Source organism: Kitasatospora sp. NPDC029367, from assembly GCF_055569135.1.
In genome coordinates, this window is record NZ_JBVHYH010000045.1 from 1 (window position 1) to 57,018 (window position 57,018).

49 protein-coding genes, 2 rRNA genes and 2 riboswitches (1 of these 53 only partly in view) are annotated in these 57,018 nt (G+C 73.1%); of the genes, 32 read left to right on the top strand and 19 right to left on the bottom strand.

Annotated features, from left to right (window positions below; all coding sequences use genetic code 11):
• The 13 genes from ACZ4W5_RS23175 to ACZ4W5_RS23235 all read left to right on the top strand — a co-directional run.
• A 23S ribosomal RNA gene (locus tag ACZ4W5_RS23175) occupies positions 1 to 93 on the top strand; the annotation flags it as partial.
• 88 nt (positions 94 to 181) lie between these two features.
• Positions 182 to 298 (top strand): 5S ribosomal RNA (rrf, locus tag ACZ4W5_RS23180).
• Between the two features lie 96 nt (positions 299 to 394).
• Positions 395 to 1,015: a CDP-alcohol phosphatidyltransferase family protein gene (locus tag ACZ4W5_RS23185; protein WP_360242282.1), complete on the top strand. Its 621-nt coding sequence runs from the start codon at positions 395 to 397 to the stop codon at positions 1,013 to 1,015.
• A gap of 124 nt (positions 1,016 to 1,139) precedes the next feature.
• Positions 1,140 to 3,635 carry a mannose-1-phosphate guanyltransferase gene (locus ACZ4W5_RS23190; RefSeq protein ID WP_360242285.1) on the top strand — a complete coding sequence of 832 codons (2,496 nt, stop codon included), beginning with the start codon at positions 1,140 to 1,142 and terminating at the stop codon, positions 3,633 to 3,635.
• 172 nt (positions 3,636 to 3,807) lie between these two features.
• Positions 3,808 to 4,893, top strand: a complete 1,086-nt coding sequence (locus ACZ4W5_RS23195) for a DUF881 domain-containing protein (protein WP_465656602.1) — start codon at positions 3,808 to 3,810, stop codon at positions 4,891 to 4,893.
• Positions 4,890 to 5,222, top strand: a complete 333-nt coding sequence (locus tag ACZ4W5_RS23200) for a small basic family protein (protein WP_030062488.1) — start codon at positions 4,890 to 4,892, stop codon at positions 5,220 to 5,222. Before ACZ4W5_RS23195 ends, ACZ4W5_RS23200 begins: the two co-directional genes overlap by 4 nt.
• Before the next feature lie 40 nt (positions 5,223 to 5,262).
• A complete protein-coding gene (locus ACZ4W5_RS23205) occupies positions 5,263 to 6,378 on the top strand; it encodes a DUF881 domain-containing protein (protein ID WP_465656603.1) in 1,116 nt (371 codons plus the stop codon).
• Between the two features lie 562 nt (positions 6,379 to 6,940).
• Positions 6,941 to 7,483, top strand: coding sequence for an FHA domain-containing protein (locus tag ACZ4W5_RS23210; RefSeq protein WP_360242294.1), 543 nt, complete (start codon positions 6,941 to 6,943; stop codon positions 7,481 to 7,483).
• Positions 7,484 to 7,665: 182 nt separating this feature from the next.
• Positions 7,666 to 8,358: a transcriptional regulator FtsR gene (gene ftsR / locus ACZ4W5_RS23215; RefSeq protein ID WP_402491071.1), complete on the top strand. Its 693-nt coding sequence runs from the start codon at positions 7,666 to 7,668 to the stop codon at positions 8,356 to 8,358.
• A 97-nt stretch (positions 8,359 to 8,455) separates the two neighbouring features.
• On the top strand, positions 8,456 to 8,932 hold the full coding sequence (locus tag ACZ4W5_RS23220; protein WP_030062493.1) for a bifunctional nuclease family protein: 477 nt from the start codon (positions 8,456 to 8,458) through the stop codon (positions 8,930 to 8,932).
• Between the two features lie 231 nt (positions 8,933 to 9,163).
• Positions 9,164 to 9,808, top strand: a complete 645-nt coding sequence (locus ACZ4W5_RS23225) for a MerR family transcriptional regulator (RefSeq protein ID WP_360242297.1) — start codon at positions 9,164 to 9,166, stop codon at positions 9,806 to 9,808.
• A 97-nt stretch (positions 9,809 to 9,905) separates the two neighbouring features.
• Positions 9,906 to 10,628, top strand: a complete 723-nt coding sequence (locus ACZ4W5_RS23230) for a SanA/YdcF family protein (RefSeq protein WP_465656605.1) — start codon at positions 9,906 to 9,908, stop codon at positions 10,626 to 10,628.
• Between the two features lie 72 nt (positions 10,629 to 10,700).
• Positions 10,701 to 12,104 (top strand): DNA polymerase IV, encoded by a 1,404-nt coding sequence (locus tag ACZ4W5_RS23235; protein WP_360242303.1) that lies wholly within the window; start codon positions 10,701 to 10,703, stop codon positions 12,102 to 12,104.
• A 237-nt stretch (positions 12,105 to 12,341) separates the two neighbouring features.
• Here ACZ4W5_RS23235 and ACZ4W5_RS23240 read toward each other — a convergent pair whose 3' ends face one another.
• Positions 12,342 to 13,832, bottom strand: coding sequence for an MFS transporter (locus ACZ4W5_RS23240; RefSeq protein WP_360242306.1), 1,491 nt, complete (start codon positions 13,830 to 13,832; stop codon positions 12,342 to 12,344).
• Positions 13,833 to 14,032: 200 nt separating this feature from the next.
• The gene (locus ACZ4W5_RS23245) at positions 14,033 to 15,136 is read right to left on the bottom strand and encodes a PRC and DUF2382 domain-containing protein (RefSeq protein ID WP_465656606.1); all 1,104 of its coding nucleotides are present in this window, start codon (positions 15,134 to 15,136) and stop codon (positions 14,033 to 14,035) included.
• Between the two features lie 223 nt (positions 15,137 to 15,359).
• Positions 15,360 to 15,463, top strand: a riboswitch (glycine riboswitch).
• Between the two features lie 236 nt (positions 15,464 to 15,699).
• Here ACZ4W5_RS23245 and gcvP point away from each other — a divergent pair.
• The gene (gene gcvP, locus ACZ4W5_RS23250; RefSeq protein WP_465656608.1) at positions 15,700 to 18,600 is read left to right on the top strand and encodes an aminomethyl-transferring glycine dehydrogenase; all 2,901 of its coding nucleotides are present in this window, start codon (positions 15,700 to 15,702) and stop codon (positions 18,598 to 18,600) included.
• Positions 18,601 to 18,751: 151 nt separating this feature from the next.
• Here the strand turns inward: gcvP and ACZ4W5_RS23255 are convergent, their stop codons facing one another.
• Positions 18,752 to 18,943: a DUF5999 family protein gene (locus ACZ4W5_RS23255; protein WP_360242315.1), complete on the bottom strand. Its 192-nt coding sequence runs from the start codon at positions 18,941 to 18,943 to the stop codon at positions 18,752 to 18,754.
• 407 nt (positions 18,944 to 19,350) lie between these two features.
• Complete coding sequence (locus ACZ4W5_RS23260) at positions 19,351 to 19,923, bottom strand: hypothetical protein (protein ID WP_402490988.1); 573 nt, start codon at positions 19,921 to 19,923, stop codon at positions 19,351 to 19,353.
• Positions 19,924 to 20,298: 375 nt separating this feature from the next.
• Between ACZ4W5_RS23260 and ACZ4W5_RS23265 the strand changes: the two genes are divergently transcribed.
• Together ACZ4W5_RS23265 and ACZ4W5_RS23270 are read left to right on the top strand one after the other, a co-directional pair.
• Positions 20,299 to 21,804, top strand: coding sequence for a glutamate-cysteine ligase family protein (locus ACZ4W5_RS23265; protein WP_360242321.1), 1,506 nt, complete (start codon positions 20,299 to 20,301; stop codon positions 21,802 to 21,804).
• A gap of 76 nt (positions 21,805 to 21,880) precedes the next feature.
• Positions 21,881 to 22,669, top strand: a complete 789-nt coding sequence (locus tag ACZ4W5_RS23270) for a CPBP family intramembrane glutamic endopeptidase (RefSeq protein ID WP_465656611.1) — start codon at positions 21,881 to 21,883, stop codon at positions 22,667 to 22,669.
• Here ACZ4W5_RS23270 and ACZ4W5_RS23275 read toward each other — a convergent pair.
• From ACZ4W5_RS23275 to ACZ4W5_RS23300, 6 genes are all read right to left on the bottom strand, one after another.
• The gene (locus ACZ4W5_RS23275; protein WP_465656613.1) at positions 22,647 to 23,183 is read right to left on the bottom strand and encodes an HAD domain-containing protein; all 537 of its coding nucleotides are present in this window, start codon (positions 23,181 to 23,183) and stop codon (positions 22,647 to 22,649) included. The two genes, ACZ4W5_RS23270 and ACZ4W5_RS23275, sit on opposite strands and share 23 nt — an antisense overlap.
• A gap of 99 nt (positions 23,184 to 23,282) precedes the next feature.
• Entirely contained in the window at positions 23,283 to 24,557 is a 1,275-nt protein-coding gene (locus ACZ4W5_RS23280) for an MFS transporter (RefSeq protein WP_465656614.1), read from the bottom strand.
• 93 nt (positions 24,558 to 24,650) lie between these two features.
• Entirely contained in the window at positions 24,651 to 25,352 is a 702-nt protein-coding gene (locus ACZ4W5_RS23285; protein ID WP_465656615.1) for a dienelactone hydrolase family protein, read from the bottom strand.
• A gap of 75 nt (positions 25,353 to 25,427) precedes the next feature.
• Complete coding sequence (locus tag ACZ4W5_RS23290) at positions 25,428 to 26,840, bottom strand: sugar porter family MFS transporter (RefSeq protein ID WP_465656617.1); 1,413 nt, start codon at positions 26,838 to 26,840, stop codon at positions 25,428 to 25,430.
• A 113-nt stretch (positions 26,841 to 26,953) separates the two neighbouring features.
• The gene (locus ACZ4W5_RS23295) at positions 26,954 to 27,673 is read right to left on the bottom strand and encodes an FMN-binding negative transcriptional regulator (protein WP_465656619.1); all 720 of its coding nucleotides are present in this window, start codon (positions 27,671 to 27,673) and stop codon (positions 26,954 to 26,956) included.
• 13 nt (positions 27,674 to 27,686) lie between these two features.
• Entirely contained in the window at positions 27,687 to 28,379 is a 693-nt protein-coding gene (locus ACZ4W5_RS23300) for a pyridoxamine 5'-phosphate oxidase family protein (protein WP_465656621.1), read from the bottom strand.
• A 34-nt stretch (positions 28,380 to 28,413) separates the two neighbouring features.
• On the opposite strand from ACZ4W5_RS23300, the gene ACZ4W5_RS23305 reads away from it, so the two are divergent.
• A complete protein-coding gene (locus ACZ4W5_RS23305; RefSeq protein ID WP_465656623.1) occupies positions 28,414 to 29,751 on the top strand; it encodes an aminotransferase class I/II-fold pyridoxal phosphate-dependent enzyme in 1,338 nt (445 codons plus the stop codon).
• Between the two features lie 156 nt (positions 29,752 to 29,907).
• Positions 29,908 to 31,110, top strand: a complete 1,203-nt coding sequence (locus ACZ4W5_RS23310; RefSeq protein WP_465656625.1) for a GDSL-type esterase/lipase family protein — start codon at positions 29,908 to 29,910, stop codon at positions 31,108 to 31,110.
• Between the two features lie 111 nt (positions 31,111 to 31,221).
• Here ACZ4W5_RS23310 and ACZ4W5_RS23315 read toward each other — a convergent pair whose 3' ends face one another.
• Positions 31,222 to 32,580, bottom strand: coding sequence for an NAD(P)/FAD-dependent oxidoreductase (locus ACZ4W5_RS23315; RefSeq protein WP_360242350.1), 1,359 nt, complete (start codon positions 32,578 to 32,580; stop codon positions 31,222 to 31,224).
• 205 nt (positions 32,581 to 32,785) lie between these two features.
• On the opposite strand from ACZ4W5_RS23315, the gene ACZ4W5_RS23320 reads away from it, so the two are divergent.
• From ACZ4W5_RS23320 to purB, 4 genes are all read left to right on the top strand, one after another.
• Positions 32,786 to 33,541: a HipA family kinase gene (locus ACZ4W5_RS23320; RefSeq protein WP_465656628.1), complete on the top strand. Its 756-nt coding sequence runs from the start codon at positions 32,786 to 32,788 to the stop codon at positions 33,539 to 33,541.
• Complete coding sequence (locus ACZ4W5_RS23325; RefSeq protein ID WP_402491017.1) at positions 33,538 to 33,954, top strand: DUF3037 domain-containing protein; 417 nt, start codon at positions 33,538 to 33,540, stop codon at positions 33,952 to 33,954. Before ACZ4W5_RS23320 ends, ACZ4W5_RS23325 begins: the two co-directional genes overlap by 4 nt.
• Positions 33,955 to 34,061: 107 nt before the next feature.
• On the top strand, positions 34,062 to 34,517 hold the full coding sequence (locus tag ACZ4W5_RS23330; protein WP_360242359.1) for a MarR family winged helix-turn-helix transcriptional regulator: 456 nt from the start codon (positions 34,062 to 34,064) through the stop codon (positions 34,515 to 34,517).
• A gap of 72 nt (positions 34,518 to 34,589) precedes the next feature.
• Complete coding sequence (gene purB / locus ACZ4W5_RS23335; protein ID WP_360242361.1) at positions 34,590 to 36,020, top strand: adenylosuccinate lyase; 1,431 nt, start codon at positions 34,590 to 34,592, stop codon at positions 36,018 to 36,020.
• A gap of 23 nt (positions 36,021 to 36,043) precedes the next feature.
• On the opposite strand, the gene ACZ4W5_RS23340 is transcribed toward purB, so the two are convergent.
• Complete coding sequence (locus ACZ4W5_RS23340) at positions 36,044 to 37,501, bottom strand: MFS transporter (protein ID WP_465656675.1); 1,458 nt, start codon at positions 37,499 to 37,501, stop codon at positions 36,044 to 36,046.
• 397 nt (positions 37,502 to 37,898) lie between these two features.
• Positions 37,899 to 38,081, top strand: a riboswitch (cyclic di-AMP (ydaO/yuaA leader).
• A 2-nt stretch (positions 38,082 to 38,083) separates the two neighbouring features.
• On the opposite strand from ACZ4W5_RS23340, the gene ACZ4W5_RS23345 reads away from it, so the two are divergent.
• Positions 38,084 to 39,049, top strand: coding sequence for a M23 family metallopeptidase (locus tag ACZ4W5_RS23345; RefSeq protein ID WP_360242367.1), 966 nt, complete (start codon positions 38,084 to 38,086; stop codon positions 39,047 to 39,049).
• Between the two features lie 256 nt (positions 39,050 to 39,305).
• On the opposite strand, the gene ACZ4W5_RS23350 is transcribed toward ACZ4W5_RS23345, so the two are convergent.
• The 4 genes from ACZ4W5_RS23350 to ACZ4W5_RS23365 all read right to left on the bottom strand — a co-directional run bounded on the left by ACZ4W5_RS23350 (position 39,306) and on the right by ACZ4W5_RS23365 (position 42,581).
• Positions 39,306 to 40,031, bottom strand: coding sequence for a DUF2470 domain-containing protein (locus ACZ4W5_RS23350; protein WP_360242370.1), 726 nt, complete (start codon positions 40,029 to 40,031; stop codon positions 39,306 to 39,308).
• 159 nt (positions 40,032 to 40,190) lie between these two features.
• On the bottom strand, positions 40,191 to 40,601 hold the full coding sequence (locus ACZ4W5_RS23355) for a RidA family protein (protein ID WP_360242373.1): 411 nt from the start codon (positions 40,599 to 40,601) through the stop codon (positions 40,191 to 40,193).
• A 68-nt stretch (positions 40,602 to 40,669) separates the two neighbouring features.
• The gene (locus ACZ4W5_RS23360; RefSeq protein WP_360242376.1) at positions 40,670 to 41,419 is read right to left on the bottom strand and encodes an IclR family transcriptional regulator; all 750 of its coding nucleotides are present in this window, start codon (positions 41,417 to 41,419) and stop codon (positions 40,670 to 40,672) included.
• A gap of 37 nt (positions 41,420 to 41,456) precedes the next feature.
• Positions 41,457 to 42,581, bottom strand: coding sequence for a sugar kinase (locus ACZ4W5_RS23365; RefSeq protein ID WP_465656633.1), 1,125 nt, complete (start codon positions 42,579 to 42,581; stop codon positions 41,457 to 41,459).
• Positions 42,582 to 42,734: 153 nt separating this feature from the next.
• Between ACZ4W5_RS23365 and ACZ4W5_RS23370 the strand changes: the two genes are divergently transcribed.
• The 5 genes from ACZ4W5_RS23370 to ACZ4W5_RS23390 all read left to right on the top strand — a co-directional run bounded on the left by ACZ4W5_RS23370 (position 42,735) and on the right by ACZ4W5_RS23390 (position 49,443).
• Positions 42,735 to 44,087 (top strand): alanine racemase, encoded by a 1,353-nt coding sequence (locus tag ACZ4W5_RS23370; protein ID WP_465656635.1) that lies wholly within the window; start codon positions 42,735 to 42,737, stop codon positions 44,085 to 44,087.
• Complete coding sequence (locus ACZ4W5_RS23375; RefSeq protein ID WP_465656637.1) at positions 44,087 to 45,757, top strand: N-acyl-D-amino-acid deacylase family protein; 1,671 nt, start codon at positions 44,087 to 44,089, stop codon at positions 45,755 to 45,757. Before ACZ4W5_RS23370 ends, ACZ4W5_RS23375 begins: the two co-directional genes overlap by 1 nt.
• Entirely contained in the window at positions 45,754 to 46,404 is a 651-nt protein-coding gene (locus tag ACZ4W5_RS23380; RefSeq protein WP_465656639.1) for a bifunctional 4-hydroxy-2-oxoglutarate aldolase/2-dehydro-3-deoxy-phosphogluconate aldolase, read from the top strand. The genes ACZ4W5_RS23375 and ACZ4W5_RS23380 overlap by 4 nt, the downstream gene beginning before the upstream one ends.
• A gap of 198 nt (positions 46,405 to 46,602) precedes the next feature.
• Entirely contained in the window at positions 46,603 to 48,195 is a 1,593-nt protein-coding gene (locus ACZ4W5_RS23385; RefSeq protein ID WP_465656641.1) for an alpha-amylase family glycosyl hydrolase, read from the top strand.
• 183 nt (positions 48,196 to 48,378) lie between these two features.
• Complete coding sequence (locus tag ACZ4W5_RS23390; protein WP_465656643.1) at positions 48,379 to 49,443, top strand: hypothetical protein; 1,065 nt, start codon at positions 48,379 to 48,381, stop codon at positions 49,441 to 49,443.
• 100 nt (positions 49,444 to 49,543) lie between these two features.
• On the opposite strand, the gene ACZ4W5_RS23395 is transcribed toward ACZ4W5_RS23390, so the two are convergent.
• Positions 49,544 to 50,329: a (2Fe-2S)-binding protein gene (locus tag ACZ4W5_RS23395; RefSeq protein ID WP_465656645.1), complete on the bottom strand. Its 786-nt coding sequence runs from the start codon at positions 50,327 to 50,329 to the stop codon at positions 49,544 to 49,546.
• 422 nt (positions 50,330 to 50,751) lie between these two features.
• Here ACZ4W5_RS23395 and ACZ4W5_RS23400 point away from each other — a divergent pair, with 422 nt between their 5' ends.
• From ACZ4W5_RS23400 to ACZ4W5_RS23410, 3 genes are all read left to right on the top strand, one after another.
• Positions 50,752 to 51,936 carry a sensor histidine kinase gene (locus ACZ4W5_RS23400; RefSeq protein WP_465656647.1) on the top strand — a complete coding sequence of 395 codons (1,185 nt, stop codon included), beginning with the start codon at positions 50,752 to 50,754 and terminating at the stop codon, positions 51,934 to 51,936.
• Positions 51,937 to 52,051: 115 nt separating this feature from the next.
• Positions 52,052 to 52,543: a hypothetical protein gene (locus tag ACZ4W5_RS23405; protein WP_465656649.1), complete on the top strand. Its 492-nt coding sequence runs from the start codon at positions 52,052 to 52,054 to the stop codon at positions 52,541 to 52,543.
• Positions 52,544 to 52,724: 181 nt separating this feature from the next.
• A complete protein-coding gene (locus ACZ4W5_RS23410) occupies positions 52,725 to 53,402 on the top strand; it encodes a response regulator (protein ID WP_465656651.1) in 678 nt (225 codons plus the stop codon).
• Between the two features lie 293 nt (positions 53,403 to 53,695).
• Here the strand turns inward: ACZ4W5_RS23410 and ACZ4W5_RS23415 are convergent, their stop codons facing one another.
• Positions 53,696 to 55,378 carry a peptide-N4-asparagine amidase gene (locus ACZ4W5_RS23415; protein ID WP_465656653.1) on the bottom strand — a complete coding sequence of 561 codons (1,683 nt, stop codon included), beginning with the start codon at positions 55,376 to 55,378 and terminating at the stop codon, positions 53,696 to 53,698.
• 184 nt (positions 55,379 to 55,562) lie between these two features.
• Positions 55,563 to 56,465, bottom strand: coding sequence for a LysR family transcriptional regulator (locus tag ACZ4W5_RS23420; RefSeq protein WP_360242411.1), 903 nt, complete (start codon positions 56,463 to 56,465; stop codon positions 55,563 to 55,565).
• Positions 56,466 to 56,603: 138 nt separating this feature from the next.
• Here ACZ4W5_RS23420 and ACZ4W5_RS23425 point away from each other — a divergent pair, with 138 nt between their 5' ends.
• Positions 56,604 to 57,018, top strand: partial view of a pseudouridine-5'-phosphate glycosidase gene (locus ACZ4W5_RS23425; protein ID WP_465656656.1) — the beginning only. The gene runs 575 nt beyond the window's last position; 415 of the gene's 990 nt are visible here — the first part of the coding sequence; its start codon is at positions 56,604 to 56,606; the stop codon falls past the right edge of the window.

Sequence of the window (57,018 nt, forward strand, 5' to 3'; positions counted from 1 at the left end):
GGCTCCCAGTAGACGACTGGGTTGATAGGCCGGATATGGAAGCCCTGTGAGGGGTGGAGTTGACCGGTACTAATAGGCCGAGGGCTTGTCCTCAGTTGCTCGCGTCCACTGTGTTGTTCTGAAACAACGACCCCAACCCGATCGCCACGACGGGTTGGTGCGGTTGACAGTTTCATAGTGTTTCGGTGGTCATAGCGTGAGGGAAACGCCCGGTTACATTCCGAACCCGGAAGCTAAGCCTCACAGCGCCGATGGTACTGCAGGGGGGACCCTGTGGGAGAGTAGGACGCCGCCGAACAATCATTCAGAAAAGCCCCCGCCGGGTGAACCGGGCGGGGGCTTTTCTGTTGTAGGGTCAACATGCATTGTCGTGACACAGGACAGGAGGCCTCGGGTGGAGGTCCAGGAGACGCGGGTCCAGACCGATCGCGTCCTCACCATCCCCAACCTGCTGAGCATGGGCCGGTTGGTCGGCGTCCCGGTTTTTCTCTGGCTCATTCTGTGGCCGGTCTTCGGCGGGCCGAAGAACGACGGGTGGGCGCTGCTGATCCTGATGCTCAGCGGAGTCAGCGACTACCTGGACGGAAAGCTCGCCAGGCGGTGGGGGCAGATCAGCCGGGTGGGGCAGTTGCTGGATCCGCTGGCCGACCGGCTCTATGTGCTGTCCACGCTCGTCGGATTGACGTGGCGTGAGTTCCTGCCGTGGTGGGTGACGGCGATTCTGCTGGCTCGCGAGGTCTTCATCGCCTCGTTGCTGCCCATTCTGAACCGGCACGGTTACGGGCCGCTCCAGACGAGTTTCCTCGGCAAGGCCGCGACCTTCAATCTGATGTACGCGTTTCCGCTTCTCCTGCTCGGTGGCATCGACAGCTGGATCGCCCGGCCGGCCGAGGTGGTGAGCTGGGCCTTCATTTGGTGGGGGACCACGTTGTACTGGTGGTCGGCGATCCTTTACGCGGTGCAGGCGCGGCAGATCATCAAGGCCGGCCCCGCGGGCTCGGCGTCCACAGCCTGAGACGTGATCTGAGAGAAGTCCCACGCCGCGCCGGTGCGTCGGACGGGACCTTCCGGGTAGAGAACCCTCTGGAACGGTTTGATGGACCTGCAGGTCCACCACCGCGAAGGAGGACGCACCCGTAATGAAAGCCGTAGTAATGGCAGGGGGCGAGGGCACCCGACTCCGCCCGATGACCTCCAGCATGCCGAAGCCGCTGCTTCCGGTCGCGAATATGCCGATCATGGAGCACGTGCTTCGGCTGCTGAAGCGGCACGGCCTCTCCGACACCGTCGTCACCGTGCAGTTCCTGGCGTCACTCGTCAAGAACTACTTCGGTGACGGCGAGGAACTGGGCATGCACCTCACGTATGCCCATGAGGAGACGCCACTAGGCACTGCGGGGAGTGTCAAGAACGCCGAGGACGCGCTCAAGGACGACTCCTTTCTGGTGATCTCCGGTGACGCGCTGACCGACTTCAATCTCACCGAATTGATCGACTTTCACCGCAGTAAGAACGCACTGGTCACGGTCTGTCTCACCAGGGTGCCGAATCCCCTGGAGTTCGGGATCACGATCACCGACGAGGACGGCCGGGTCGAGCGCTTCCTGGAGAAGCCGACCTGGGGCCAGGTCTTTTCCGACACGGTCAACACCGGGATCTACGTGATGGAGCCGGAGGTCTTCGACTACGTCGCCGCGGGTGAGTCCGTGGACTGGTCGAGTGACGTCTTCCCGCAGCTGTTGAAGGAGGGCAAGCGGGTCTACGGCTACGTGGCCGAGGGCTACTGGGAGGACGTGGGCACCCACGAGAGCTACGGGAAGGCCCAGGCGGACGTCCTGGAGGGCAAGGTCGAGGTCGAGCTCGACGGCTTCGAGATCTCGCCGGGCGTCTGGGTGGCCGAAGGGGCGGAGGTCGACCCGGAGGCGGTGCTGCGCGGACCGCTGTACATCGGGGACTACGCCAAGGTCGAGGCCGGCGTGGAGATCCGCGAGCACACCGTGCTGGGCAGCAACGTGGTGGTCAAGCGCGGTGCCTTCCTGCACAAGGCGGTGGTGCACGACAACGTCTACGTCGGGCCGCAGAGCAATCTGCGCGGCTGCGTGGTCGGCAAGAACACCGACGTGATGCGGGCCGCGCGGATCGAGGACGGCGCGGTGATCGGGGACGAGTGCCTGATCGGCGAGGAGTCGATCATCGGGGCCAACGTCCGGGTCTACCCGTTCAAGACCATCGAGGCCGGCGCCGTCGTCAACACCTCGGTGATCTGGGAGTCGCGCGGCCAGGAGCACCTCTTCGGGGTCCGCGGCGTCTCGGGCATCCTCAACGTCGAGATCACCCCGGAGCTGGCCGTGCGGCTGGCGGGAGCGTACGCCACGACCTTGAAGAAGGGGGCCACCGTCACCATTGCGCGTGACCACTCGCGTGGTGCGCGTGCGCTCAAACGGGCGATGATCTCGGGGCTGCAGACCTCCGCGATCGACGTCCGCGACCTGGAGAACGTGCCGATGCCGGTGGCCCGGCAGCACACCGCGCGGGGGAGCGCGGGCGGGATCTTCCTGCGGACCACTCCCGGGGTGCCGGACTCGTTGGACATCCTCTTCTTCGACGAGCGCGGGGCGGACCTCTCGCAGGCCGGGCAGCGCAAGCTCGACCGGGTCTACGCACGTCAGGAGTACCGGAGGGCGTTCCCGGGCGAGATCGGGGACCTGACCTTCCCGTCCAGCGTGTTCGACTCCTACGCGGGGAACCTGCTGCGGGCGGTGGACACCACCGGGGTCCGGGAGGCCGGGCTGAAGGTGGTGGTGGACACCGCGCACGGCAGTGCCGGGCTGGTTCTGCCCAGCATCCTCGGCCGGCTCGGGGTGGAGACGCTGACCGTCTCCAGCGGGCTGGACGAGGCGCGGCCCACCGAGGACGCGGAGACCCGACGGGCCGGGCTGGCCAGGCTCGGCGAGCTGGTGGCCTCCTCGCGGGCGGCCTTCGGGGTGCGGTTCGACCCGGTCGGCGAGCGGGTCGCGTTCGTGGACGAGCTCGGCCGGGTGATCGACGACGACCGGGCGCTGCTGGTGCTGCTGGACCTGGTCGCGGCGGAGCGGCGCAGCGGGCAGGTGGCACTGCCGGTGACCACGACCCGGATCGCCGAGCAGGTCGCCGCGTACCACGGGACCCAGGTCATCTGGACCACGACCACGCCGGACGACCTCGCGAAGGCGGCCGCCGCCGAGGGCACGGTGTTCGGCGGGGACGGGCGCGGCGGCTTCGTGGTGCCCGAGTTCAGCGGGGTGCTGGACGGTGCCGCGGCCTTCGTCCGGCTGGTCGGCCTGGTGGCGCGGACCCAGCTCACCCTGAGCCAGATCGACGCGCGGATCCCGCAGGCGCACATCCGGCGGCGGGACATCGCGACGCCGTGGGCGGCGAAGGGCATGGTGATGCGTTCGGTGGTGGAGGCGGCCGGCAGCCGGCGGCTGGACACCACGGACGGGGTCCGGGTCGTCGAGGCGGACGGGCGCTGGACGCTGGTGCTGCCGGACCCGGCCGAGGCGGTCACCCACCTGTGGGCCGAGGGCCCGGACGACGAGGCCACCGACGCCCTGCTGGACGAGTGGGCTGCCGTGGTGGAGGGTGCGGGTCGGTGACGTCCTGAGCGGACACCCCCTGGACGGCGGGGCGTGCGGTTCCATCCGCACGCCCCGTTGTCCGTTTTCACCTCATTCGGAAGGGTCCGTCACTTTCCGTTGATGTGTGTGGCGTGTGTGCAGCTCAGGGGCCGTGCGCAGGGCCCTCCGCCGTCGTGGGACGATGGTCCGCATGCCAGCGACGCCGACGCCGAGTGCTCCGAACGGACGGTACAACCGCCCGGACGCCTCGATGTCCCTGCTGACCAACGTGATGGACCACAGCCTGGACGAGGGCTACGCCGAGGCGGCCGCGGCCCGGGGCGGTGAGCACGACAGCCGGATACCCCGGACACTGCGCGGACTGCTGACGCTGGGCGCCGGACTGGCGCTGGTCGGGGCCGTGGTCACGGTGGGTGCGGTGAACGCGCACAAGGCGGAGCCGACGCTGGCCAAGGAACGGGACGCGTTGATCCACCGGATCAACGACAGCAACGGCTCGGCGGACCACCTGCAGAAGGAGGTCCAGGACCTGCGGCGCAAGGTCGACGACACCCAGCAGCAGGCGCTGGCCTCCGGGGACGCCGGTGGCAGTGGCCTGACCGGTGAGGTCGGGCTGGGGGAGGTCACCGGGCCGGGGGTGAAGCTGGTCCTGGAGGACGCGGCCGGCACCGGTGGCGGGGGCAACGTCGACCCGCGGGCCGGGCAGGGCTTCTCCAACAGCGGCCGGCTGCGCGACCGGGACCTGCAACTGGTGGTGAACGGTCTGTGGGGATCCGGGGCGGAGGCCGTCTCGATCAACGGCCAGCGGCTGACCGCGCTGTCCGCGATCCGGGCCGCCGGCGAGGCGGTGCTGGTGGACAACCGGCCGCTGGTGCCGCCGTACAACATCCAGGCGATCGGGGACGGGCCGAAGCTGCTCAGCTCCTTCGAGAACGACATGGCCGGGCAGTACCTGCGCCTGCTGGAGGAGAAGTACGGCATCAAGTCGACGCTCTCCACCCAGAAGAGCCTGACCCTGCCGGCGGCGGTCGGCGTGTCGCTGCGGAGCGCCCAGCCCGTCACACCCGAGGCCTCGCCCACGGCGTCCGCGTCGGCGTCCGGTTCGGCGACTGCGTCGGCCGGTCCGAGCGGGACGCCGTCGGGCGGCTCGGGAACCTCGGAGAGCCCCGTCGCGTCCGTTTCACCGTCCGCGCCCGGCGCCGGGCCGTCCGCGAAGCGGCGTCCGTCCGGCGGATCGACCAAGACCACCACAGGGACAGGAGCAGCTAGACCGTGATTGCCGTACTGGGTCTCGTGATCGGGGTGGTCGTCGGGCTCTTCGTCCAACCCGAGGTGCCCGACGCCGTCGTGCCCTACCTGCCGATCGCGGTGGTGGCGGCGCTCGACGCGGTGTTCGGCGGCGTCCGGGCGATGCTGGACGGGATCTTCAACGACAAGGTCTTCATCGTCTCGTTCCTGTCGAACGTGGTGGTCGCCGCGCTGATCGTCTTCCTGGGCGACCAGCTGGGTGTCGGTTCGCAGCTGTCCACGGGTGTGGTCGTCGTCCTCGGCATCCGCATCTTCTCCAACGCGGCGGCGATCCGGCGCCATGTCTTCCGTGCCTGAGCCGGGCCGCGAGGCGGCGGAGGAGCGGGCGAAGGCGGCGGTGCAGGAGACCGCCGCGGAGCCGGGCGGGAACGCGGTCGGGAAGGCTCCGGAGGAGCCGCCGGGGAAGGTCGTCGAGGAGGCTGCAGCGGAGGCCGCGGCGGAGGCCGGAACCGACCCGGGGGAGCCCGGAGCCGCCGGGGAGCCGACGGAGTCTGAGGCTGAGGCTGAGCTTGAGACCGGGGCGGCGGAGCCGGCTGCACCGGTGCGGCTGACCAAGGCGGCCGCGCCCGGGCCGACGGCCGAGCCTCGGCCGGCGCCCGCCGAGGCGCGGGCCGACGTGCCGTCGGAAGCCGCGGAGCCGGAGGCCGTCGAGCAGCCCGATTCCGTCGAGGAGCCGGAGGGAGCCGGGGAGTCGGAGGGAACCGAGGAGCCGCCCGCCGCGGACCGGCACGCCGGTCGGCGGCGGTTGAAGGCGGCGATCTGGCCGCCGCGGCTGTCGCGCGGGCAACTGGTGGTGGCGCTGCTGCTGTTCTCGCTCGGGCTGGGGCTGGCGATCCAGGTGCGGTCGACCAACGACCACCACAACCAGCTGCGCGGGGCCCGCCAGGAGGACCTGGTCCGGATCCTCGACGAACTGGACAGCCGTCAGCAGCGTCTGCAACAGGAGAAGGCCGAGCTCGAGCAGTCCCTGGGCAAGTTGGAGAACAGCTCCAACCAGGCCAAGGAGGCCCAGGAGCAGACCAGGAAGAAGATGACGGAACTGGGTGTGCTGGCCGGTACGGTCAAAGCCACTGGTCCGGGCATCGTCCTCACGGTCGATGACCCCCAAGGGCAGGTGAAGGCGGATATGCTGCTGGACACCCTGCAGGAACTTCGAGCGGCGGGGGCGGAGGCGATTCAGATCAACGATGTGCGCGTGGTGGTCAACACCTACTTCACCGACCTGTCGGGCGGTGGGGTGCAGATCGACGGGAAGAAGGTCTCGCAGCCCTATCGGTTCACCGTCGTGGGGAACCCGCAGGACCTGACACCCGCGCTGAACATCCCGGGGGGCGTCGTGCGCACCCTGGAGAGCCACCAGGCGCGGGCGACGATCACCCAGCAGCAGAAGGTGGTCGTGGACGCCCTGGTGGATCTGAAGACGCCGCAGTACGCCAAGCCGGCTTCGAAGTGACGGGGCGCTCGACGAACGGCCCGTCACGGGCCCGCGGCACCCGGTGCGGGGTGTCGTCGTCGCGTGGGAGAGACTGGTTCGCACCAGTACGCTCCGTAGCACCAACCGCAGCACCACACGTCGGAGTACCGCTCCAGCAGGCCCGAGCCGCAATCGGGCCCGCAGCCTGTCCGAGGTTCTCACCCTGCCCCGCGGGCGGGTCTGTCACACGCAAGGGGATTCGCCCGTGAGTTTCTTCTCGAAGTTGTTCGGTCGCAACAAGGGTCGCGACGCGGCCTCCGTCGAGGCGCCGACCGCCCGGCACCGCCGGGCGGAGGACGAGCCCGCGGTGCCGGGCATGCGCCCTGCCCCCGAGGCCGGTCAGTACGCCGGACAGCAGCTGTACCGGGACGGTGCCGCGCAGTACGCCGGGAATCCGGCGGGCTACGGCGCGTCGGTTGACCCCTCCGGCGACCCGCGCATAGGTTTCCCGTCAGCACCCTCAACCTCTGGTGGAGGGTTTGCCCCGGACCCGTACGCCGGGCACAACCCGTCGGGTGTGCCGCGCCAGGAGGCTGTGAACATGGCTGGCCCCACTCCGTGCCCCAGGTGCGGCAACCAGAACCCGGCCGCGGCCCGCTTCTGTTCCAACTGCGGTACGGCGCTGCGCGGCGGGCTGCTCCCGGAGGGGGCGGCGGAGACCACCTCGACGATCTCGATCTCCGGCCTGGAGTCCTACGACCCGTCCGCGACCACCGGTACCGGTACCACGCCGGCGCTGTCGGCCGAGGTGCTGTCGGCGATCGACGCGCTGCCGCCGGGCTCGGCGCTGCTGATCGTCCAGCGCGGTCCGAACTCGGGCAGCCGGTTCCTGCTGGACTCGGACGTCACCACGGCGGGGCGTCACCCGCAGGGTGACATCTTCCTGGACGACGTCACGGTCTCCCGCCGCCACGTGGAGTTCCGCCGCACCCCGGCCGGATTCAGCGTCGCGGACGTGGGCAGCCTGAACGGCACCTACGTCAACCGGGAGCGGATCGACGAGGTGCCGCTGAACAACGGCGACGAGGTGCAGATCGGGAAGTACCGGCTGGTGTTCTTCGCCGGCCACAACCGGGGGTACTGAAACCAACGTCGGCAGGAGCCCGAGTGAATACGAATACTCCTTCCTCTTCTCTCGGGGCGGCCAACCCTGCGTCGTCGTCCGGTCCGCAGTCGGACCGCGGCGGGCGCGGGGTGGTCGCGGCCCCCAGGCAGCCGGTCCGTCCGGACCGGCCCGCCGGCCGACGGCGCGGTGGTGACGAACTGCTGAGCATCGGCGCGGTGCTGGCCTTCCTGCGCGACGACTTCCCCGAGGTGACCATCTCCAAGATCCGCTTCCTGGAGGCGGAGGGGCTGGTCGAGCCGCAGCGCACCCCCTCGGGGTACCGCAAGTTCAGCCCCTCCGACGTGGAGCGGCTGGCGTACGTCCTGCGGATGCAGCGGGACCACTACCTGCCGCTGCGGGTGATCCGCGAGCACCTGGACGCGATCGAGCGGGGTGAGGCCCCGCCCGCGCTGCCGGCCGCCGACGCCCGGCCCGGCCCGCTGGAGGAGGCCGACCGCGAGCTGGTGGCCTCGGCCGAGGTCGCCTCCGGGGTCCGGCTGGGGCGGGCCGAGCTGCTGGCCGCCGCCGGGGCGGGGGAGCCGGAGCTGGCCGAGTGGGAGGCGTACGGGCTGGTCGCGCCGGGCCCGGACGGCGGGTACGACGGGGAGGCGCTCCAGGTGGCCCGGCTGGTGGCCGAACTCGGCCGGTACGGGCTGGAACCGCGGCACCTGAGGGCGATGAAGGCGGCGGCGGACCGCGAGATCGCCTTGGTGGAGCAGGTGGTGGCGCCGCTGCGCCGGCACCGGAACCCGCAGACCCGGGCGCACGCGGAGGCCACCGCACGGGAGCTGGCCACGCTGTCCGTACGGCTGCACGCGGCCATGGTGCAGGCCGGTCTGCGGCCTCGCTCCTAGGCGTGGGGATGCCCTCCGCGGGGCCGGTGCACCGCGCTGACCAGCGGCGTCGGCCCTGCGCTTTCATATCCGGGGTCGGAGCCATAGGGTTGCCTGTGTGAATGAGCTCGACGTCGTGGGTGTCCGAGTGGAGATGCCTTCCAACCAGCCGATCGTGCTGCTTCGGGAGGTCGGGGGAGATCGATACCTGCCGATCTGGATCGGCCCCGGCGAGGCGACCGCGATCGCCTTCGCCCAGCAGGGCATGACTCCGGTGCGCCCGCTGACGCACGACCTGTTCAAGGACGTCCTGGAAGCGCTCGGCCAGCAGCTCACCGAGGTCCGGATCACCGACCTGCGGGAGGGCGTGTTCTACGCCGAGCTGGTGTTCGCCGGCGGGGTCGAGGTGAGCGCCCGGCCGTCCGACGCGATAGCGCTGGCCCTGCGCACCGGCACGCCGATCTACGGGAGCGAGGAGGTGCTCGCGGAGGCGGGCATCGCGATCCCGGACGAGCAGGAGGACGAGGTCGAGAAGTTCCGCGAGTTCCTCGACCAGGTGTCGCCCGAGGACTTCGGGGGCGGCGGCCCCCAGTAGGGTGCCTGCCCGGCCGGGGCTGGTCGGCCCTTGAGCGTGCCGTTTTGCCAAAATCCGTCCACCTACCCACACTAGGGGCACGAAAAACCACTCTCCTGAGTGATGTGGTTTGTCTGGCCCGGCGTGGCGATCGTTGACGGGTCATAGGGGACTGCCTACCGTCAGGAGTGGCTGTCCGGGTGGCCGATGCCCGCAGTCGGTTGCCCGCAGCACGAGTGGACGGAGGTAGGCATGAGCAGCACCGGCGATGACGCGGCCGTGGGAGGCCTGTGCGCCGTGCACATGCCGCGCACCGCTCGCACCGTGGCGGACCTGCCCCGGATGAGCAGGTTCCCGGCCGTGCAGCCGGGCCAGCCCGCGATCGAGCGGCTGGCCCCGACGTCCGAACTGATCGGCTTCCGCGGCCCGACGGCCTGTGCGGCGGCCGGCATCACGTACCGCCAGCTGGACTACTGGGCCCGCACCGGGTTGTTGGAGCCCAGCGTCCGCACCGCGTACCCGGCGACCAGTCAGCGGCTCTACAGCTTCCGCGACGTGCTGCTGTTGAAGATCGTCAAGCGGCTGCTCGACGCCGGTGTCTCGCTGCAGAACATCCGGGTGGCCGTCGCCCATCTGCAGGCGGCCGAGCAGGCCGACCTGGCCGGGCTGACGCTGATGTCCGACGGTGCGACGGTGTACGAGTGCACCACGCCGCAGCACGTGGTCGACCTGTTGAAGGGCGGTCAGGGGGTGTTCGGCATCGCGGTCGGAGCGGTCTGGCAGGAGCTGGAGCTGACCCTCGGTCGACTGCACGCGGAGCGGACCGACACCGGCGAGACGCTGGTCGGCGACGATCCGGCGGACGAGCTGGCGCAGCGGCGCAACCGGGCGGTCTGACCGGCAGCACTTCCACGAGGCCGTGGGCCGGAGCGGGGAACCGTTCCGGCCCACGGCCTCGTCGTGTTGCCTGGTGAGACGATCGAGGGAGGGGCACGTGGAGGTCGGCACCGGGATATCGGAGCTGCTGCGGCGTCGGGCCGGCGGGGTGCGGGCGCGGCTGCGGGAACGCCGTACGCAGCGCAGGGTCTTCCAGGCGACGACGCTGCTCTGCTCGCTCGCGCTGGCGCCCAGTGCCTGGCTCTGGTTCGGGGCGGGGGACCGGGTGGGCACCGTGGAGAGCGCGCCCTCGGCTCCGGTGGCGGTGGTCTTCGGCGCCGGGCTGGACCAGGGCGAGCCGTCGCCGTACCTGGAGCACCGGCTGGTGGCGGCGCTCGACCTGTACCGGCAGGGCAAGGTCAAGGCCATCCTGGTGACCGGGGACAACGGGCGGATCGAGTACGACGAGCCGGACGCGATGTACCGCTACCTGACCGCGCACGGCGTCCCCGGGGACCGGGTGGTGCGGGACTACGCGGGCTTCGACACCTGGAACTCCTGCACCCGGGCGCACCGGATCTTCGGGGTGGACCGCGCGGTGCTGGTCAGCCAGGACTTCCACGTCCGGCGGGCGCTGGCGCTGTGCGAGGCGGCGGGGATCCGCTCGTACGCGGTCGGGGTGCCGGAGCCGCACGACGCCACCTGGCTGTACGGCGGGCTGCGGGAGGTCGCCGGGGCGGGCAAGGCGGCCGTGAACGCCTGGCTGCGGCCGGACCCGGTGTTCCTCGGGCCCAAGGAGGACGGTATCCCGAAGGCGCTGGCGGAGGCCGCGAAGCAGTAGCCGGGGGTCGGCGGGCGCGGGGCGTCGGCCGGGTTCGTACGCACTGTCGGACCCGTGCGCGATGATCGGCGGGTGCGATCTCTGCCGAGCATCATCCACCTCGACATGGACGCCTTCTTCGCGGCGGTGGAGCAGGCGGCCAAGCCGAGCCTGCGCGGGAAGCCGGTGATCGTCGGCGGGCTCGGCGGGCGCGGGGTGGTCTCCACGGCCTCGTACGAGGCGCGCCGGTTCGGGGTGCACTCGGCGATGCCGATGGCCCAGGCGCGGCGGCTGTGCCCCAACGCGGCCTTCCTGTCCGGGCGGTTCGAGGCGTACCGGCAGAACAGCGAGATCGTGATGGGGTTGCTGCGCCGACTGTCGCCGCTGGTGCAGCCGTTGAGCCTGGACGAGGCCTTCGTCGACCTGGAGGCCGGTCCGTACGGTCCGGTGCTGTCGGAGGCGGACCACGAGACCGGGGAGCGGCTGGTGCTGGCCCTGGCGGAGGACCTCCGGGCGGACATCCATCGGCTCACCGGGCTGACCGGCTCGGTGGGGGCGGCGGGCTCCAAGCTGATGGCGAAGATCGCCTCCGAGCAGGCCAAGCCGGACGGGCTGGTGCTGATCGAGCCGGGGCAGGAGCGGGCCGTGCTCGGCCCGATGCCGGTCCGGGCGCTGCCCGGGATCGGGCCGGCCACCGAACAGGTGCTGCGGCGGGCCGGGCTGAGCACGGTGGCGGACCTCGCGGAGGCGGGGGAGGCGGAGCTGGTCCAGCTGCTCGGGCGGGCGCACGGCACCGGGGTCTTCCACATGTCGACAGGGCTGGACGACCGGCCGGTGGTGGCCGACCAGGACGCCAAGTCGGTCTCGGTGGAGGACACCTACGAGGTGGACCTGGCAGACCGGGACCGGGTGCTGCGGGAGGTGGAGGCGCTGGCCGGGCGGTGCGTCCGGCGGCTGCGCTCGGCCGGGCGCTCGGGGCGGACGGTGGTGCTCAAGGTGCGGCGGTTCGACTTCTCCACGCTGACCCGCTCGGAGACCCTGGGCGGGCCCACCGACGACGAGGCGGTGATCACGGCGACGGCCCGGCGCCTCGCCGAGCAGGTGGACATCACCGGCGGGGTGCGGCTGCTCGGGGTGGGCGTGGCCCAACTGGCCGACTACACCCAGGAGGACCTCTTCGCGCAGGCGCTGCGGGAGGAGGCGGCGGAGCACGCCGAGGTGGCCGAGGCAGCGGTGGCCGAGGAGGAGCCGGAGGAGGTCGTGGTGCGGCGCTGGATGCCCGGGCAGGACGTCCGGCACGCCGAGCTGGGGCCGGGGTGGGTGCAGGGCAGCGGGGTGGGGCGGGTGACGGTGCGGTTCGAGACGCCGTGGAGCGGGCCGGGGCGGGTGCGGACCTTCGCGGTGGACGATCCGGCGCTGGAGCCGGCCCGGCCGCTGCCGTTGCGGCAGCCGGAGGAACTGGAGCAGCCGGAGGAGCCGGATGCGCAGGGGGACTGAGGCCGAGGGAGTCGAGGCCGAGGGGGTCGAGGCCGAGGGGAACCGAGTGGGCGGGGCGCGGGACGCACCGGCGCGGGAACGCGGAACGGCTTGGGAACGCGGAACGGCCCCACCCGGTAGGAGTACCGGGTGGGGCCGCATTCCGTGCCGGGCCCCGGACGGTCGTGATGCCCTCGCGACCGGGCGGAGGCCCGGGCCCGCGCGTCCTGTCCCTGAACGCGGGGGCCGGACGCCTCGTCAGGCGTCGGTCTTGGCCAGCTCGGGGCTGGAGTCCTGCCGGGCCGCGCCGCCGGCGACGGTGGCGGCCGGCTTGGTGGTGCGGATCAGGAACGGGACGGCGCCGGCGATGACGCAGACGGCGGCCGTGACCCAGAACGCGTGCTTGTAGGCGTCCAGCGTGGGCAGCAGCACCGGGATCTTGATCGGGAGCTTCATGGTGTCGCCGGTCAGGATCGCGGTCATCACGGCGGTGCCGATCGCGCCGCCGACGGTGCGGAGCACGGAGTTCATGCCGTTGGCGATGCCGCTCTGCTCGACCGGGACGGCGCCGTTGATGAAGGCGGGCATCGCGGCGAAGGCAAGGCCGATGCCGAGGCCGAAGATCGCGGAGGCGGTGTAGATGTCGCCTTCGGCGCTGTGCCGCAGGGCCAGGTAGGCCATCGCGATCGCGCCGAGGACGCCACCGAGGACCAGCGGCAGGCGCGGGCCGCGGCGGGCGATCAGCAGGGCGCCGATCGGGGCGGCGACCATCGAGCCGATCGCGGACGGCAGCAGCATCACACCGGCGTGCAGCACGGTCGCGGTGAAGCCGTAGTGGGCCAGCTTCTCCGGGGTCTGGGAGAAGTTGCTGATGACCATGAACGAGCCGTACATGCCGAAGCCGATCAGCAGGCCGGCCAGGTTGGTGAAGGCGACCGCCGGGCGGCCCATCATCTTGAGGTCCACCAGCGGGTGGGCGACCTTGGTCTCGATAACGCCCCAGATCAGGGCGACCACCGCGGCGACGGCGAACAGGCCGAGGGTCTTGGTGGAGGTCCAGCCCCAGTGGTTGCCCTGGCTGACCGCGACGAGCAGGGCGGAGAGCCAGGCGGCCAGGGTGAGCGCGCCGAGCGGATCGGCGCCACCCTCCTTGTCGGTCACCGGGTCGGTCGGGACCCGGAAGGCGACCAGGGCGACGGCGAGCAGGCCGAAGGCCAGGCCCATCCAGAAGATCGACTTGTAGTTCCAGTGCTCCAGCAGCAGGCCGGTCGCGACCAGGCCCAGGCCGGAGCCGACACCCATTGAGGCGCTGATGGCGGCGACGCCGCCGGTCACCTTCTGCTTGGGCAGCTCGTCACGGACGATGCTGATCGCCAGCGGCATCACGCCACCGCCGGCGCCCTGGAGGACGCGGGCGACGATCAGCCAGGTGAAGGAGTGGGTGCAGACCGCCAGCGCCGAACCGGCGACCAGGCCGGCCAGCGAGATCAGCAGCATGGGCTTGCGGCCCCGGAGGTCGCCGAAGCGGCCCAGCAGGGGAGTCAGCACGGCGGCGGACAGCAGGTTGGCGGTCATCAGCCAGGTGATGTTCGACCCGGAGACGTCCAGTTCCTTGGCCAGCGACGGCAGGATCGGGACGACCGCGGTCTGCACCACGCTGAACGACAGCATCGCCAGGATGAGGGCCGGCAGGACCCGGGCGTTGCTCTGCTTCTCGGCCGCGGTGGTGGGCTTTACTGCCTCACTCACGGTTGCTTCCTCCCGTACATAGTGAATGAACTCAAGTAACTGTGCGGGGGATAGTTCATGTTGTCAAATATCGAGTGGTTAAGGTTTGGCAAAGTGGGGAACTTCGGGGCACGACCAGGGCCCCGGACCGGGAGTCCGGGGCCCTGGTGGGATCGCTGCGATTGGGTGGGATCAGCGGAGATCGGGGAGTTCGGGGGAGGTCAGGCCAGCGGGCGGAGGGCGGCGGGCAGGGAGCCGTCGGCGGCGTGGACGAGCGGGTCGTCCGCCTCGTCCGGCGCGGTGGCGGCCGTGTCGTCGTGGACCTCGACGTGCTCGCGGCGGAGCTCGTCCCGGACCACCTCCTCCTCCGTGTAGCGCTCCACCACCAGGCGGACCCGCTCGACCGGGGCGAGGTACTTGCGGACCACCGGCCGCTCCTCACGGAGGGTGACCTCTTCGACCGCCTCGGCGATCTCCTTCTCGGTCAGCGAGGCCCGCTCGGCGTCGCTGACCGGAATCCGCTCCACCCGGACCCGCTCGCGGACCACCGGGACGCGGCGCTCGACCTGCTCGCTGGTCACGTACTTGCGCAGCTTCGCGCTGCCCAGCACGTGCCACTCGGTGGTGATGTCCAGCCGCTCCTCGCGGCAGGTGATCTCGACCGGGCCGCTGGGGGCCGAGGAGGCGGCGGTGCCGTTCGCGGCCGGGGTGGTCGCGGCGGGGTGCGGCTTCGGCTCGACCAGGTGGGCGGCGGCCGGCGCGGGGGCGGTGCCGTTGGCGATCGGTGCGGGGGTGCTGAGGGTCCGCACGTGGGCCTCCGTGGCGGTGTCGGTGCTGGTGTGGGTCGTGCCGGTGCTGGTCATGGTGGTCGTGCCGGTCGCGGTCGTGGTCGGGGCCGGGTCGGGGGAGTGGAAGGCGATCGGCCTGGCGGCCGCGGCGGCCGTGGTGGTGCCGAAGTCGAGGTCCGGCCGGTCGTCCCGGGCGGGTTCCGCGGCCGCCGGACGGCCGTCCACGGGGGTGTCGAGGCCGTAGTAGCGGTAGAGCTGGAGCTCCTGGGCCGGCGAGAGGTGCTGGCCCACGCCGAAGTCCGGCGAGTCCTTCACCAGCGACTTGTCGTACGGCACCCGGAGTTCGTCGCCGGAGAACTCGCTCGTGGTGAGCGGGACGAAGGCGTCCCGGCCGAAGATGCCGGTGCGGACGGCCGCCCACTCCGGATGCCCGGTGGCGTCGTCCAGGTACACCTCGTCCACCGTGCCGATCTTGTCCCCGTTGCGGTCGACCGCCTTGTGGCCGATGAGGTCCCTGGGGTCGATGTCGGTCTGCACTCTTTCCTCCAAGCGCTGCGCCTGCGGAACTCCCGCGGGTGAGGCGGTCGGAGCACCCGTCCTCTCCGCCACTTCACACCAAAAGCCATCAATCGGACGTGCGCGACCGGGGTGCGCCGGACGGGCTTCGCGCTGGGCCGTCCGGGGGACGCGCGTAGACCCGGAGTGACCCGACGCACCCGTGATCGGAAGGCCGCCCGCTGGTACCCTGGGCCGCGACCGCCGAGCCCGCTCGGGAGAGTCCTCGACAGTGAAAACCGCTGGTCGGGGCGCCGAAGGAGCAACTCCTCCCCGGAATCTCTCAGGCATCCGTACCGTGCGGGATAGGTCACTCTGGAAAGCAGGGCAGGACCGCCGGCGCGGGAGCCGACGATCACCACCCTCACCGACGGTGCAAGCCGACGGCGCGCCACCGCGCGGCGTGCGGGCGAAGCTCTCAGGTCCCGATGACAGAGGGGGAGGCCTTACGGGTCCGCCCGCCCAGGTCGGTCCGCTGTCCGCAGCGGCGCGACCGGCCGGCGTGCGCACCCCCGCCGGTCCGTGACCAGGAGGCCTCGACCACCATGAACGCCCAGCCGAACGCGGGACGCCACACCAGCGCCTCGACCCTCACCGAGCTTGAGCTGGCCAGCCCCTTCGAGAACCGCCACATCGGCCCCGACGCCGCCGCGCAGGAGAAGATGCTGGCCTCCGTCGGCTACGGCTCGCTGGACGAGCTCGCCGCCACCGCCGTTCCCGAGGCGATCCGCTCCATCACCGCCCTGGACCTGCCCGCCGGCCGCAGCGAGGCCCAGGTCCTCGCCGAGCTGCGCGAGCTGGCCGGCCGCAACCAGGTGCTCCAGCCGATGATCGGCCTGGGCTACTACGGCACCTTCACCCCGCCGGTGATCCTGCGCAACGTCATGGAGAACCCGGCCTGGTACACCGCGTACACCCCGTACCAGCCGGAGATCTCGCAGGGCCGCCTGGAGGCCCTGCTCAACTTCCAGACCCTGGTCTCCGACCTGACCGGCCTGCCCACCTCCGGCTCCTCGCTGCTGGACGAGGGCACCGCGGCCGCCGAGGCGATGGCGCTGGCCCGCCGTGTCACCAAGGTCAAGGGCGGCGTCTTCCTGGTCGACGCCGAGACCCTGCCGCAGACCGTCGCGGTGATCAACACCCGCGCCGTGCCGACCGGCGTCGAGGTCGTCGTCGCCGACCTGTCCGAGGGCATCCCGGCCGAGATCGCCGAGCGCGGCGTCTTCGGCGTGCTGCTGCAGTACCCGGGCGCCACCGGCGTGGTCCGCGACCTCACCCCGGTGATCGAGCAGGCGCACGGCCTGGGCGCGATCGTCGCCGTCGCCGCCGACCTGCTGGCGCTGACCCTGCTCAAGTCCCCGGGCTCGCTGGGCGCCGACATCGCCTGCGGCACCTCGCAGCGCTTCGGCGTCCCGATGGGCTTCGGCGGCCCGCACGCCGGCTACCTTTCGGTGCGCGCCGAGTACGCCCGCTCGCTGCCCGGCCGTCTGGTCGGCGTCTCCGTCGACGCCGACGGCAACCGCGCCTACCGCCTGGCCCTGCAGACCCGCGAGCAGCACATCCGCCGCGAGAAGGCCACCAGCAACATCTGCACCGCCCAGGTGCTGCTCGCCGTGATGGCCTCGATGTACGCCGTCTACCACGGCCCGGACGGCCTGGCCGACATCGCCCGCCGCACCCACCGCTACGCCGCCGCCCTCGCCGAGGGCCTGCGGGCCGGCGGCGTCCAGCTGCTGCACGGCGAGTTCTTCGACACCGTCACCGCCGTCGTCCCGGGCCGCGCCGCCGAGATCGCCGCCGCCGCCCGCGCCAACGGCATCAACGTGTTCCAGGACGGCGAGGACCGGATCTCGGTCTCCACCGACGAGACCACCACCCGCGAGCACCTGGCCGGCGTCTGGGCCGCGTTCGGCGTCCCCGCGGTCGAGGTCGCCGAGGCCGCCGACGCGCTGCCGGCCGCGCTGCTGCGCGAGGACGAGTACCTGACCCACCCGGTCTTCCACAGCCACCGCTCGGAGACCGCCATGCTGCGCTACCTGCGCCGCCTGTCGGACCGGGACTACGCGCTGGACCGCGGCATGATCCCGCTGGGCTCCTGCACCATGAAGCTCAACGCCACCACCGAGATGGAGGCGGTGACCTGGCCGGAGTTCGGCCAGCTGCACCCCTTCGCGCCGGTCGACCAGGCCGCGGGCTACCTGACCCTGATCCGTCAGCTGGAGCAGCAGCTGGTCGAGGTCACCGGCTACGACGCCGTCTCGATCCAGCCGAACGCCGGCTCCCAGGGCGAGCTGGCCGGCCTGCTGGCCGTCCGCGCCTACCACCACGCCAACGGCGACACCCAGCGCGACGTCTGCCTGATCCCGTCCTCGGCGCACGGCACCAACGCCGCCTCCGCGGTGATGGCCGGCATGCGCGTGGTCGTGGTGAAGACCCTGGTCGACGGCGACGTGGACGTCGAGGACCTCAAGGCCAAGATCGAGCAGCACCGCGACAACCTGTCGGTGCTGATGGTCACCTACCCGTCGACCCACGGCGTGTACGAGACCCAGATCACCGACATCTGCGCCCTGGTGCACGAGGCCGGCGGCCAGGTGTACGTCGACGGTGCCAACCTGAACGCCCTGGTCGGCCTGGCCAAGCCGGGCAAGTTCGGCGCGGACGTCTCGCACCTGAACCTGCACAAGACCTTCTGCATCCCGCACGGCGGCGGCGGCCCGGGCGTCGGCCCGGTCGCGGTGCGCGCCCACCTGGCGCCGTACCTGCCGAACCACCCGCTCCAGGAGGAGGCCGGCCCGGCCACCGGTGTCGGCCCGATCTCGGCCGCGCCGTGGGGTTCGGCGGCGATCCTGCCGATCTCCTGGGCGTACGTCCGGCTGATGGGCGGCGAGGGCCTCAAGCGCGCGACCCAGGTCGCGGTGCTGAACGCCAACTACATCGCCAAGCGCCTGGCGCCGCACTTCCCGGTGCTCTACACCGGCCCGGGCGGGCTGGTCGCGCACGAGTGCATCATCGACCTGCGCCCGCTGACCAAGGACACGGGCGTGACGGTGGACGACATCGCCAAGCGCCTGATCGACTACGGCTTCCACGCGCCGACGATGTCCTTCCCGGTGGCCGGCACGCTGATGATCGAGCCGACCGAGTCCGAGGACCTGCACGAGATCGACCGGTTCTGCGACGCGATGATCGAGATCCGCGGCGAGATCGACAAGGTCGGCTCGGGCGAGTGGGCGGCCGACGACAACCCGCTGCGCAACGCCCCGCACACCGCCGCCGCGCTGGCCGGCGACTGGGCGCACGGCTACTCGCGGCAGGAGGCGGTCTTCCCGGCGGGTGTGAACCCGGCGGACAAGTACTGGCCGCCGGTGAGCCGGATCGACGGCGCGTACGGTGACCGCAACCTGGTCTGCTCCTGCCCGCCGCTGGACGAGTACGGCGTCTGAGCGGACGCGCGGTAGGCAACACGCGCGGTGAGCGAGCGGACAGGGCCCCGGCAGAACGTTTCTGCCGGGGCCCTGCCCTTTGCGCCGGTCGCCGTGTCTCGTGTGATGCCGGGTGCCGTGCCCTGAGGTCGTCGGGCGGGGCCGGGCGGGCTCAGGCCGCGTGGGCGACCGGGCGGCGCGGGGCGATCACCCGGCCGTCGGGCAGCAGTTCGCCGGTGTCCTCGAACAGCAGGACGCCGTTGCAGAGCAGGCTCCAGCCCTGCTCCGGGTGGCAGGCCACCGGCTCGGCCGCTTCGCGGTCCTCGGACTCGGCCGTCGGGCACTCAGGACGGTGCTGGCACATACGCGTACCCTCGCTTCGCTCTGCGATCCTCCCCGTGGTGCGGTCCCCGGAGGTCGAGCCGTCCGGGGCCGCCGTGGTGGTCGGATCCTGTCCGGGTGCCGGCCGGGTTTGGCCAGCACTCAAGTGGGTAGGACAGGGGGTCCTTCCACGCTGGTTCCCAGTGTCGGCATCTGCGGACGCGCGCGCAGCGATTTCGTGACATGCGCCACAACTCCAGGGCAGAGATCACCCGTTCAGGTGGGGCCGGGGAGAAATCGCGCATCGGTGGGCCACTCGGGGCCTGGCCCGAGCGGGCCATGGCGGATGGCCCGTCCGGGTGGTGGCCGTTCGGGTGATGGCGGCGGGCGGGGTGGGCGCGGCGAAGGGCCGTCGGGCGCGGTGCCCGACGGCCGGTGCGGGGCGTGCCCTCAGGGGGAGCCGAGCAGCAGGGATCCGGCCAGCGGGGCGCGGGCGAGCAGCGGGAGCAGTTCGGCGGCCGGGTAGGCGCGGTGCGCGGTGACGCCGAGCGGGGCCGGGGCCAGTGGGATCAGCAGGTCGGCGGACGGGCCGGCGTCGGGGCTGTGCAGCCAGAGCGCGGTGGCGTACTGGCCGGGGAAGGTGAGCAGTCGGGGCTGGCAACGGGAGCGGGATCCCTGGGCGAGCTGCCAGGCCTCGCGCAGCGCCCGGACGGTGGAGGAGAGGTACGGGCCGGCGGTGAAGTGGGAGAAGGTGTGGCCCTCGGGGCTCTGTACCACCTCGGCGGCGGCGGCCACGTCCGGGCCGTCCTTGATCAGGAAGCGCCAGCCCGTGCGCCGGGCGGCCGGCAGCTCGGGGCGCGGGCCGTCCAGGACGTGTACCGCGAGCGGGTGCGCGGGGAGTAGTGGGCCGTTCGGGTGACGTAGCGCGGCGGCGGCGGGCTGGCGCAGCGCGGTCTCCGAGTCGAGTGCGCCGAGGACCGCGCGCAGGGCACTCGGTGGGGGCTGGGGGGTCTGCAGGGTCATGGCGGGATCCGCCTCTCCAAGCGAGATCGGCGTGCGAGTGCGGCATACCGGCGCGGCTCGGCGCGTCCACGGTGACGGGGGCCGGCCTTGTCCGGTTGTGCAGGATCGCGGCGCCGGCGCGGTCTCCGCCCTCGACGAGGGACTCGGGGCGGGAGTGGACCGGCCGGAGCGCAGTGCGAACTCAGCGGTTCATCGAACAAATGCGCAGGGTGATCTGTTTATCACAGGCGGTGGCGGCGAGCAAGTCTGCAGATGGCCTGAATTACCGTCAGATGCCTTGCAATGCAAGCCAGTACAAGCATTCGGGTATCGATCTTCGAGGTGGGCATGATGCTGGCACGGTCGACCGGCCGGGTGTCTCAGGAGGAGGGGACCGTGGGCGAGAAGGTCGTGGCGACACGGGCGGATCTGGCGGACCGGCAGCAGTACCGGCTCAAGCTCCAGGCCTGCCTCGACGCGCTCGGGCGGATGCTGCGCGAGGACCGCTTCGACCGGCCGCGGGCCGTGATGGGGCTGGAGATCGAGCTCAACCTGGCCGACGAACAGGGTCTGCCGGTCATGCGCAACGCCCAGGTGCTGAGTGCGATCGGGTCCAGCGACTTCCAGACCGAGCTGGGCCAGTTCAACATCGAGGTCAACATCGTGCCGCACCGGCTCTGCGGGCACGTCTTCGAGGAACTGCGCGAGGAGATCGACACCGGCCTGCGGTACGCCGACCGGCAGGCGGCCGAGGCCGGCGCCCGGATCGTCATGGTGGGCATCCTGCCGACCCTGGAGAACGACCACACCGGGCTGGACGCGATGAGCCACAACCAGCGGTACAGCCTGCTCAGCGACCAGATACTGGCCGCCCGGGGGGAGGACATCGCGCTGGACATCGAGGGCGTGGAGCACCTCCAGCTGGAGTCCGTCACGATGGTCGCCGAGGCCGCCGCGACCTCGCTGCAACTGCACCTCCAGGTGACCCCGCAGCGGTTCTCCTCGGTGTGGAACGCCGCCCAGGCGATCTGCGGGCCGCAGCTCGCGCTCGGCGCCAACTCCCCCTTCCTGTTCGGGCGGGAGCTGTGGCGGGAGACCCGTCCGGTGCTCTTCCAGCAGGCCTGTGACACCCGTTCGGCGGAGCTCAAGGCCCAGGGTGTGCGCCCGATCACCTGGTTCGGCGAGCGCTGGGTGGACTCGGCGTACGACCTGTTCGAGGAGAACCTGCGCTACTTCCCGGCGCTGCTGCCGATCTGCGACGACGAGGACCCGCTCAAGGTGCTGGCCTCCGGCGGCGCGCCCAGGCTCGCCGAGATGCGGCTGCACAACGGCACCATCTACCGCTGGAACCGCCCGGTGTACGACGTCTCCGGCGGGGTCGCGCACCTCCGGGTGGAGAACCGGGCGCTGCCGGCCGGGCCGACGGTGGCCGACACACTGGCCAACGCCGCCTTCTACTACGGGCTGGTGCGGGTGCTCGCCGAGCAGCCCCGGCCGGTCTGGACCCGGCTGCCGTTCGAGCGGGCGGACGAGAACTTCCGCCAGGGCGCCCGGTACGGCATCGACGCGGTGTTCCAGTGGCCGCGCCCCGGCCGGGCCGGCCGCGGCGGCGGGCTGCAGACGGTGTCGGCGGTCGACCTGGTGCTCAACGAACTGCTGCCGATGGCCTACCAGGGGCTGGACGAGTGGGGCGTGGAGCCCGCCGACCGGGACCGTTACCTGGGGATCATCGAGCAGCGCTGCCTGCGCCGCACCAACGGCGCCGCCTGGCAGAGCGCCACCTTCCACCGGCTGCGCGAGCAGTACGGCATGGACCGCCCGGCCGCGCTCGCCGCGATGACCAGGCGCTACGCCGAGCACATGCGCGGCGGCGAACCGGTGCACACCTGGCCGGTGGGCTGAGCCCGCCGCTGTGTCAGGATGATCGCCCCGGTCGTCGGCCGACGACCGGGGCGACCGTCCGTCCGCTGGAGCACCCGTGACGACCCGCCCGACCGCGCCGGAGACCGCGCAGCCCGACCGACGCCTGCTCGGCGTGGAACTGCTGGTCGTCCTCGGCCTCTCGCTCGGGGCCAGCGGGATCAGCGCGCTGATCAGCTTCGCGGGCTCGCTCACCGCACCGCTCCAGCTCGGGCAGCAGGTCGCCACCCTGAACGGCTCGCGCGCGCCCGGGCGGCCCTGGCTGGACCTGGTCTGGCAGCTGTACTACATCGGGCGCGGGCTGATGCCGGTGGTGCTGGTCGGCTACCTGCTGGTGCGCGAGGGCACCTCGCTGCGGGTGCTGGGCTTCGACCTGCGGGAGAAGCTGCGCGACCTCGGCCGGGGCGCGGCCGTCGCGGCGGCGATCGGCGGCTCCGGGCTGGCGCTGTACCTGGCCTCGCAGGCGGCCGGGTACAACCTGACGGTGGCGCCCTCCGGACTGCCGGACGTCTGGTGGCGGGTGCCGGTGCTGGTGCTGTCGGCCTGGCAGAACGCCATCCTGGAGGAGGTCGTCGTCCTCGGCTACCTGCTGCGCCGCCTGGGGCAGCAGGGGTGGTCGTGGCCGGCGGTGGTGGCGGCCAGCTCGGTGCTGCGCGGCTCGTACCACCTGTACCAGGGGGTCGGCGGGCTGGTCGGCAACATGGTGATGGGGGCGGTGTTCTGCCTGCTGTACCGGCGCTGGGGCCGGGTGATGCCGCTGGTGGCGGCGCACGCGCTGATCGACACGGTGGCCTTCGTCGGGTACGCGCTGCTCGCCGGGCACATCAGCTGGCTGCCGACCCCGTGACCGGTGATCCCGGCAGGGACTGGCTGCGCGGCGGGCGGGCGAGCAGCCGGTCGACGTGCCGGCGCTCCAGGCCCTGGCCGGGGTCGATCGGCAGCAGCAGGCGGTCCCGGCGCCACTGCGAGCGGCGGACCAGCCGGGACGGGATGACGTCGTCCACCCAGGCGAACGGACGGCCCTCGGCGTAGCGCAGCAGCGGGGCCCACTTGCGGGCCGAGAACAGCTGCATCAACGGGACGTGCGGGTCGCCGGGTTGGGGGACGTACCCGGTGAAGCGGACGAAGGGCAGCGGGTCCAGGCCGATCGCCGGGGCGATGTGGGTGTTGGCGTGCTCCTCCCAGGTGGTGGCCCAGACCAGCTCGTACGTCCCGGCGAGTTCGCGCAGCCAGGCACCGTGCTCGGCGGAGAGCAGGACGGCGTAGCCGAGCAGGGTGTGGGCGTCGAACCCGGCGTCCGGATGCGGACAGACCGGGTTCAGCACCCCGTCGACGTCCAGGAACAGCAGTGGCTTCGGCACCGGTGGGCCCCCAAGTGGATGGATCTACCTACCCGGTCGGACGAACCGTCGGCCCCGATGGTTGCTTTCCGGCGGGCGCACGCGGGGCGCACAGGGCGCTCACGGCGCGGGCGCGGGTTCTCCGGCGGGCACCGGTGCGTCCGGGGTGCTTCCGCGCGGGTCGCGGCGGGAGAGCCGGCGGATCTGCGGGTCGATCAGGACGACGGCGCTCAGCAGCAGGCACAGCGCGGCGCAGGCCCACAGCGCGCCGGACAGGCCGAGTACGGCCGCGGCCGGGCCGGCCAGCGCGGTGCCGACCGGGGCCAGCGAGTAGGAGCCGAGCTCGTCGTACGCGGAGACCCGGGAGAACATCTCCTCCGGGATCTCCTGCTGGAGCACGACCATCCAGTTGACGCCGAAGACCGTGACACCGACCCCGGACACGAACATCGCGGCGATCAGCAGCGGCAGCGGGGCGCCGGCGGCCAGGGCGAGGGCCGGGGCGCCGAACAGGAACACGCCCCAGTTGCCGACCAGCAGGATCCGGCGGGGGCGCCAACGGGCCATCAGCAGGCCGGTGACGACCAGGCCGACGCCGTACGCGGACATCGCCGCGCCCCAGGCGCCCGCGCCGCCCAGGCGTTCGTCGGCCACCGTCGGCCCGTACACCGACTCGACGGTGTTGATGCAGGCCACCACCACGGCGAACTGCAGCACGATCACCCACAGCCAGCGGCGGGAGGAGAACTCCCGCCAGCCCTCGCGCAGGTCGCGCAGCATGCCGCCGCCGGAGGGGGCGGGCGCGGACTCGGGCTCCAGGAAGAAGCGCAGCGAGGCGGCGATCAGGAAGCAGAGGGCGTCCAGCGCGAGCACCCAGCCGGGGCCGACGGCGGCGGTGAGCGCCCCGCCGAGGGCGGCGCCGCCGATCTGGGAGGCGTTCAGGCCCATCCGGAAGACCGCGAAGGCGCGGGCGGCGTGCTCCTGGGGGACGGCCTGCATGATCATGCCGCCGGCCGCGGGGGAGTAGAGGGCGTAGCCGGCGCCGCCGGCGGCCGAGAGCAGCAGCAGCTGCCACAGCTGGACGTTCCCGGCCAGCACCAGGGCGGCCAGGACGGCCTGGGAGGCGCCGCTGAACAGGTTGGCGGCGACCATCACGTGGTGGCGCGGCAGCCGGTCGGCGAGGGTGCCGCCGACCAGCAGGAACAGCACGGTGGGCAGCAGCCGCGCGGCGGTGACGTAGCCCACCTCGGTGGCGCCGCCGCCGTTGCCGAGGACGGCGAAGGCGGTCGCGATGGGGGCGCCGGCGTTGCCGAGGCCGCTGATCACGGTGGCGGCGGTCTGGATGCGGAAGTTGCGGCTCGCCCAGGTGAGGCGGCGGGGGTGTGGGGTCGGCACCCGGGTGACTATGGTCGGAGTCCGTAGCGGTGTCATCCGAATTTCGCACCCGAACCGGTCGGGGCGGGGCGCCGCGGCCGGTGGGGCGGGGCGTCAGCCCAGGTGGCCCCAGAGGAAGGTGAGGGTGCGGCGCCAGGCGATCCGGGCCTGGAGGGCGTCGTAGGTGCCCAGCAGGTTCTCGTCGTTCATGAAGGCGTGTCCGGCCGGGTAGAAGTGGATCTCGGGGCGGACGTCGGTGGCCTCGCCGATCCGGATCGCCGCCTCGTCCACGGCGGCCATCGGGATCGAGCCGTCGAGTTCGCCGAAGTGGCCGAGGACGTGGGCGGTGAGGCCGCGGTAGTCGAAGTCCGGGTCCGCCGGGAGGCCGTAGAAGGGGACCACGGCGGCCACCGCGTCGCCGGCCCGGGCGGCCAGCATCAGGGCGAAGCCGCCGCCCATGCAGAAGCCGACCACGCCGACCGCGTCGCCGACCACGCCGTCCAGCGCCAGCAGGTGGTCGACGGCGCCGCCGAGGTCCTCGACGGCCCGTTCGACCGGGAGTTCGCGTTTGAGCCGGGCCGCCTCGGCGCGGTCGTGGGTGGTGGTGCCGCCGAAGAGGTCGGGGGCCAGCACGGTGAAGCCCTCGGCGGCGAAGCGGTCGGCCATGTCCGCGATGTGCGAGGTGAGCCCCCACCACTCCTGCACCACCACCAGGCCCGGTCCGACGCCCTGCGGAGGGCGGGCCAGGTACCCGTGTGCGGTGCGGCCGTTGCTCGGGAAGCTGACGTTCTGCCGAGGACCGCCCTGGTCAGGCATGGCTTCCTCTCGGTGGGTCGGGCCGTTCGGCGGGTCGGGCCGGGTGCGGCGGGGGGAGCGGGAGGGTACGGCCGGTCAGCCCATCTCCTCCAGGGCGCGGCCCTTGGTCTCCTTGATGCAGAAGGCCACGAACGGGATCGAGAGCAGCGCGAAGGCCGCGTAGATGATGTACGTCGCGGAGAGGTTCCAGTCGGCGAGGTCCGGGAAGCTGACCGTGATCGCCCAGTTGGCGATCCACTGGGCCGAGGCCGCGACCGACAGGGCCAGTGCCCGGATCCGGTTGGGGAACATCTCGCCGAGCAGCACCCAGACCACCACGCCCCAGGAGAAGGCGAAGCAGAGCACGAACACGTGGGCGGCGACCAGGGCGACGGTGGCGTGGGTGTTGTCCAGGGTCGCGGTGTCGCCGGTGCCGTGCCGGTAGGAGAACGCCCAGGCGGCGATGGACAGTGCGGCCGCCATGCCGATCGAGCCGGCCAGGGCGAGCGGCTTGCGGCCGATCCGGTCCACCAGGGCCATCGCGATCACCGTGCCGATCACGTTGATGATCGAGGTGGAGAGGCTGATCAGCAGCGAGTTGGACTCGTTGATGCCGACCGACTGCCAGAGGAAGGACGAGTAGTAGAAGATCACGTTGATGCCGACGAACTGCTGGAACACCGAGGCGCCGATGCCGATCCAGACGATCGGCAGCAGGCCGAAGCGGCCGCCGAGCAGGTCCTTGGGCCGGGGCTTGTGGGTGGATTCCAGCACCGCGCGGATCTCGGCGACCCGGGCGTCCAGGTCGACGCCCTCGCCCTCGACCTCGACCAGCACCTTGCGGGCCTGCTCCTCGCGGTGGTCGGCGATCAGGAAGCGCGGCGACTCCGGGATGGAGAGCGCCATCAGCCCGTAGACCAGCGCCGGGATGGTCTCGACGCCGAGCATCCACTGCCAGGCCTGGATGCCGCCGAGATGGCCGGTGGACTCGCCGCCGGCGGCCTGGTTGAGCGCGTAGTTGGCGAGCTGGGAGATGGTGATGCCGAGCACGATCGCCATCTGCTGGAAGGAGGCGAGCCGGCCGCGGTAGGCGGTCGGCGCGACCTCGGCGATGTAGGTCGGCGCGATCACCGAGGCGATGCCGATCGCGACGCCGCCGACCACGCGCCAGGTGGCGAGGGCCTCGATGTTCGGCGGGAACATCGAGCCGATGCCGCTGGCCGCGAACAGCACGGCGGCCAGCAGCATGGTGCGCACCCGGCCGAAGTGGTCGGCCAGCCGGCCGGCGACCACCGCGCCGGCGGCCGAGCCGAGCAGCGCGATGGCCACCACGAAGGCGGTGGTGCCGTGGCCCACCGCGAAGTGCTTCTGGATGCCCGTCACGGCGCCGTTGATCACGGCGCTGTCGTAGCCGAACAGGAAGCCGCCCATCGCGGCGGCCGCCGAGATGAAGATCACGTGCCCGAGGTGGGCCTCGCCGGAGGCCCGCTGGTGGTGGATTGTGGACACGCGCGCTCCCCGGGTGGACGGGCCCGCCCCGACGGCTGGGCAGGACTCGTCTCACATTCGAGCAGCGCGGCGGCCGCCCCGCCCGAGTTGGGGACCGATCGGGTGAAACGGAGTCAGTCGGCGGCGCGCGCGGTGGCCGTGCGCCGCTCGGTGCGCCGTTCTGTGAGCCGTTCTGTGCGCTGCTGCTGGCGCCGTTCCTGGCGCCGTTGGTGGCGTCGCAGCAACTGGGCGCGGGCGGCGGCGTCCTGGTCACGACGGAGCGCGGGGGCGTCCGCGCGGGCGGCCAAACGCCCGGCGATCGCGGCCTGCTCGGCGGCCGGCTTCTTGTCGTCGTACTTGAACTTGGCGCGCACCTCGCGGACCGTCAGGCGGAGCCCGCGCAGGCCGGGCAGCAGCCGGCCGAACTCCGTCCCGCCGGGGACCACCCGGACCTCGGGGGTCTCCGGCTGGAAGTGCGCCAGCTGGCGGTTGAGGATCTCCGCCTTGCCCTCGGCGGACTCCACCACCTCGGCGGTGCAGTGGAAGTGCACCGAGGCGTAGTAGCTGGTGGGCGTGCCGGGCTCGCCGCGCCAGTGGCCGGGGGCGAAGGCGTAGCCGTCGGTGACCGCCAGGGTGACGTTCGGGTCGGCGCGGACGGCGGCCAGCAGCGGGTTGGGCGCGGCGAGGTGGAGCAGGATCTCGCCGCGCTCCTCGTCCAGCAGGAAGTGGGTGGGGACGAGCACCGGGCCCTCGTCGGGGCCGCCGTTGGCGGCGAGCAGGCCGAAGTCGCGGCCCTCGGCCAGCCAGGCGCGCCACTCCTCCTCGTCGCCGCGGTCCCAGGACCTGATCAGCATCGGAGGGCCTTCCTCAGCGGGGGTAGCGGCGCATGTGCGCGGGCAGCGGGATGGTCGGGTCGTGCGGCTCGGGGGCGCCGTAGGCGGTGCTGACCGGGACGAGACCGGACCAGTACGGCAGGTCGGCGTCGGCCGGGTCGTCGCCGGCGTCGTCCGAGCGGGTCTTCGCCGAGACCTCGTCCAGTTCCAGCCGGATCACGGCGGTGGCGGCGAGCTCCTTGGGGTTGGCCGGGCGGATCTCGCCGGAGCGGCCGGGGACGACCTGGTCGACCAGCGCGGCCAGCGCGACGTCCAGCTCCTCGGGGTCGGTGACCTGGTACGCGGTGCCGTGGGCGACCACCGAGCGGAAGTTCACCGAGTGGTTGAACGCGGACTTGGTCAGCACCAGGGCGTCGACGTGGGTGACCGTGACGCAGACCTGGAGGCCCTGCTCGTCGGCGGCGCCGCGCAGCGGGCGGCTGCCGGTGGAGCCGTGGACGTAGAGCCGGCTGCCGACCCGGGCGAAGACCGTGGGCAGGACGACCGGGGCGCCGTCGACGACGAAGCCGAGGTGGCAGAGGTAGGCCTCGTCGAGGATGGCGTGGATCGCCTCCCGTTCCCAGGTGGCGCGGTCCTTGTAGCGGGTGGGGGTGGTGCGGGGGGTCCGGGCGTAGTCGGTGCTCTCGGTGCTCTCGGCGCTCTCGGTGTTCGTCGGCGTGGTCGACATGACAACCTCTATGTACTAGTGCATAATCTGGTTTGTGCTAGGAGACTATCCGCTGAAAGGGCGACGCGCCAGCGAAATCGCGGCCCACATCGAACAGGGTGTGAGCAGCGGACAGCTCGCGCCCGGAACCCCGCTCCCCCCGCTGCGCGAGCTCGCGGTCGAACTCGGCGTCAACCCCAACACGGTGGCCGCCGCCTACCGGCTGCTGCGCGACCGCGGCGTGATCGAGACGGCCGGCCGCAAGGGCAGCCGGATCCTGCCCCGGCCCGCGCTCACCACCCGCGACCAGATCCGCATCCCGGTTCCCGAACGCGCCCGCGACCTCTCCACCGGCAACCCCGACCCGGCGCTGCTGCCCGATCTCGCCCCCGCCCTCGCGGCCGCCGCTGAGGCCGCCAGGGCCGAGCCCGTGCTGTACGGGCAGTCGCGGATCGACCCAGGGCTGCTCGAACTCGCCCGCAGCTCCTTCGAGGCCGACGGACTGCCCGGCGGCCCGATCGCCGTCGCCTCCGGCGCACTGGACACCATCGAGCGCACGCTCGTCGCCTGGCTGCGCCCCGGCGACGCGGTGGCGGTCGAGGACCCGGGCTGGGGCAGCCTGCTCGACCTGCTGCCCGCGATGGGGCTGCGCCCGCTGCCCGTACGGCTGGACGACGAGGGGCCGCTGCCGGACTCGCTGGCCGCGGCGCTGGCCGACGGGGCCCGTGCGGTGGTGGTGACCAGCCGGGCGCAGAACCCCACGGGTGCGGCGCTCGGCGAGGCGCGGGCCGCGGCGCTGCGGGCCGTCCTGGCCGAGCACCCCGGGGTGCTGCTGATCGAGGACGACCACGGGCACGGCATCGTCGACCAGCCGTACCGGCCGCTGGTCGGCGCGGGGCCGCGGCACTGGGCGGTGGTGCGCTCGGCGGCCAAGGCGTACGGGCCGGACCTGCGGGTGTCGGTGATGGTCGGCGACGGGGAGACGGTCGGGCGGGTCGCCGGGCGGCTGCGGCTCGGCGCGGGCTGGGTCAGCCACCTGCTGCAGCGCACCGTCGCCGAGCTGTGGCGCGCCGACGCGGCGCCGGCCGCGAGCGTGGCCGCCGCCTACCGGGAGCGGCGGGACGCGCTGCTGACGGAGCTGGCGGCGCGCGGCATCGAGGCGCACGGGGCGAGCGGGCTGAACGTCTGGGTGCCGGTGCCGGACGAGACCTCGGCGCTGGCCGCCCTGGTGCAGCGCGGCTGGGTCGCGGCGCCCGGGGCCCGGTACCGGATCCAGTCGCCGCCCGGGCTGCGGTTCACCGTCGCGGGACTCGACCGGGCGGGCGCAAAAGAGCTGGCCGGCGATCTGGCAGCGGTCCTGGGAACGGGCGGTGCCGACACCCGGCTGGTCTGAACCCGTCGGTAACGAAGCGGGAAACCTGCTGCACGTACCTAGCGGTAACCGGCGCGGCCATGCCATCTTTCGTGCGCCACCGGCCGGCGGCCTTCCCTCACGTACGCGTCTTCCCGCCCCCATCCCGCGGGGAGACCGAGCCGCAGGAGTTCCGCCGTGCCCGAAAACAGTTCGAGCCGCACCAGCAGCACCCCTGGACTCGGCCGTCGACTGCTCACCGCAGCCGCCGCCCTGCCGCTGACCCTGGCGGGGCTGGCCCTCGCCGCGCCCGCCTCGGCGGCCCCGGCCGCGCCGGCCGCCGTGCCCGCCGGACCGACCGCGAGCGTCACGCTCGGCGACAGCTACATCTCCGGCGAGGCCGGCCGTTGGAAGGGCAACTCGGCTGACTCCGGCGGGAACCGGACCGGCACCGACCGCGCCTGGAACGGCAGTTCGTACGACCCCTCACTGGTCTACGGCGCGACGGCGGCCAGCGGGTGCGACCGCTCCGACGTCGCCGAGGTGCTCGGCGCCCAGGGCGTCGCCCAGAAGCAGATCAACCTGGCCTGCTCGGGCGCCGTCACCGGCAATGTCTTCCGCGCCGCCAACGGCGGGCAGTCCCTCAAGGGCGAGGCCCCGCAGGCCGACCAACTCGCCACCGTGGCGGCCCAGAACAACGTCAAGCTGATCACGCTGTCGATCGGCGGCAACGACCTCGGCTTCTCCGGGATCATCTCCAACTGCGTGCAGGACTACCTGATCTGGTACTCGTACTGCCACAGCTCGGCGCAGTCCCAGATCGACTCCAAGATGCCCGCCGCGATGGCCGGGGTGGGCAAGGCGATCGACGAGATCCGGGCCGTCATGACCAACGCGGGCTACGCGCGCTCCGACTACCGGCTGGTGCTCCAGTCCTACCCCTCGCCGATCCCGCGCAGCGCCGAGATGCGCTACCCGGAGAGCGGCTGGAGCCGGTCGGACACCGGCGGCTGCCCGTTCTGGGACGGGGACGCCGACTGGGCGCGCGACTCGATGGTGCCGCAGATCTCCAAGGCGCTGGCGGGGGTCGCGGCCGCAAAGGGGGCGCAGTTCCTGGACCTCTCCAACATGCTCCAGGGCCGTGAGGTGTGCTCCACCGCCGCGCAGCAGCCGAGTGCGGGCTCCGGCCCGTCCGCGACCACCAGCGAGTGGGCGCGCTTCCTGGACGGCGGCCTCAACACCAGCCAGGGCGCGCTCCAGGAGTCGATGCACCCCAACTACTACGGGCAGCAGGCGCTGGGCGCGTGTCTGGGGCAGCTGTGGACCCGGCCGAGCGGCAACTACGCGTGCAACAACACGGCCGGGCGGGACGCGAGCGGGATGTACCTGACGGCGGAGTGAGGCGGGCGTGCCGCCGCCCCTCGCCCGGAGTGTGCGGGCGGGGGCGGCGGTGCGGTGCTCGGTGCGCTGCTCCGGTCGGTGCTCGGCTCAGCCCTTGACCCAGTTCCCGGCTCAGCCCTTGGCGAGCAGGGACTGGGCGTGGGCGCGGACCTGATCCTTCGTCAGATAGGCGTCGGTGTACTCGAAGTCCTGCAGTCGGGCGGGCTGGCGGGCCAGGAAGCCGGTGCGGACGAAGTCGTCCCCGGCGGTCGCGTTGAGCAGCCAGTTCGCCCCCACCCGGAACTTCGCCGCATTGGTGCGCATCGCCATCAGGTGGTAACCGCGGGCCACCAACTGGGCCGGCACACCGCGCAGTTCGATGCCCACCGGCTTGGACACCGCGTCCTTGCCGCCGAGGTCGACCACCAGGCCGAGGTCCTTGTGGTAGTACGGCGCCAGCGGCTGGCTGCGCAGCGAGGCGATCACGTTGTCGGCCACCGCGCGGCCCTGGCGGGCCGAGTGCTGGGCGGTCGGCGGACAGACCGCGCCGTCGCCCTTGGCCAGGTCGGGGACGGCGGCCGCGTCGCCGAGCGCGAACACGCCCTCGAACTGCGGCACCCGCATCTCCGCCGTCACCGCGAGCCGGCCGCGGACCGTCTCCGCGTCCAGGGTGCCGATCAGCGGGCTCGCGGCCACACCGGCCGTCCAGATCAGGGTGCGGCAGGGGATCACCCGGCCGTCGGTGAACTTGACCGTCTCGGCGCCGACTTCGGCCACCGAGACGCCCAGTGACACCTCGATGCCGCGGCCGCGCAGCACCTCCAGGGCCGCCGTGCCGAGGGCGTCGCCCAGTTCGGGCATCAGCTTGGGGGCGATGTCGATGAGGTGCCACTTGATCTGGCGGGCGTCCAGGCGCGGGTAGCGGCGGGCGGCGGCGGTGGTGAGGCGTTGCAGGCAGGCGGCCGTCTCGGTGCCCGCGTAGCCGCCGCCGACCACCACGAACTGCAGCCGGGACTCGCGCTCGCGCTGGTCCAGGGTGGCCGAGGCGAGGTCGAGTTGGGCGATCACGTGGTCACGGACGTAGGCCGCCTCCGCGAGCGTCTTCATGCCGCGGGCGTAGTCGGTCAGGCCGGGGATGTCGAAGGTGCGGGTGACGCTGCCGGGGGCGAGCACCAGGGCGTCGTACTTCTGCGCGACCACCTCGTCGGTGATCTTGCGGACCACGCACACCCGGGAGGCCGGGTCCACGCCGATGGCGCCGCCGGGGACGATGTGGGTGCGGCGCAGGCTCCGGCGCAGGGAGACCGCCACGGACTGGGGGGTGAGGACGCCGGCCGCGACGTGGGGGAGGAGGGGGAGGTAGAGCTGGTAGCTGAACGGCGTGACCAGCGTGATCTCGGCCTCCGACGGCGAGAGCTTGCGTTCGAGGCGGCGGGCGCACTCCAGGCCTGCGAAGCCACCGCCCACGATCAGGATCCGAGGTCGTTCCATCGCTCATCCCTTTGCCGTACAGGTCGTACCGGAAGGCCCCCATTACTGTCCGCCACACTCGCACGGAGCAGCGGGGGCTGCCACCGGGGTGGGGCGGAGGGGGGAGGAGGGGCGGATGGGGGCTCAGGTCGGGGGCCGAGGCGGGGCGGGGAGGCGCGGGCCGGTGCGTACGGGGGCGGCGCGGGGCACCGATAGGCTGTCGGTCGTGCTCCCCGAGGTGACGGCGATCCGGTACGTGACGCCACTGCGAGAAGGCGGCTCGATGCCGGGCCTGGTCGAGGCCGACGACCGGCGGCTGTACGCGCTGAAATGGGTCGGCGCCGCGCAGGGCCGGAAGGCGCTGGTCGCGGAGGTGCTGGCCGGCGAGCTGGGGCGGCGGCTGGGCCTGCCGGTGCCGGAGCTGGTGACCGTCGACCTGGATCCGGTGCTCGCGCGCAGTGAGCCGGACCACCAGATCCAGGACCAGATGCGGGCCAGCGGCGGGACCAACCTCGGGATGGCCTTCGTCAGCGGGGCACTGAACTTCGACCCGCTCTGCTTCGAGGTGGATCCCGAACTGGCCGGGCAGGTGCTCTGGTTCGACGCGCTGATCGGCAACGTCGACCGGTCCTGGCGCAACCCCAACCTGCTGGTGGCGACCGGCGGGCTGCGCCTGATCGACCACGGCGCGAGCCTGATCTTCCACCACAACTGGGCCGGTGCCGCGGGCTGGGCGCGCCGCCCGTACGACGCCTCCGACCATGCGCTGCTGCGCGCCCGGCCGGACCTGGCGGCGGCGGACAAGGCGCTCGCGCCGATCGCGGAGGAGGCCGTCGAGGTGGCGGTGGCGCGGATTCCCGAGGTGTGGCTGGTGGACGAGTTCGGTTTCGACTCGCCCGAGGACGTGCGCGCCGCGTACCGCGCCCAGCTGACCGAGCGACTGGCCGGTCCGCGGGACTGGCTGCCGGAGGTGTCCGTATGACCGAGCCGCTGCCGGCCGCGCTGCCGGCCGTCGTGGAGCTGCACGACTACGAGTACGCCGTGATCAGGGCGGTGCCGCGGGTCGAGCGGGGTGAGTGCGTGAACGTCGGGGTGCTGCTGTACTGCCGGCAGAGTGCCCACCTGGGCGCGCGGACCCACCTGGACCAGGCCCGGCTGCTGGCGCTGGACCCGGTCGCGGACGTCCAGGGGGTGCGCCGGGCGTTGCAGGGGATCGAGGCGGTCTGCCTGGGCGGGCCGCAGGCCGGTCCGGCGGCCGCGGACAGCCCCGGGCAGCGGTTCCGCTGGTTGACGGCGCCGCGCAGCGCCGTCGTCCAGCCGGGGCCGGTGCACACCGGGCTGACCGCGGACCCGGAGGCCGAGCTGCGGCGGCTGTTCGACCAGCTGGTGCTCTGACCCTGCCGCTGCGCCCCCGCCCCGAACGGGTGGCTGTGAGGCGGCTCGCCGACGGTTGCCGTGGTCAAAGCTTGAGTTACTGAAGCACTCGGCCGTACGCTGGCCCCATGGGTTCGATCTCGACGACGACCGTACCGACCAACGCCGAGCTGATGGAGGCGTTGGCCGCCGTCGGTGCCGCGTACTTCCAGGACTTCGCGGCGGCCGCGGCCCGGCACGGGCTGTCCTCCTCCCAGGCCAAGGCGCTGGGCTCGGTGCAGGAGCCGGTGCCGATGCGCGCGCTGGCCGGGCGACTGGGCTGCGACGCGTCGAACGTGACCGGGATCGTGGACCGGCTGGAGACGCTGGGCCTGGCCAACCGGGAGGCGGCCGCCGGTGACCGCCGGGTGAAGATCGTGGTGATCACGGCCGAGGGCCGGGAGATCCTCAACCGGATCCGCGGCGAGATGGCCCGCACCCACCAGGCCTTCGAGGCGATGACCGACGAGCAGCGGATCGCCCTGCACTCGATCTGCCGGCAGGTCCTGCCGGTGCTGGCCGGCCGGACGGTTGCGCCGCAGTAGCGCCAAGGCTCTACGGGCGTAGCGCGTTGGTGGCTGCAGGGCGCGTGACCTCGGCTGTTAGGCTTGCGAAGCGTGAGCGCGAAGCCCCAGATCCCCAATGTCCTGGCCTCCCGGTACGCCTCGGCGACCCTGGCCCAGCTGTGGTCCCCCGAGCACAAGGTGGTCCTCGAGCGCCACCTGTGGCTCGCCGTCCTGAAGGCCCAGCAGGACCTCGGTGTCGAGGTGCCCGCGAATGCCGTCGCCGACTACGAGCGGGTGATCGACCAGGTCGACCTCGGCTCGATCGCCGCCCGTGAGCGGGTCACCCGCCACGACGTGAAGGCCCGGATCGAGGAGTTCAGCGAGCTCGCCGGCCACGAGCAGATCCACAAGGGCATGACGTCCCGGGACCTGACCGAGAACGTCGAGCAGCTCCAGATCCGCCAGTCCCTGGAGCACGTCCGGGACCGCACGGTCGCCGTCCTGGTGCGCCTGGCCAAGCTGTCCGCCCAGCACTCCGAGCTGGTCATGGCCGGCCGCTCGCACAACGTGGCCGCGCAGGCCACCACCCTGGGCAAGCGCTTCGCGTCGATCACCGACGAGCTGCTGGTCGCCTTCCGCCGCCTGGAGGAGCTGATCGCCCGCTACCCGCTGCGCGGGATCAAGGGCCCGGTCGGCACCGCCCAGGACATGCTGGACCTGCTCGGCGGCGACACCCAGAAGCTGGCCGAGCTGGAGCGCCGGGTCGCCGGCCACCTCGGCTTCGACCATGTGCTGACCAGCGTCGGCCAGGTCTACCCGCGCTCGCTGGACTTCGAGGTGCTCACCGCCCTCGTCCAGCTGGCCGCCGCGCCGTCCAGCCTGGCCAAGACCATCCGCCTGATGGCCGGCCACGAGCTGGTCACGGAGGGCTTCAAGGAGGGCCAGGTCGGCTCCTCCGCGATGCCGCACAAGATGAACACCCGCTCCTGCGAGCGCGTCAACGGCCTGGCCGTCATCCTGCGCGGCTACGCGTCGATGACCGGCGAGCTGGCCGGTGACCAGTGGAACGAGGGCGACGTCTCCTGCTCCGTGGTGCGCCGGGTCGCGCTGCCGGACGCCTTCTTCGCCTTCGACGGCCTGCTGGAGACCTTCCTCACCGTCCTGGACGAGTTCGGCGCCTTCCCGGCCGTGATCGAGGCCGAGCTGGACCGCTACCTGCCGTTCCTGGCCACCACCAAGGTGCTGATGGGCGCGGTGCGCGCGGGCGTCGGCCGGGAGACCGGCCACGAGGTCATCAAGGAGCACGCCGTCGCCTCGGCGCTGGCGATGCGCGCCGGCGCCCGGGAGAACGAGCTGCTGGACCGCCTCGCCGCCGACGAGCGGATCCCGCTGGACCGGGCCGCGCTGGACGCGCTGCTCGCCGACCGGCTGTCCTTCACCGGTGCGGCCGGGGCGCAGGTCGCCGAGGTCGTCCGCCAGGTGGAGGCCGTCGCGGCGGCCTACCCGGAGGCGGCCAAGTACGCTCCGGGTGACATCCTCTGACACTCCGTTGAACTGACCTGGCGTCAGTTCTCCGACGAGGGCCCTGCCGCCGTTCCGGTGGCGGGGCCCTCGTGCGTCCGGGGGCGGCCCGGGTCGAGCGGCGGGGTGGTGGTGGCGCAGGGCCAGTCGCAGTTCGGCTCGGCCACCGGGCGCTCCTCCTCCGGCGCCAGCACGTTGCCCCGGACGGTGGCGAAGGCGATCAGCCCGCCGGCGGCCAGCAGGCCCGCGCAGATCAGCATCGCGGTGTGGAAGGCGGAGTCCACCGCGGACGGCACCCGGTAGGCGTCGCCGCTCAGTCCGGCCAGGGCCGGCAGGGCGGCCACCGCGAGCAGGCCGGCCGCGCGGGCGGCGGCGTTGTTGACGCCGCTGGCGATGCCCGCGTGCCGCACCTCGACGGCGGCCAGCACGGTGGCGGTCAGTGGTGCGACCAGCAGCGTCATCCCGGAGCCCATCACCGCGACCGCGGGCAGTACGTCCGCCCAGTAGGAGGAGCCGGGGCCGGTGCGCAGCATCAGCAGGACCCCGGCGGCGCACAGCAGCGGGCCGACGGTGAGCGGGACGCGCGGGCCGATCCGCTTGCCGAGCCGCCCGGCGCGCGCGGACAGGGTCAGCATCAGCAGCGTGATCGGCACCAGGGCGAAGCCGGAGACCAGCGGGGAGAAGCCCGAGACGATCTGCAACTGCACCACCAGGAGGAAGAACACCCCGCTGAACGCCGCGTAGACGCAGAGGGTGACCAGGTTCACGGCGGTGAACAGCCGGGAGGAGAACAGTCCGAGCGGCAGCATCGGGTCGGGTGCGCGCCGCTCGACGGCCACGAAGGCGGCGGCCAGCAGCAGCCCGAGCGCACCGGTGACCCAGACGGCGGGGGACAGTCCCTCCCCGGCGGCGGTGAGCGCGTAGGTGACGGCGCCGAGCGCGAGGGCGGCGAGCAGGGCGCCGGGTACGTCGAAGCGGCCGGTGGCGGACTCGTCCCGGCTCTCCGGGACGTAACGGGAGGTCACCGCGATCACGGCGGCGGCCAGCGGCAGGTTCAGCAGGAAGATCCAGCGCCAGCCGGGGCCGTCCACCAGCCAGCCGCCGAGGAAGGGGCCGACGGCCGCCGACACCCCGCCCAGGCCGGACCAGAGGCCGACCGCCGCCGAGCGGTCGTCCGGGTGGAAGACCGCCTGGAGCATGGCGAGCGAGCCCGGGGTGAGCAGCGCCCCGCCGATGCCCTGGACGGCGCGGGCGGCGATCAGCACGTGGATGGTCGGGGCCGCGGCGCAGGCCGCGGAGGCGACGGCGAACCAGACCACGCCGATCAGGAAGACCCGGCGCCGTCCGTAGCGGTCGCCGAGGGCGCCGCCGAGCAGGATCAGACCGGCCAGGGTGAGCAGATAGGCGTTCAGGGTCCATTGCAGGGAGGCGAGGGAGGCGCCGAGGTCGGCGCCGATCCGCGGCAGGGCGACGTTGACGACGGTGCCGTCGAGCATCGCCATGCTGGAGCCGAGCACGGTCGCGAGGAGTACCCAGCGGCCCTGCGCGGTGCCCAGGCGCAGAGTGCCGGCTTGAGAGGTGGCCACGGGCCGAATCCTGCGCCCGCCGGGGCGCACGTGACAAGGGTCACCGGGTGGTGTGTCGGTCGGTGGCGGTGCGTGAACGGACGGTCGCACGGGGGTGGTGCCCGCGGCGCAGGGTGGTGGATCAGTGGCGCCGGGTGAATGGATCGTGCACTGACCGTGCAGGGGATCATCCGGAGGGTGACGGCGGCGGTGCAGTTTGTTGCCGATTCAAGAGATCGACATTGCTTCACCCGAACGGATGAGTTTTAGTTCAGCGACCGCCCGGCCAGTCCGGACGGATCCACCGGGTGGAACGCCGAGTCCTGCCGCTGCCCGGTGGCTCGCACCGAACTCTGTACGGCAGGAGCGGGGGACCCACAGGTAAGTCGCCGGACCGGAGTTCGCGCCTTTTCGGGCGCGGACCACCAGGGCCGGCTTGGGGTGAAGCCGCGCATGCGGCCGGGCAACTCCAGCCCGAACCCGACAGCTCACCTCGCAGGCGTCGGAGAGGAAAATTCCATGCCTGCACAGGCTCGTCGTATCGCCCTGCCCCGTGCCGCCCGCATCGGCATCGCCACCGCCGTCACCGGCGCCTCGTTCGTCCTGCCGCTCGTGACCGCGATCAGCGCCCAGGCGCACACCTCCCCGGCGGCCACCACCGCTCCGGCCGCCTCCGAGGCCGCCGCTCCGGCTGCCGCCCCGGCCGCCCAGCAGAGCTACCGCGTCGTCAGCGGTGACTCCCTGTCGAAGATCGCCGACGTCAAGCACGTCGAGGGCGGCTGGCAGGCGCTGTACGAGCAGAACCGCTCGGTGGTCGGTGCCAACCCGAACCTGATCTTCCCCGGTCAGCAGCTGACCCTCGCCGGTCACGCCGCTGACGCCGCGAAGCCCGCTGCCCCGGCCAAGCCCGCCGCTCCGGCGAAGCCCGCCGCTCCGGCCGGCCAGGACACCTCCGCCGCCGCGGACACCCAGGTGCAGGTCCGGACCGAGGCCGCCAAGCCCGGCGCCCAGCTGCAGACCCAGGTTCAGACCGCCGCCCCGGCCCAGGCCGTCACCGCCGCCCCGGTCGCCGCCACCTCGGGCTACGTCGCCCCGCTCGCCAACCCGGTGCTGGGTGAGGCCTACGGCGTGGCCGGCTCGATGTGGGCCTCCGGCCACCACACCGGCCAGGACTTCGTCGCCGCCACCGGCACCCCGCTGCGCGCCGTCGCCAACGGTGTCGTGGTGAAGGCCGGCAACGGCGGCGCCTACGGCAACGAGGTCGAGATCAAGCTCGCCGACGGCAAGTACGCCCAGTACGCGCACCTGTCCTCGATCGGCGTGAGCATCGGTCAGACCGTCACCGTCGGCCAGCAGCTCGGCCTCTCCGGTGCGACCGGCAACGTGACCGGCCCGCACCTGCACTTCGAGATCCGTACCGGTCCGGAGTACGGCTCGGACATCGACCCGGTCGCCTACCTGCGGGCGCACGGCGTCGCGCTCTGACCCTGCTGGTCCTTCCGCAGGAACGTGTGAACCACCGCTGATGCGGGGCGAATCGACCGCCCGGGATGGTCATGTCGGGTGACCGCTCGACCGGGTGATCGCCGCACCAGTGGACCTGGGCGCGGGACACGCCCAAGGCCGGCCGGCCGTACGGGGATACCTCTCGTACGGCCGGGCCGGCCGCTGCCGTTTCCCGGCTCGGGGAGCGGGTTGGGGTGGGCGGGGGTCAGTTCCGGCGGGCCGGGGTGGGCGGGGGTCAGTTCCGGCGGGCCGGGAGGTCGTGTTCGGCGGCGGTCAGCAGGTCGTGCATCCGATGGCCGAAGTCCTCGGTGTCGCGGGCGGGTTCGGGGAAGACCAGGCGGACGTCGCGGTGGCCGTGCGAGTGGTCCAGACGCAGCACCAGGCCGTGGCGGTCCAGGGCGAGCGGGCGGACGTCCGGGCCGTGGGTGAGCAGCGCCGGGTCGAGCAGCCGGGTGAGCAGGTCGAGGGCGTCGGCGTGGTCGTCGGCCAGGTGGGTGAGCAGGGCGGCCTCGTGCCGGGCCAGCGGGTCCGGGGCGGCGAGGGCGAGGTCGGCGGCGGTGAGCGCGCCGGTGCCGTACGGGGTGGCGAGGACGGCGTGGGCGACGTCGACCCGCAGGTGGACGCTGAGGCCGTCGTCGGCGAGGTGGGCCAGGTGCAGCCGGCCGGCCAGGGTGAGCCGGGCGCGGATGCGGTCGCGGACCGCCACGGGGGAGACGTCGGTGACGTCGAGCACGACGGCCAGGCCGTCGGTGGCGGTGGCGCTGGCGAGGGCCGCGACGAGCGGGGCGTCCAGCGGGGCGCGCAGGCGCAGTCGGGAGCCGTGGACGGAGACCGGGGTGTCCAGGTCGTGGCGCTCGCCGAGGGCGCGGACGGTGAGCGAGGAGGTCGCGCTGAGCAGGCTGCGGACCCGTTCGGCGGTGGTGGGCTCGGGCACCTCGGCGTCGCCGGCGGTGAGGCTCATGGACGGACCTCCTGTTTGTTAGGTGAGCCTAACCTAATCTCCCTCTGGAGGTGTGACAAGTGGGCGCGTGGGGACGTGGAGGTGTGAAGGGGGGCGGAGATGCGGCGAGGGTCCGGACGCGTGGTGGCGTCCGGATCCCCGGGGCGTCGTGGTGGCGGGTCAGGCGATGACGGCCTGGGCGTCGATCTCCACCAGCATCGGCTCCTGCGGCAGTTCGACGAAGATCGTGGTGCGGCACGGCTTCACCCCGCCGGGCTTGACGTTCTCCTCGATGAACTCGGCGTAGACCTCGTTCATCAGCGGGAAGTCGGCGCGCTTGGTGAGGTAGACGCGGAACATCACCACGTCCTCGATGGTGGCGCCGCCGGCCTCGACGATGGCCTTGACGTTCTCCAGGGTGCGGCGGGTCTGCGCCTTCACATCGCCGTGGTGGAGGTACTCGCCGGTCGCCGGATCCTGCGGGCCCTGGCCGGAGACCTGGAGGATCGGGCCCTTGCGGACGCCCTGGGAGAACATCCAGGCGGGGGCCGGGGCGCCGTCGGTGCGGATCTCGATCTTGTCGGAGGACATCGGGGTCGGGGCTCCTTGCGGTGGTGAAGGTTAGCTGACGGTTCGTCAATTGTGGTTGGGGCGGTTCGTCAATTGTGGTCGGGGCAGCCGCAGTCGGCCGACACGGCCCGGGCCGTCGCGAGCAGCTGCGGGAGCAGGTCCAGCACCTGCTCGTACGGGAGGACGACGTCCGGGACGGAGATGGAGGCGGCGGCGACCACCCGGCCGCTGGCGTCCCGGATCGGGGCGGCGACGCAGTTGATGAAGGCCTCGTGCTCGGCGTGGTCCTGCGCCCAGCCCTGGGCGGCGACCTTCTCCAGCTCGGCGAGCAGCGCCTCGGGCGTGGTGAGGGTGCGTTCGGTGTGCGGGGTGAAGTCGATCCCGGCCACCACCCGGCGGCGTACGGGCAGCGGGAGGTCGGCCAGCAGGACCTTGGAGACGGCGGCGCTGTGCAGGGCGGCGCGCAGGCCGATCCGGGAGTACATCCTGACCGGGTGCCGGGAGTCGAACTTGTCGATGTAGACCACCTCGCCGCCCTCGTAGGCGGCCAGGTGCACGGTCTGGCCGGTGGCGGAGTTCAGCTCGGCGAGGTGCGGGGCGGCGATCCGGCGGACGCCGCGCTGCTCCAGGGCGAGGCCGGACAGGGCGAACAGGCCGGCGCCGAGGTGGTAGCGGTAGGCCGCGTCGCGGTAGACGAACCGTTCCTCCTCCAGGCTCTGGAGCAGTCGGAGCACGGTGGTCTTGTGCACGCCGAGGACCTCGGCCAACTGGTCGAGGGAGCGTTCGCCCTCGCCGAGTTCGGCGAGGATGCGCAGGGCGCGGGTGACGGTCTGACTCATCGGGCTCGTGCTCCGGTCGGGTGGCGGGGGTCGGTGCTCATTGTGCCGGGGCCCGGTCGGCGCGCGTCCCGGCCCTCCGCAGCCAGCGGCGGGCGGCGGCGGGTAGGGCCGGGGAGTCGATGCCCTCGGCGCTGACCCGGGTGGCGGCCCAGTCTGTAGGGGAGGCGTCGAGCAGCGCGGTCAGCACCGGGGCGGGCGGCAGCTCGGCCTGGTCGCCGTGCGCGGTCAGCGCGCAGGCCGCGCTCAGGTGGCCCAGCCGCAGCCGGCGGCGCTGGTCCAGGGCGCGGAGGGTGCCGGCCAGGTAGCCGGCCGCGAAGGCGTCGCCCGCGCCGGTCGCCTCCACCACCTCGACGGTCAGGGCCGGTTCGGCGACGACGGTGCCGTCCCGCTCCAGGGCGGTGACCAGCCGGGCGGCGTCCTTGACCACCACGGTGGCGGGTGAGGGGAAGCGGCGGCGAAGTGCGGCGGGCTCGTCGGTGCCGAAGGCGGCCTGGGCCTCGTCGGCGCCGAGCAGCAGCAGGTCGGCGGCGTCCAGCAGCGGCGGCAGTACGGCCGGGTCGCGGTCCCGCCAGAGCGCGGGGCGCCAGTTGAGGTCGAAGCTGACCAGCCGCCCGGGGCGGGGGTCGGCGAGCAGGGCGCGCAGCAGGGCGAGGCAGTCGTCGGAGAGCGCGGCGGTGATGCCGGACAGGTGCAGCAGGCGGGCGCCGGTCAGCAGGCCGGCGGCGGCCGGGTCGGTGAGCAGTGCGGGGGAGAGGGCTGCGGCCGCGGAGCCGCGCCGGTGGTAGTGCAGCCGGCTGCGGCCGGGGCCGAGGTCGTGCCGGTGGCCGGTGGTGCCGCCGACCTCCTTGAGGTAGAGGCCGGTCGGGCGGTGCGGGTCGACGGCGACGCCGGAGACGTCCACGCCGCGGGCGGCGAGCTCGGCGAGCAGGCGGCGGCCGAAGCCGTCGTCGCCGACCCGGCTGATCCAGGCGGTCGGCACGCCGAGCGCGGCCAGGGCCCCGGCCACGTTGGACTCGGCGCCGCCGACGGACAGCCGGAAGGCGTCCACGGACTCCAGCGGGCCGGGGCGGTCGGGCAGGAGCACGGCCATCGACTCGCCCACGCACACGGCCGTCGGGGGAGGGCCGGGGCGGTCGGGCCCCGGGTGGTCCTGTGGCGGCATCTGCTGGGCTCCTCGTCTGCGGCGGCGGTGTGTCGACCTTGGACGGTGGGGTTCGACTCCGTTGACCGTGATCCGGCGCCGATGCTAGAACCGTGTTGCCAGCATGTGCAACCCTCGTTGCACATGTTGCAACATGGCGGATGGAGGAAGACGGTGGAGCAGACCTTCGGGGGCGGCACCTTCGCGAGCGGTGGCACCTTCGCGAGCGGTGGCACCTTCGCGAGCGGCGCGGACGGGCCCGGCATCGCCGAGGGGGCGGTCGCGGCGCTCGCCGACGAGACCCTCGACTGGCGGTTCAAGGCCGCCCCGCCGGAGAGTTGGGGCCGCACCGTCCGCGACTGGCTCGCCACCGGGCCGACCCTCTCCTCCCTCGGCACCCCGCTGCTCACCCTCGACGGAGCCGCGCTCGACCACAACGTCCGCACCATGGCCGACTGGTGCGCCAAGGCCGGTGTCGTGCTCTCCCCGCACGGCAAGACCACCATGGCGCCCCAGCTCTGGCAGGCCCAACTCGCCGCCGGCAGCCACGGGATCACCCTCGCCAACCTGCCGCAGGTGCGGGTCGCCCGCGCCTTCGGCGTCCAGCGGATCCTGCTCGCCAACACCCTGCTCGACCCGGCCGGACTCGCCTGGCTCGCCGCCGAACTGACCGCCGACCCGGGCTTCGGCTTCCTCTGCTGGACCGACTCCACCGAGGGCGTACGGCTGATGGACGAGGCGCTGCGCGACGCCGGGGCCGAGCGGCCGGTCGAGGTGCTGGTCGAACTCGGCGGCCCGGGCGGGCGGACCGGCGTGCGCGGCGTGGACGCCGCCGTCGAGGTCGCCGCCGCCGTGCTGCGCGCCCCCACTCTGCGACTGGCCGGCGTCGGCGGCTATGAGGGCGCCCTCGCGCACGACGCCACCGCCGAGGGACTGGCCGCCGTCCGCGGTTACCTGAAAGCGCTCGGCGAGCTGCACGGCCGGCTCGCCGGGGCCTACCCGGACGGCGCGCCACCGGTGGTGTCGGCCGGTGGCAGCGCCTACTTCGACCTGGTGGTCGAGGAGTTGGCTGCCCTGCCGGAGGCGCTGGTGGTGCTCCGCTCGGGCGCGTACATCGCCCACGACGACGGGTTCTACCGGGGCATCTCCCCGCTCGCCCGGGGCGGCGGGCCGACCCCGTTCCGCGGTGCGTTGCACGGCTGGGCCCGGGTGGCCTCCCGGCCCGAGCCGCAACTCGCGCTGCTGGACGCGGGCAAGCGCGACCTGCCCTTCGACGAGGGCCTGCCCGAGCCGCAACTGGTGCGCGGCGGAGTGGCGTTGACCGGTACGGCGGCCCGGATCACCGCGCTCAACGACCAGCACGCCTTCCTCCGCGACGCGGGCGACCTCGCACCGATCGGCGCGGTGCTGCGGCTCGGTGTCTCCCACCCGTGCACGGCCTTCGACAAGTGGACCGCGATCCCGGTGCTGGACTCGGCGGACGAGGCCGAGCCGAAGGTCACCGGGCTGGTCAGGACGTTCTTCTGATGACGACGGGGGAGAGAGCGACCGGCCCCGGCGGAGCGACCGTCTCCGCTGGTGCGACCGTGGTCAAGGGGGCGACGGTCTTCAAAGGGGCCACGGTCGTCGACGGGACGGGCGCCGACCGCTACCGGGCGGACGTGCGGATCGCCGACGGAGTGATCACCGAGATCGGTGCGGGCCTCGGCGGAGGCGCCGTGGTGGACGCCGACGGCCTGGTGCTCGCCCCCGGCTTCATCGACATGCACGCCCACTCCGACCTCGCCCTGCTGCTCGAACCCGAGCACCCGGCCAAGGTCACCCAGGGCGTCACCTGCGAGGTGCTCGGCCAGGACGGCCTGTCCTACGCCCCGGTGGACGACACCACCCTGCCCGCGCTGCGCCGCCAACTGGCCGGCTGGAACGGTGATCCGGCGGGCTTCGACTGGGACTGGCGCGACGTCGGCGGGTACCTGGACCGGATCGACCGCACCCGGGTCGCCGTCAACGCCTGCTACCTGGTCCCGCACGGCTCGCTGCGGATGCTCGCCATGGGCTGGGACAACCGCCCGCCCACCCCGGCCGAACTCGACCGGATGCGCCAGGTGTTGGCGCAGGGCCTGCTGGACGGGGCGGTCGGCATGTCCAGCGGCCTCAGCTACACCCCCGGGATGTACGCGGACACCGCCGAGCTGGTCGCGCTGTGCACCGTGGTCGCGGCCTACGGCGGCTTCCACGCCCCGCACCAGCGCTCGTACGGGAAGGGCGCCTTGGCGGGCTACGCGGAGATGGTGGAGATCGCCCGGCGGTCCGGCTGTGCGCTGCACCTGACCCACGCCACGATGAACTTCGGCGTCAACCGGGGCCGGGCCGGCGAGTTCCTGGAACTGGTCGACCGGGCGCTCGCGGACGGCGTCGACCTCACCCTGGACAGCTACCCCTACCTGCCCGGTTCCACCACCCTGGCTGCCCTGCTGCCGAGTTGGGCGACCGAGGGCGGCCCCGGCGCCACCCTGGCCCGGCTCGCGGACCCGGCCGCGTGCGAGCGGATCCGGTACGCGATGGAGCGGACCGGCAGCGACGGCTGCCACGGCGTGGTCGCCGACTGGGCGACCGTCCAGATCTCCGGCGTCCGCGCGGCCGACCTCGCGCCGACCGTCGGACGGACGGTCGCCGACCTGGCCGCCGAGCGGGGAGTCGGCGGGACGGAGGTCTTCCTCGACCTGCTGCGCCGCGACGAGTTGGCCACCACCGTGCTCCAGCACGTCGGGCACGAGGAGAACGTCCGGGCGGTGATGCGCCACCCCGCCCACACCGTGGGCAGTGACGGCCTGCTCGTCGGGGCCCGGCCGCACCCGCGTGCCTGGGGCACCTTCCCGCGCTACCTCGGCCACTACGGACGGGAGTTGGGCGTGCTTACCCTGGAGCAGGCGATCACCCGGATGACCGGCCGGCCCGCCGCCCGGCTGGGGCTGGACCGGCGCGGCCGGATCGCCCCCGGGTACCACGCCGACCTGGTGCTGCTGGACCCCGAACGGGTCCGGGACACCGCCACCTTCGAGCAACCCCGGCTGCCCGCCGGGGGGATCGAGTACGTGTACGTCAACGGCACCGCCGTCGTCCGGCAGGGTCGCACCACCGGCGCCCGGCCCGGGCGCGCCCTGCGCCGCACCGATCGAGGAACGGTGGCCCGATGAACGCCACGAACGCTGGGCACAGCACGAAAGCGCTCTCCGAGCTGCGGAACGACCCGGTGATCGCGGTGGTCCGCGCACCCCGGATCCCGGACGCCGCCGCACTGTGCGCCGCACTCGCCGAGGGCGGCATCAACCTCACCGAATTCACCTACACCACGCCGAAGGTGACGGACCATCTGGAACGTGCCTCGGCGGCCGGGTGGCGGGTCGGCGTCGGCACGGTGCTGACCGCCGAGCAGGCCGGGCGGGGGATCGACGCCGGGGCCTCCTTCCTGGTCACCCCCGGCTGCCGGCCCGAGGTCGCCGAGGTCGGACGGGCGCGCGGGGTGCCGGTGGTGCTGGGGGCGCTGACCCCCACCGAGGTGGCCCGGGCGGTCGATCTGGGGGCGGCCGCCGTCAAGATCTTCCCGGCCCGGTCGTTCGGCCCCGGCTACTTCAAGGACCTGCGCGGCCCGTACCCCGACGTGCCGTTGGTGGCCTCGGGCGGGGTGAACGCGGGCAACGCGGCCGAGTTCCTGGCGCAGGGGGCGCTCGCGGTGTGCGCGGGGACGGACGTGGTGCCCCCGGCGGTGGTGGAGGCGGGGGACTGGGCGGAGATCACCAGGCGGGCCCGGGCGTTCACCCGGGCCTGCGCGGCGGGAACGTAGCGGCTCCTGCGGAGCGGGGTTCGCGCCCGCCATCGGCCCGGCGTCGCTCCGGCGGCGGTCCGGCGGCGGTTCGGTGAAGGTGCACGGCGGGCTGTCGGGACGGACGGGATCGGACGAGAATCGATGGCACCCGGATCACCCCGGGCCCCTCGGCCGCCGGCCCGGGCGGCCCCCGGACCCGACAGGAGGACCCGCCCCATGACCTCGACCCGCCCCGGCCCCGACTGGTTGGCCGACGCCGTCCTCTACCAGATCTACCCGCAGTCCTTCGCGGACTCCGACGGCGACGGCATCGGCGACTTCGCCGGCATCACCGAGCACCTCGACCACCTCGCCTGGCTGGGCGTGGACACCGTCTGGCTCAACCCCTGCTTCGCCTCGCCGTTCCGCGACGGCGGGTACGACGTCACCGACTACCTCACCCCGGCCCCGCGTTACGGCCGCACCGAGGACCTGGTCGCGCTGGTCGAGGCCGCGCGCGGCAAGGGCATCCGGATCCTGCTGGACCTGGTCGCCGGGCACACCTCCGACCGCCACCCCTGGTTCCTGGCCTCCGCCGAGGACCCGGCCGACCAGCGCTACATCTGGTCCGACCGGCCGGTGGACGGCTTCGTCGCCTCGCCCGGGAGCCGGCCGGGCTGGTACCGGCCGAACTTCTTCGACTGTCAGCCGGCCCTCAACTTCGGCTACGCGCGCTCGAGTTCGTCGGAGCCGTGGCGGCAGCCGGTGGACGCCGAGGGCCCGCGCGCCAACCGGGCGGCCCTGCGCGACATCATGGCGCACTGGCTGGGCCTCGGCGTGGCCGGCTTCCGGGTGGACATGGCGTACTCGCTGGTCAAGGACGACCCGGGCCGGGTGGAGACCGCCAAGCTCTGGACCGAACTGCGCGACTGGCTGGACCGCACCCACCCCGAGGCCGCGCTGTTCGCCGAGTGGGGCGAACCGGCCGCCGCCGTCGCGGCCGGGTTCCACGCCGACTTCTTCCTGCACTTCGGCGGGGACGACCACGGCCTCCCGCTGCGTTCGCTGTGGAACAACGGCGGTGGGACGGTCGAGGAGTTCTGGCAGCAGGGCCCGTGCTACTTCGAGGCCGAGGGGCGCGGCACCCCGCGGACCTTCCTGGACGCCTGGCGCTCCGCCGCCGAACTCACCGAGGGCAACGGGCACATCGTGCTGCCCACCGCCAACCACGACTTCTCCCGGCTGGCCACCGCCCCGCGCTCCGGGGAGCAACTCGCCCCCGCCTTCGCCTTCCTGCTCACCTGGCCGACCCTGCCCGCCGTGTACTACGGCGACGAGATCGGCATGCGTTACCTGCCCGGACTGCCGGACGTCGAGGGCAGCGCGCTCGGCCCGCGCTTCAACCGGGCGGGGTCGCGGACCCCGATGCAGTGGACGCCGGGCCCCTCGGCCGGGTTCTCGACGGCCGCGCCCGAGCGGTGCTACCTGCCGCCGGACCCGGACCCGCACCGCCCGGACGTGCTCTCCCAGCGCGCCGATCCGACTTCGCTGCTGCACACCGTCCGGCGCCTGATCGCGCTGCGCCGCGCCCACCCGGGGCTGGGCGCCTCCGGCGGGGTGGAGGTGCGGCAGGCCGGGTACCCGCTGGTGTACGTGCGGTCCGGGCGGTACCTGGTGGCGGTGAACCCGTGCCGGGAGCCGGGGACGGTCCGGTTGGCGGACCTCCCGGGCGGGGGTGCGGTGCGGCCGCTGGAGGTGCAGGGGGTGCGGGTCGTGGACGGTGAGCTGCGGGCCGAGGGGTTCTCGTACGGGGTGTTCGAGCTGGGGTGAGCCGGGCCTGAGCCGGGCCTGGGTCGGGCCGCCGGGGAGCTCTCCGGCGGCCCGGCTTCCGGGCAGCTTTCGATCCGCGTGTGATAGTTGTAAGCTACATCCATAGATGGTTGCATTTACCACCGGTATTGGTTGTATTTGCCATCGTCATCGAAGAGATCGCCGGAGGACGGTACGAACGCCATGAGCACACCCCAGACCCCCACCGCAGCGCCCACCCCGGGCCACTCGCTCAAGCACCTCGCCGTCCACCTGCTCACCCCACTGCTGATGTGCCTCGGCATGGCCCTCGCCTACCAGGGCGCCTTCCACCAGCCCGAGCCCCACCACCTCAAGGTCGCCGTGGTCGGCTCCGGCCCCCAGGCCCAGGGGCTGGCGCAGACCATCCAGGGCAAGGCCGGTGCCGCGCTGGACGTCCGGACCGTCGCCGACCGCCCCGCCGCCGAGCAGCTGCTGCGCGACCGCGACCTGGTCGGCGCCTTCGTCCCGGACGCCAGGACCCCCGAGCTGATCGTGGCCAAGGGCAACTCCGACACCTCGGTGGTGGCCGCCACGGCGGTGTTCACCAACGTCACGGACAAGCAGGGCGTCCCGCTGCACGTCACCGACCTCACCACCCCCGCCGAGGGCGACCCGACCGGCCAGGGCCTGTTCTTCCTGCTGGTCGCGCTGAGCATCGGCTCCTACGCCAGCGTCGCGGTGATCGGCGCGGCCGGCGCCGGGCTGCCGATGCGGATCCGGGCCCTGGTGGGCGTGGTCGTCTCGCTGGTGGTCAGCCTGATCGGGATCGCCACCGCCGGGCCGCTCTTCCACGTGGTCGATCACGACTACGCGGCCGTGTGGGCGCTCGGCTGGCTCTACTCCGCGGGCATCGTGCTGATCGGCATCGGCCTGCACAGCTTCCTGAAGAAGTGGACCACGCTGACCCTGATGGTGCTGTTCGTGATGCTCAACTTCACCTCCTCCGGCGGCATCTACCGGCCCGAACTGCAGAACGGGTTCTTCGGGGCCCTGCACGGCTTCTGGACCGGGGCCGGCTACCTGGAGGGCACGCGCGACATCCTGTACTTCGACGGCGGCGCCGGCCTCGGCGGGCACGTGCTGACCCTGGTGGTCTGGCTGCTGCTGGGCGGGGTGGCCCTGGTCGCCGCGACGGCGTACGAGGGCCGGGGGCGCCGCGCGGTGGCGGCGCGGACCGAGGCCGAGGCGGAGGCCGAGGAGGAGATGGAGGAGGCGGTCGCGGTCTGAGGACCGTACGCCCGAAGGGACTTCACCCGGCGCGAGGGCATCGGAACCGGGTGGGGAACAAGCGGCCCGTACCCGGCTCTGGACAAGCCGGGTGCGGGCCTCAGGCGGTGCCGGGCGGCTCCCGGCGGGCCGGCGGCCGGGTGAAGCAGCAGTCCCCGCAGAGCCCGGCGCCCGGGCCGATCCGGTAGTAGAGGCAGCAGCTCGTCCGGCGGAACGCGGCCCCGCGCGGGCCGGTGCGCAGCGTGCCGGAGCCCGCCAGTGGCGGACGGTCCAGCAGCTGGGTGACCAACTCCCGTGCCGGGAGTGACTCTCGGGCGCTCAGTACCCGGAGCGTCCCGGCCAGCGCGGAGGCCGCGTTGCCGCGCAGCAGGCGTGCCGAGAGCGGCACGGCGGCGCGCACTGCTGCGGCCAGTGGCTCCAACTGCCCGATCAGGACGGAGCGGTGGAGCTGGTCGACGAGCTCCCCGGGCTCCGGGCGGAGCGGTTCCGACGGCGTCCAGAGGTCGATCGGTCCCTGGTCCGGGATCCGCACCCAGGCGCGCTCCAGGGTCGGGACCGTCCCCAGCAGGACGGCCGAGCCGATGCCCACCGACCAGAAGCGGGCGGCCAGGCCGAGGTGCAGGATCGAGGCGGCGACCCGGAGTTCGGTCGTGCCAAGACGCTGGGCCACCACCTGGATCCGGGCGGCGAGCGGCGCGTCCGGGCCGGTGCCGTACAGCTCCGGCAGCGGGCGGAAGCCGGGTGGCGGGGGGCCGGCGGGGGCGGTGTCGAGGGCGAAGTACGGCCCGAGGGAGCCGAGTCGGGCGTAGTCGGGCTGCTGTCGTTCGGTCTGCGGCTGTCCGGCCGGCGGCTGTTCCGCCTGCGGCTGTTTGGGCGCGGGGTTCAACGGCCCTCCCCGGTAAGGTCGTTGAACCCCGCGCCGGCTTCGGTCGGCCCGGGCGGGATCGGGCGGTCGGGGTGCATCTGGTCCTCCAGGGGGCCGAGGTTCGGGCGGCTGGTGACGCCCCGCCCCGCCCCGCCCCGCCCCGGTCGGAGGCCGGAGGCCGGAGGTCGGAGGTCGGCGCCGGAGGCCCCGGTCGGGCGGTGGTCAGCCGGGCACGGCGGCCACTGCGCCCGTCGTGCGGATGAACGCTACCGCGCCCTGGCGGTCGGAGATCCACGGTGCTCGGCCCTCCGGTGCGGGGTTGGTCCGACGGCATCCAGTCTGGCCCGGCCGGGCCGCCCGGACCTCCCGCTGCGGAGGGGAGTCGCCTCCTGCGCGAGGAGGAGCGGGCCTCCCCCGGGAGAGCTGCCCGTAGGCTCGGCGGTGTGCGCACCGACCGTCAGTCCCGCCCCGCCCGGCGCCGCCACCGGCCCGCCGTCGCGGCCGCCCTGCTGCTGCTCGCGCCCGTCCTGCTCGCTCACCCGGGGGACCGTGGGGCGGCCCTGCTGCTCGCCCTGACGGCCGCGCTCGCCGCCGTGGTGGCGCTGTTGCCCTGGCCGCTCGGCAGGGTCACGCTCGCTGCCGCGGCGGCCGGCGCGGCCGGGGTCTCGCTGCTGGTGGACCTGGGCTACCCGGGGCCGTACCGGCTGCCCGTGTTCTGGCTGCCCCTCGAATGGCTCGCGCTGCTGGGTGTGTTGTACCGGGCCGTCCGCCGGCTGCCCGAGCGCTGGGCCGGGCCGGTCGGCGGGCTGGTCGCTCTCGCGGCCGTGGTGCTCCCGTTGCGCTCCGTGCTCCGGATGCCGCAGGCCGGTGCGGCCGGGCCGGTGAGCGGCGTGCTGTTCTCGCTGCTGCCGGTGCTCGGGGTGGCCGGGGCGGGCCTCTACCTGCGGGTGCTGGAGGTCCGCCGGGAGCGCGCCCTCGAGCGGGCGCGGCGCGAGCAGCGGCTGGACGTCGCCCGGGGGCTGCACGACTTCGTCGCCCACGAGATCACCGGCATCGTGCTGGAGGCTCAGGCCGGCCAACTCCCGGGCCAGGAGCCGGCGGAGACGGCCGCCCTGTTGCGCCGCCTGGAGGAGGCGGGGGTGCGGGCGCTCGACTCGATGGACGAGATGGTCGGTGCGCTGCGCGAAGGACGGGCGACGGCCGGAACCACCCGCCGGGTCGGGCTGGCCGACCTGCCGGAGCTGGTGGAGCGCTTCGGTACGACGGGTGGCCCGCGCGCCACCGTGGAGCTCGCCCCGGAGGCCGTCGGACTGCTCGCCGCCGAGGCCGAGGCCACCGCGTACGCCGTGGTCCTGGAGGCCCTGACCAACGTCCGCCGACACGCCCCCCAGGCCACCGCGGTGACGGTCCGGGTGGCCGCCGAGCCGGACGGCCGGGCGGTACGGGTGACCGTAGGCGACACCGGCGAGCCGGCCGCCCGACGGCCCCGGCTGCGCCGCCGCCCCGGCGCGGGCGGTACCGGGCTGGTCGGCCTGGCGGCCCGCGCCGCCGCCCACGGCGGCACCCTGACCTCCGGCCCGTTCGGCCCGTCGGGCTGGCAGGTGTGCTGCACCCTGCCGGGGCGGTAGCGAGGGGCGCCCCCGGGCTTTCCGGGGGACGGTCGGAGCGCTATGTTGAACACGTTCAAATCGCTCTCGGGACCGTTCTCGAGACCGTTCTCAGGGTCGTTCTCAGGGGGTAGGGATGAGCAAGTTACTGCCGGCGCAGCCCGGTTTCGCGGTCGGGGCCGCGTTCGCCGACCGGTCGGGGGAGCCGCGTACCGGCCCCGTCCGCGGCCGGGTCAGACCGAGCGGGCGGATCCTCGTCGCCCTGGCCGGTGTCGCCTGGGTGCCGTATGCCGTCGCGGGCCTGTCGTCGAGGCCCGACAGTGCGTGGTTCTGGGGCCTGTACGTCGGATTCCTCGCGATGACCGTGCTGCCCCTGGCCGTACCGCGCGAGCCGAGCTTCCGGCGTGCCTGCCTCGCCGTCGGCTGGTTCCAGTTCGGCATCGAGGCCGTCTGCTCGGTGCCGTATGTGCTGCTCCCGCTGCCGGTGTTCGTCTTCGCCTTCCCGTCCGGCGTCATGCTGCTGCTCGCCGGCCGGCGCGACCGCGGCTCGGTGGGGACGGTCTTCGCCGCCCTGCTCGTGGCGGGCCCCATCGCGCTCCTCGCGCGCGGCGGGTGGACGCAGATCTAGGGCGACGGCTCCGCCGAGGCTCAGACCGGTCGCCCCGGCCGGGAGCCCGCGCCGGCTGACGGGGGGGCGGACGTCCGCCGGAAGCGCTCATGGCGGTCGGCTTCACCGGGCGGAGGTGAACCGCGCCGGACCGGCGGCGTGAGTTTTCCCGCCCGCCGGTCGGTGCGGGAGACTGCCCGGTGTGACGAGTGCGAACGGTGAGTACCCGCGGGTGATCCGGGTGTTGGTCGCGGACGACCAGGAGGCCGTCCGGCGGAGTGTGCGGCGGATCCTCGACGCCCAGCCGGACATCGAGGTGGTGGGCGAGGCCGTCGACGGGGTCGCCGCGCTGGAGCTGGCGGCCGAACTGCGGCCGGACGTCGCGCTGGTGGACATCCGGATGCCGCGGCTGGACGGGCTGGAGGTGACCAGGCGACTGTCCGGCTCGGTGCGGGTGGTGGTGCTGACCACCTTCGACCTGGACGAGTACGTCTACCCGGCGCTGCGGCACGGCGCCTCCGGTTTCCTGTTGAAGCGCTCCGGCCCGGCCCTGCTGGCCGAGGCGGTGCGGGCGGCGGCGGACGGGGAGAGCCTGATCAGCCCGTCGGTCACGGTGCGGCTGCTCCAGCACGTGACGGCGCCGCGGCGGCCCGCGCGCCCGGCCGGGGTGGGGGTGGCGGTGCCGTTGACCGAGCGGGAGGTGGAGATCGCCGGCCACGTCGCGGCGGGCCGCACCAACGCCGACATCGCGGCCCAACTGTTCATCTCCGCGGGCACGGTGAAGACCCACGTGGCCAGCATCCAGCGCAAGCTGGGCGTGTCGAACCGGGTCGGGATCGCGGTGCACGCCTGGGAGGCGGGGTACCCGGTGCCGCGGTAGCGGACGGCAGGACGCGTCCACGGAGCGAGGGGAAGCTCCGTGGACGCGGGGAACCTGCGAGGTGGGGGTGGCCTCCGGACGTCACGTCCTCCGGCCGGTAGTTCGATCGTCGACCGAGGTAGTACCAGCGGCAGACCCTGATCCGTCTCGACCTGTCGCCACTGCCTCCTGCGGTCGAACTTCCTTCAGCTACCTCGCAGGTCCACCTCCCATCATGCGCCTCCTACGAGCCGTGCACCAGGGGTGAACGGCCCGAAATCGGGCGGATTTCGCAAGTCGGGGCAGGGAGCGCCTCAGGGCTTAGGCCACCCGTCCACGAAGCTCAGCGTCCGGTGGTACGGCCCGTCCGGTCCGGTGCTGCGGTAGTCCTCGGTGCTGCTGCCGGTCCGGACGGTGCGGTCGCCGTCGTGGCGGGTCGCGGTGGGTCGCAGGGTGTGGTCCACGGTGCTGCGCCCGGTGACGTGGCCGCCGGTCGCGGTGGTGGCCTCGCGGTGGTAGCCGAGGTCCATCGCGGTGTTCTGGTCGGTGTTCCCGGCCGCGTCGTGGGTCACCTTGTAGGTGACGTCCAGCGGTTCGCCCTCGTGCACGGTGGTGGTGCGGTGTGGCCCGCCGCCCCAGGTGGCGGTGGTGCGGGTGAGGTCGGTGCCGTTGTGCAGCGTCACGTCGTTGCCGCTGTCGCGCAGTTGCTGGGCGGAGCTGAACGTGAGGTCGTCGCGGACCTCGGTGGTGATCCGGCCGTGCGAGGTCTGCACCCAGCCGCGGGCCAGGTCGTGCCGGGCGGCGGTGACGGTCCAGTCGCCGCTGCCGCCGCCGTGGTCGGCGAGCTGGGTGGTGACGGCGGCCTCGGGGGCGACCCGGTGGTCGGTGAGCTGCCCGGAGGTACGGGTGGTGCCGTGGTCGACCTCGGCGAACAGGTTGACCTGGCCGGTCCAGACGTCGTTGCTCTGCGCCTCGGCGGCGTTCGCCGCGATGCCGACGCGGTGCGGCCGCCCGTCGAGCAGCAGGCCGACGTACGGGGTGAGGTCGAGCCGGTAGGCGGGCAGGTCGAAGGCGAAGACGCCGGGGACCGGCCGCCACAGCAGCGGGTCCCAGCCGCCGGTGTAGATCACCGGGTACGGCCAGACGGCGCCGGCCACCCGGCCGTCCACGGTCAGCCTCAGTTCGCGGAACGGGCCCTTGCCGCAGGCGCCGATCGACGGGTTCGCGGCGACGAAGGCGTCCGGCGCGGAGGCGTAGGCGAACTCCTCGCAGGCGCCGCCGCCCCGCGCGTACACCTCGGCGGTGAGCCCTTGCAGGTTCTGCGGGAAGGTGAGGTCCCCGGCAGTGCCCGGGGCGGCCTGGGTGAGCGAAAACGGGCCGGTGGTGAGGACCTGGTCGGCGCCGTGGGCGGCGGGCCAGCGGTCGTTCGCGGTGTAGAAGGTCAGGCTCGCCGAGACCTGGTAGACACCGGTGTAGGTGGCGTCGGTGACGTTGGCGAGGTCGAGCGAGAACGGCTGCGGTCCGGCCGCGAACAGCGGGGCGTAGCGGGTGAGGTCGCGTTCGACGTTCCACTGGATACCGTCGTGGGACGGCTCCGGGGTGGAGGACAGCAGGACCTCGACGCCGCCGACGCGGACGCTGAAGATCCGGTCGAACTGCCGCCCGGCGACCTGCCCGTGGAGGTCCAGGACCACGGCGGACCAGGGGCCGGCGCAGTCGGCGGGCGGGGTGAGGGTGGCGGTGTACGGGGTGTCGGGCGGGTTGCCGTAGCCGTTGCGGAACTCCCGGTCGTGCATCACCTCGACGGTGCAGGAGCGGGTGTCGGGGCGGGTGAGCGGCTTGGTGGCGGTGACCGGGTCGTGGTAGTCGCTGCCGAAGTCGGCGTGGGCCGGGGCGGCGGCGGTCAGGGTGCCGGCGAGGGTGAGGGCGGTGGCGCCGAGCAGTCCGGCGAGGCGGCGCAGCAGGGGGCGCGGGGAGCGCCGGGGGAGCAGGGCCAAGGTGGGTCCCCGGGGTCGGGCGGCCCGTCGGCGCGCGACGGGCCGGGTGGGTGTCCCGGGCATCCTTCCGGCGGTGGCATGTGACCGTCAAGAGTTGCTTTCGGGCCCGCTGGGGCCCTTCGCGGGGGCGTCGGTCGGGTCGGGCGGGGGCGGTGGGCGGGGGGTGGTGAGTGGTCGGGTCGGCCTACCACTCCTCCAGGGCCGCGGCCTCCTGGCGGATCAGGTTGCGCAGCGTCGCCAGCGGGGGTCGGCGGTCGTCCGTGCGCCACTGCATCTCCAGCGGCAGGGTGGCCCGGCCGTCCAGCCGTACGGTGGCCACGTCCTCGGTGAGGTGGCCGGTCATCGAGCCGGGCACCAGCGAGAAGGCGCGGTTGCGGGCGAGTAGGTAGAGCCGGGAGCCGACGATCCGCGGCGGGCTGACCAGCACCGGCGGGTCGACGCCGTGCTCCGCGCACAGGCCGAGCACGTGGTCGTAGTACCGGGGGTGCTGCTCGCGCGGCCACAACAGCAGGGGCAGGTCGCGGAGTTCGGCCAGCCGCAGGGCCGTCCGGCCGGCCAGCGGGTGGTCCCGGCCGAGGGCGACCCGGACCGGCTCGTCGGCGATCCGCTCCAGCCGGTAGCCGGGGACGTCCTCCAGGAAGCGGCCGAGGCCGATGTCGGCGAGCTCCCCGGCCAGGGTGGCGGAGACCTGGCCGGTGTCGACGGCGAGTTCGGCGGTGTCGAGCGCGGGCAGCTCCTGTTCTGCCCGGCTGACCACGGCGGGCAGCAGCCGGTTCACCACGCTCGGGGAGGCGACGATCCGGGCCGTCCCCAGCCGGGACTCCTCGTGCAGCCGGACCCGCGCCAGCATCGCCCCGGCCTGCTCCAGCAGCCTCGCGCTCTCGGCCGCCATCACCTCGCCCGCCTCGGTCAGCGCGACCGAGCGGCGGCTGCGGTCGAACAGCTCGACACCGACCGTCCGCTCCAGCCGGGCGACCTCCTGGCTGACCGTCGGCTGCGAGATGTGCAGCCGCTCGGCGGCCCGGCCGAAGTGCAGCGTCTCGGCGACCGTCAGGAAGACCTCAAGCTGTCGCAAGGTGAAGCCCATGCGGGTCATCCTAGTGCGAACCAATAGCTGATCGACTATCGGAAACCCCAGGACTCATTCTGGTTTCCGATCCGAACCGTCCATACGCTGAGCGTCACGTTGCCCCACCGCAGTGGCATCTCACAGGAAGCTCCCGCCATGACCGGACAGCCCGCCAGCACTCCCGCCATCCAGATCTCCGAGGAGGTCGCCCGGGCCGTCGCCGACGGGCGTCCCGTGGTCGCCCTGGAGTCGACGATCTTCACCCACGGCCTGCCGCGCCCCCGCAACCTGGCGGTCGCGCTGGAGGCCGAGCAGCAGCTGCGCGCGGCGGGCGTCGTCCCGGCCACCATCGGCGTGCACGCGGGCGTCCCCACCGTCGGCCTGAGCACCGAACAGATCACCGAACTCGCCGCCACCGACGGCCTGGACAAGGTCAGCCTGCGCGACCTGCCGGTGGTCGCCGCGCTCGGCCGGCACGGCGGCACCACCGTCGCCGCCACCGCCTTCCTCGCCCACCGCGCGGGCGTACGGGTCTTCTCCACCGGCGGCCTCGGCGGCGTCCACTTCGGCG

What these genes read in the sequence shown, in the direction of transcription:
- ACZ4W5_RS23190 (WP_360242285.1), top strand. Translation starts at nt 1,140, where the DNA reads ATGAAAGCCGTAGTAATGGCAGGGGGCGAGGGCACCCGACTCCGCCCG.
- ACZ4W5_RS23195 (WP_465656602.1), top strand. Translation starts at nt 3,808, where the DNA reads ATGCCAGCGACGCCGACGCCGAGTGCTCCGAACGGACGGTACAACCGC.
- ACZ4W5_RS23210 (WP_360242294.1), top strand. Translation starts at nt 6,941, where the DNA reads ATGGCTGGCCCCACTCCGTGCCCCAGGTGCGGCAACCAGAACCCGGCC.
- ACZ4W5_RS23225 (WP_360242297.1), top strand. Translation starts at nt 9,164, where the DNA reads ATGAGCAGCACCGGCGATGACGCGGCCGTGGGAGGCCTGTGCGCCGTG.
- gcvP (WP_465656608.1), top strand. Translation starts at nt 15,700, where the DNA reads ATGAACGCCCAGCCGAACGCGGGACGCCACACCAGCGCCTCGACCCTC.
- ACZ4W5_RS23255 (WP_360242315.1), bottom strand. Translation starts at nt 18,943, where the DNA reads ATGTGCCAGCACCGTCCTGAGTGCCCGACGGCCGAGTCCGAGGACCGC.
- ACZ4W5_RS23260 (WP_402490988.1), bottom strand. Translation starts at nt 19,923, where the DNA reads ATGACCCTGCAGACCCCCCAGCCCCCACCGAGTGCCCTGCGCGCGGTC.
- ACZ4W5_RS23285 (WP_465656615.1), bottom strand. Translation starts at nt 25,352, where the DNA reads ATGCCTGACCAGGGCGGTCCTCGGCAGAACGTCAGCTTCCCGAGCAAC.
- ACZ4W5_RS23295 (WP_465656619.1), bottom strand. Translation starts at nt 27,673, where the DNA reads ATGCTGATCAGGTCCTGGGACCGCGGCGACGAGGAGGAGTGGCGCGCC.
- ACZ4W5_RS23300 (WP_465656621.1), bottom strand. Translation starts at nt 28,379, where the DNA reads ATGTCGACCACGCCGACGAACACCGAGAGCGCCGAGAGCACCGAGAGC.
- ACZ4W5_RS23315 (WP_360242350.1), bottom strand. Translation starts at nt 32,580, where the DNA reads ATGGAACGACCTCGGATCCTGATCGTGGGCGGTGGCTTCGCAGGCCTG.
- ACZ4W5_RS23325 (WP_402491017.1), top strand. Translation starts at nt 33,538, where the DNA reads ATGACCGAGCCGCTGCCGGCCGCGCTGCCGGCCGTCGTGGAGCTGCAC.
- ACZ4W5_RS23330 (WP_360242359.1), top strand. Translation starts at nt 34,062, where the DNA reads ATGGGTTCGATCTCGACGACGACCGTACCGACCAACGCCGAGCTGATG.
- ACZ4W5_RS23340 (WP_465656675.1), bottom strand. Translation starts at nt 37,501, where the DNA reads ATGGCGATGCTCGACGGCACCGTCGTCAACGTCGCCCTGCCGCGGATC.
- ACZ4W5_RS23345 (WP_360242367.1), top strand. Translation starts at nt 38,084, where the DNA reads ATGCCTGCACAGGCTCGTCGTATCGCCCTGCCCCGTGCCGCCCGCATC.
- ACZ4W5_RS23350 (WP_360242370.1), bottom strand. Translation starts at nt 40,031, where the DNA reads ATGAGCCTCACCGCCGGCGACGCCGAGGTGCCCGAGCCCACCACCGCC.
- ACZ4W5_RS23355 (WP_360242373.1), bottom strand. Translation starts at nt 40,601, where the DNA reads ATGTCCTCCGACAAGATCGAGATCCGCACCGACGGCGCCCCGGCCCCC.
- ACZ4W5_RS23360 (WP_360242376.1), bottom strand. Translation starts at nt 41,419, where the DNA reads ATGAGTCAGACCGTCACCCGCGCCCTGCGCATCCTCGCCGAACTCGGC.
- ACZ4W5_RS23365 (WP_465656633.1), bottom strand. Translation starts at nt 42,581, where the DNA reads ATGCCGCCACAGGACCACCCGGGGCCCGACCGCCCCGGCCCTCCCCCG.
- ACZ4W5_RS23375 (WP_465656637.1), top strand. Translation starts at nt 44,087, where the DNA reads ATGACGACGGGGGAGAGAGCGACCGGCCCCGGCGGAGCGACCGTCTCC.
- ACZ4W5_RS23380 (WP_465656639.1), top strand. Translation starts at nt 45,754, where the DNA reads ATGAACGCCACGAACGCTGGGCACAGCACGAAAGCGCTCTCCGAGCTG.
- ACZ4W5_RS23385 (WP_465656641.1), top strand. Translation starts at nt 46,603, where the DNA reads ATGACCTCGACCCGCCCCGGCCCCGACTGGTTGGCCGACGCCGTCCTC.
- ACZ4W5_RS23390 (WP_465656643.1), top strand. Translation starts at nt 48,379, where the DNA reads ATGAGCACACCCCAGACCCCCACCGCAGCGCCCACCCCGGGCCACTCG.
- ACZ4W5_RS23405 (WP_465656649.1), top strand. Translation starts at nt 52,052, where the DNA reads ATGAGCAAGTTACTGCCGGCGCAGCCCGGTTTCGCGGTCGGGGCCGCG.
- ACZ4W5_RS23420 (WP_360242411.1), bottom strand. Translation starts at nt 56,465, where the DNA reads ATGGGCTTCACCTTGCGACAGCTTGAGGTCTTCCTGACGGTCGCCGAG.